General features: G+C 55.7%; 53 protein-coding genes (1 of these 53 only partly in view). 36 read left to right on the top strand and 17 right to left on the bottom strand.

The window, feature by feature from the left end; all coding sequences use genetic code 11:
* The first annotated feature begins 27 nt into the window (after positions 1–27).
* From mioC to phoU, 19 genes are all read left to right on the top strand, one after another.
* Entirely contained in the window at positions 28–477 is a 450-nt protein-coding gene (gene mioC, locus B9Y90_RS15425; protein WP_039289101.1) for an FMN-binding protein MioC, read from the top strand.
* 370 nt (positions 478–847) lie between these two features.
* Positions 848–2,737, top strand: coding sequence for a tRNA uridine-5-carboxymethylaminomethyl(34) synthesis enzyme MnmG (gene mnmG / locus B9Y90_RS15420; protein WP_085541743.1), 1,890 nt, complete (start codon positions 848–850; stop codon positions 2,735–2,737).
* A gap of 55 nt (positions 2,738–2,792) precedes the next feature.
* Positions 2,793–3,416 (top strand): 16S rRNA (guanine(527)-N(7))-methyltransferase RsmG, encoded by a 624-nt coding sequence (rsmG, locus tag B9Y90_RS15415; RefSeq protein WP_039289099.1) that lies wholly within the window; start codon positions 2,793–2,795, stop codon positions 3,414–3,416.
* A gap of 619 nt (positions 3,417–4,035) precedes the next feature.
* Positions 4,036–4,416 (top strand): F0F1 ATP synthase subunit I, encoded by a 381-nt coding sequence (atpI, locus tag B9Y90_RS15410; protein ID WP_039289098.1) that lies wholly within the window; start codon positions 4,036–4,038, stop codon positions 4,414–4,416.
* Between the two features lie 8 nt (positions 4,417–4,424).
* Positions 4,425–5,243, top strand: coding sequence for a F0F1 ATP synthase subunit A (gene atpB, locus B9Y90_RS15405; RefSeq protein WP_039289097.1), 819 nt, complete (start codon positions 4,425–4,427; stop codon positions 5,241–5,243).
* 47 nt (positions 5,244–5,290) lie between these two features.
* A complete protein-coding gene (atpE, locus tag B9Y90_RS15400; protein WP_000429386.1) occupies positions 5,291–5,530 on the top strand; it encodes a F0F1 ATP synthase subunit C in 240 nt (79 codons plus the stop codon).
* A 61-nt stretch (positions 5,531–5,591) separates the two neighbouring features.
* The gene (atpF, locus tag B9Y90_RS15395; RefSeq protein ID WP_008457751.1) at positions 5,592–6,062 is read left to right on the top strand and encodes a F0F1 ATP synthase subunit B; all 471 of its coding nucleotides are present in this window, start codon (positions 5,592–5,594) and stop codon (positions 6,060–6,062) included.
* Positions 6,063–6,076: 14 nt separating this feature from the next.
* The gene (gene atpH, locus B9Y90_RS15390) at positions 6,077–6,610 is read left to right on the top strand and encodes a F0F1 ATP synthase subunit delta (RefSeq protein ID WP_085541742.1); all 534 of its coding nucleotides are present in this window, start codon (positions 6,077–6,079) and stop codon (positions 6,608–6,610) included.
* Between the two features lie 12 nt (positions 6,611–6,622).
* Positions 6,623–8,164, top strand: a complete 1,542-nt coding sequence (gene atpA, locus B9Y90_RS15385) for a F0F1 ATP synthase subunit alpha (RefSeq protein ID WP_085541741.1) — start codon at positions 6,623–6,625, stop codon at positions 8,162–8,164.
* A 50-nt stretch (positions 8,165–8,214) separates the two neighbouring features.
* The gene (gene atpG / locus B9Y90_RS15380; RefSeq protein WP_045784450.1) at positions 8,215–9,078 is read left to right on the top strand and encodes a F0F1 ATP synthase subunit gamma; all 864 of its coding nucleotides are present in this window, start codon (positions 8,215–8,217) and stop codon (positions 9,076–9,078) included.
* 158 nt (positions 9,079–9,236) lie between these two features.
* The gene (atpD, locus tag B9Y90_RS15375) at positions 9,237–10,619 is read left to right on the top strand and encodes a F0F1 ATP synthase subunit beta (protein WP_008457741.1); all 1,383 of its coding nucleotides are present in this window, start codon (positions 9,237–9,239) and stop codon (positions 10,617–10,619) included.
* Between the two features lie 19 nt (positions 10,620–10,638).
* Positions 10,639–11,058, top strand: coding sequence for a F0F1 ATP synthase subunit epsilon (locus B9Y90_RS15370; protein WP_008457739.1), 420 nt, complete (start codon positions 10,639–10,641; stop codon positions 11,056–11,058).
* 296 nt (positions 11,059–11,354) lie between these two features.
* Positions 11,355–12,725 (top strand): bifunctional UDP-N-acetylglucosamine diphosphorylase/glucosamine-1-phosphate N-acetyltransferase GlmU, encoded by a 1,371-nt coding sequence (gene glmU, locus B9Y90_RS15365; RefSeq protein ID WP_085541740.1) that lies wholly within the window; start codon positions 11,355–11,357, stop codon positions 12,723–12,725.
* A gap of 224 nt (positions 12,726–12,949) precedes the next feature.
* Positions 12,950–14,779, top strand: a complete 1,830-nt coding sequence (gene glmS / locus B9Y90_RS15360) for a glutamine--fructose-6-phosphate transaminase (isomerizing) (RefSeq protein WP_039289089.1) — start codon at positions 12,950–12,952, stop codon at positions 14,777–14,779.
* Between the two features lie 239 nt (positions 14,780–15,018).
* Positions 15,019–16,059, top strand: coding sequence for a phosphate ABC transporter substrate-binding protein PstS (gene pstS, locus B9Y90_RS15355; RefSeq protein WP_008457728.1), 1,041 nt, complete (start codon positions 15,019–15,021; stop codon positions 16,057–16,059).
* A 64-nt stretch (positions 16,060–16,123) separates the two neighbouring features.
* Complete coding sequence (pstC, locus tag B9Y90_RS15350; protein WP_008457726.1) at positions 16,124–17,086, top strand: phosphate ABC transporter permease PstC; 963 nt, start codon at positions 16,124–16,126, stop codon at positions 17,084–17,086.
* Positions 17,083–17,973 carry a phosphate ABC transporter permease PstA gene (pstA, locus tag B9Y90_RS15345; protein ID WP_008457724.1) on the top strand — a complete coding sequence of 297 codons (891 nt, stop codon included), beginning with the start codon at positions 17,083–17,085 and terminating at the stop codon, positions 17,971–17,973. Before pstC ends, pstA begins: the two co-directional genes overlap by 4 nt.
* A gap of 47 nt (positions 17,974–18,020) precedes the next feature.
* Complete coding sequence (pstB, locus tag B9Y90_RS15340; RefSeq protein WP_008457722.1) at positions 18,021–18,794, top strand: phosphate ABC transporter ATP-binding protein PstB; 774 nt, start codon at positions 18,021–18,023, stop codon at positions 18,792–18,794.
* Between the two features lie 13 nt (positions 18,795–18,807).
* A complete protein-coding gene (gene phoU, locus B9Y90_RS15335; protein ID WP_008457720.1) occupies positions 18,808–19,533 on the top strand; it encodes a phosphate signaling complex protein PhoU in 726 nt (241 codons plus the stop codon).
* A 53-nt stretch (positions 19,534–19,586) separates the two neighbouring features.
* On the opposite strand, the gene yiiM is transcribed toward phoU, so the two are convergent.
* The 10 genes from yiiM to hypA form a co-directional block, all read right to left on the bottom strand.
* Positions 19,587–20,264 carry a 6-hydroxyaminopurine reductase gene (gene yiiM / locus B9Y90_RS15330; protein WP_085541739.1) on the bottom strand — a complete coding sequence of 226 codons (678 nt, stop codon included), beginning with the start codon at positions 20,262–20,264 and terminating at the stop codon, positions 19,587–19,589.
* A 73-nt stretch (positions 20,265–20,337) separates the two neighbouring features.
* Positions 20,338–20,958, bottom strand: coding sequence for a superoxide dismutase [Mn] (sodA, locus tag B9Y90_RS15325; RefSeq protein WP_085541738.1), 621 nt, complete (start codon positions 20,956–20,958; stop codon positions 20,338–20,340).
* Positions 20,959–21,292: 334 nt separating this feature from the next.
* A complete protein-coding gene (locus tag B9Y90_RS15320) occupies positions 21,293–22,261 on the bottom strand; it encodes a chemotaxis protein (protein ID WP_039289080.1) in 969 nt (322 codons plus the stop codon).
* A gap of 148 nt (positions 22,262–22,409) precedes the next feature.
* Positions 22,410–22,757, bottom strand: coding sequence for an HNH nuclease YajD (gene yajD, locus B9Y90_RS15315; RefSeq protein ID WP_008457693.1), 348 nt, complete (start codon positions 22,755–22,757; stop codon positions 22,410–22,412).
* A gap of 45 nt (positions 22,758–22,802) precedes the next feature.
* A complete protein-coding gene (gene flhA / locus B9Y90_RS15310; protein ID WP_085541737.1) occupies positions 22,803–24,887 on the bottom strand; it encodes a formate hydrogenlyase transcriptional activator FlhA in 2,085 nt (694 codons plus the stop codon).
* A gap of 108 nt (positions 24,888–24,995) precedes the next feature.
* The gene (gene hypE, locus B9Y90_RS15305; RefSeq protein WP_085541736.1) at positions 24,996–26,006 is read right to left on the bottom strand and encodes a hydrogenase expression/formation protein HypE; all 1,011 of its coding nucleotides are present in this window, start codon (positions 26,004–26,006) and stop codon (positions 24,996–24,998) included.
* On the bottom strand, positions 26,003–27,124 hold the full coding sequence (gene hypD / locus B9Y90_RS15300; protein WP_085541735.1) for a hydrogenase formation protein HypD: 1,122 nt from the start codon (positions 27,122–27,124) through the stop codon (positions 26,003–26,005). Before hypD ends, hypE begins: the two co-directional genes overlap by 4 nt.
* Positions 27,124–27,384: a HypC/HybG/HupF family hydrogenase formation chaperone gene (locus B9Y90_RS15295; protein WP_039289065.1), complete on the bottom strand. Its 261-nt coding sequence runs from the start codon at positions 27,382–27,384 to the stop codon at positions 27,124–27,126. Before B9Y90_RS15295 ends, hypD begins: the two co-directional genes overlap by 1 nt.
* Positions 27,375–28,238 (bottom strand): hydrogenase nickel incorporation protein HypB, encoded by an 864-nt coding sequence (gene hypB / locus B9Y90_RS15290; protein WP_085541734.1) that lies wholly within the window; start codon positions 28,236–28,238, stop codon positions 27,375–27,377. The genes B9Y90_RS15295 and hypB overlap by 10 nt, the downstream gene beginning before the upstream one ends.
* Positions 28,231–28,593, bottom strand: coding sequence for a hydrogenase maturation nickel metallochaperone HypA (gene hypA, locus B9Y90_RS15285; protein WP_039289061.1), 363 nt, complete (start codon positions 28,591–28,593; stop codon positions 28,231–28,233). The genes hypB and hypA overlap by 8 nt, the downstream gene beginning before the upstream one ends.
* Positions 28,594–28,953: 360 nt before the next feature.
* On the opposite strand from hypA, the gene hycA reads away from it, so the two are divergent.
* The 13 genes from hycA to B9Y90_RS15220 all read left to right on the top strand — a co-directional run bounded on the left by hycA (position 28,954) and on the right by B9Y90_RS15220 (position 43,353).
* Positions 28,954–29,409 carry a formate hydrogenlyase regulator HycA gene (hycA, locus tag B9Y90_RS15280; protein WP_085541733.1) on the top strand — a complete coding sequence of 152 codons (456 nt, stop codon included), beginning with the start codon at positions 28,954–28,956 and terminating at the stop codon, positions 29,407–29,409.
* An 88-nt stretch (positions 29,410–29,497) separates the two neighbouring features.
* On the top strand, positions 29,498–30,103 hold the full coding sequence (locus B9Y90_RS15275) for a 4Fe-4S dicluster domain-containing protein (RefSeq protein ID WP_039289057.1): 606 nt from the start codon (positions 29,498–29,500) through the stop codon (positions 30,101–30,103).
* A complete protein-coding gene (gene hycC, locus B9Y90_RS15270) occupies positions 30,100–31,908 on the top strand; it encodes a formate hydrogenlyase subunit 3 (RefSeq protein WP_085541732.1) in 1,809 nt (602 codons plus the stop codon). The genes B9Y90_RS15275 and hycC overlap by 4 nt, the downstream gene beginning before the upstream one ends.
* Positions 31,909–31,917: 9 nt before the next feature.
* Complete coding sequence (locus tag B9Y90_RS15265; protein WP_085541731.1) at positions 31,918–32,844, top strand: respiratory chain complex I subunit 1 family protein; 927 nt, start codon at positions 31,918–31,920, stop codon at positions 32,842–32,844.
* A 17-nt stretch (positions 32,845–32,861) separates the two neighbouring features.
* On the top strand, positions 32,862–34,571 hold the full coding sequence (locus B9Y90_RS15260) for a hydrogenase large subunit (RefSeq protein ID WP_085541730.1): 1,710 nt from the start codon (positions 32,862–32,864) through the stop codon (positions 34,569–34,571).
* A 192-nt stretch (positions 34,572–34,763) separates the two neighbouring features.
* Entirely contained in the window at positions 34,764–35,306 is a 543-nt protein-coding gene (locus B9Y90_RS15255; RefSeq protein WP_038477388.1) for a formate hydrogenlyase complex iron-sulfur subunit, read from the top strand.
* Positions 35,306–36,070, top strand: a complete 765-nt coding sequence (locus B9Y90_RS15250; RefSeq protein WP_085541729.1) for an NADH-quinone oxidoreductase subunit B family protein — start codon at positions 35,306–35,308, stop codon at positions 36,068–36,070. The genes B9Y90_RS15255 and B9Y90_RS15250 overlap by 1 nt, the downstream gene beginning before the upstream one ends.
* Positions 36,070–36,480 (top strand): formate hydrogenlyase maturation HycH family protein, encoded by a 411-nt coding sequence (locus B9Y90_RS15245; protein ID WP_085541728.1) that lies wholly within the window; start codon positions 36,070–36,072, stop codon positions 36,478–36,480. Before B9Y90_RS15250 ends, B9Y90_RS15245 begins: the two co-directional genes overlap by 1 nt.
* Positions 36,473–36,955, top strand: a complete 483-nt coding sequence (gene hycI / locus B9Y90_RS15240) for a hydrogenase maturation peptidase HycI (protein WP_085541727.1) — start codon at positions 36,473–36,475, stop codon at positions 36,953–36,955. Before B9Y90_RS15245 ends, hycI begins: the two co-directional genes overlap by 8 nt.
* Positions 36,956–37,280: 325 nt before the next feature.
* Complete coding sequence (gene hydN, locus B9Y90_RS15235; protein WP_085541726.1) at positions 37,281–37,826, top strand: electron transport protein HydN; 546 nt, start codon at positions 37,281–37,283, stop codon at positions 37,824–37,826.
* 37 nt (positions 37,827–37,863) lie between these two features.
* Positions 37,864–40,014: a formate dehydrogenase subunit alpha gene (fdhF, locus tag B9Y90_RS15230; protein ID WP_085541725.1), complete on the top strand. Its 2,151-nt coding sequence runs from the start codon at positions 37,864–37,866 to the stop codon at positions 40,012–40,014.
* An 80-nt stretch (positions 40,015–40,094) separates the two neighbouring features.
* A complete protein-coding gene (gene hypF, locus B9Y90_RS15225; RefSeq protein ID WP_085541724.1) occupies positions 40,095–42,353 on the top strand; it encodes a carbamoyltransferase HypF in 2,259 nt (752 codons plus the stop codon).
* Positions 42,331–43,353, top strand: a complete 1,023-nt coding sequence (locus B9Y90_RS15220; RefSeq protein ID WP_085541723.1) for a HoxN/HupN/NixA family nickel/cobalt transporter — start codon at positions 42,331–42,333, stop codon at positions 43,351–43,353. The genes hypF and B9Y90_RS15220 overlap by 23 nt, the downstream gene beginning before the upstream one ends.
* A gap of 32 nt (positions 43,354–43,385) precedes the next feature.
* On the opposite strand, the gene avtA is transcribed toward B9Y90_RS15220, so the two are convergent.
* The 3 genes from avtA to B9Y90_RS15205 all read right to left on the bottom strand — a co-directional run bounded on the left by avtA (position 43,386) and on the right by B9Y90_RS15205 (position 47,822).
* On the bottom strand, positions 43,386–44,639 hold the full coding sequence (gene avtA, locus B9Y90_RS15215; protein ID WP_039289038.1) for a valine--pyruvate transaminase: 1,254 nt from the start codon (positions 44,637–44,639) through the stop codon (positions 43,386–43,388).
* A gap of 278 nt (positions 44,640–44,917) precedes the next feature.
* Entirely contained in the window at positions 44,918–46,948 is a 2,031-nt protein-coding gene (locus tag B9Y90_RS15210) for an alpha-amylase (RefSeq protein WP_085541722.1), read from the bottom strand.
* Between the two features lie 118 nt (positions 46,949–47,066).
* The gene (locus B9Y90_RS15205; protein WP_085541721.1) at positions 47,067–47,822 is read right to left on the bottom strand and encodes a hypothetical protein; all 756 of its coding nucleotides are present in this window, start codon (positions 47,820–47,822) and stop codon (positions 47,067–47,069) included.
* 347 nt (positions 47,823–48,169) lie between these two features.
* Here B9Y90_RS15205 and B9Y90_RS15200 point away from each other — a divergent pair, with 347 nt between their 5' ends.
* Positions 48,170–49,006 (top strand): protein bax, encoded by an 837-nt coding sequence (locus B9Y90_RS15200; RefSeq protein ID WP_008457665.1) that lies wholly within the window; start codon positions 48,170–48,172, stop codon positions 49,004–49,006.
* Between the two features lie 62 nt (positions 49,007–49,068).
* Here B9Y90_RS15200 and xylR read toward each other — a convergent pair whose 3' ends face one another.
* From xylR to xylF, 4 genes are all read right to left on the bottom strand, one after another.
* Positions 49,069–50,247 (bottom strand): D-xylose utilization transcriptional activator XylR, encoded by a 1,179-nt coding sequence (gene xylR, locus B9Y90_RS15195; RefSeq protein WP_085541720.1) that lies wholly within the window; start codon positions 50,245–50,247, stop codon positions 49,069–49,071.
* 110 nt (positions 50,248–50,357) lie between these two features.
* A complete protein-coding gene (xylH, locus tag B9Y90_RS15190) occupies positions 50,358–51,539 on the bottom strand; it encodes a xylose ABC transporter permease XylH (RefSeq protein ID WP_085541719.1) in 1,182 nt (393 codons plus the stop codon).
* Positions 51,517–53,058, bottom strand: coding sequence for a xylose ABC transporter ATP-binding protein (locus B9Y90_RS15185; RefSeq protein ID WP_085541718.1), 1,542 nt, complete (start codon positions 53,056–53,058; stop codon positions 51,517–51,519). Before B9Y90_RS15185 ends, xylH begins: the two co-directional genes overlap by 23 nt.
* 50 nt (positions 53,059–53,108) lie before the next feature.
* Positions 53,109–54,101: a D-xylose ABC transporter substrate-binding protein gene (gene xylF / locus B9Y90_RS15180; protein WP_039289026.1), complete on the bottom strand. Its 993-nt coding sequence runs from the start codon at positions 54,099–54,101 to the stop codon at positions 53,109–53,111.
* Between the two features lie 369 nt (positions 54,102–54,470).
* On the opposite strand from xylF, the gene xylA reads away from it, so the two are divergent.
* The 3 genes from xylA to B9Y90_RS15165 form a co-directional block, all read left to right on the top strand.
* Positions 54,471–55,793 carry a xylose isomerase gene (xylA, locus tag B9Y90_RS15175; RefSeq protein WP_085541717.1) on the top strand — a complete coding sequence of 441 codons (1,323 nt, stop codon included), beginning with the start codon at positions 54,471–54,473 and terminating at the stop codon, positions 55,791–55,793.
* 45 nt (positions 55,794–55,838) lie between these two features.
* Positions 55,839–57,293, top strand: coding sequence for a xylulokinase (gene xylB / locus B9Y90_RS15170; protein ID WP_085541716.1), 1,455 nt, complete (start codon positions 55,839–55,841; stop codon positions 57,291–57,293).
* A 262-nt stretch (positions 57,294–57,555) separates the two neighbouring features.
* On the top strand, positions 57,556–57,671 hold the 5' portion of the coding sequence (locus tag B9Y90_RS15165) for an isochorismatase family protein (RefSeq protein WP_085541715.1). It continues 427 nt past the right edge of the window; only the first 116 of its 543 coding nucleotides appear in the window; it begins with the start codon at positions 57,556–57,558; the stop codon falls past the right edge of the window.

Raw genomic sequence — 57,671 nt, 5'->3', positions numbered from 1 at the left:
CGCGACGATTTGAAAAGGCGGGACACAATGGCTGATATCACTCTGATTAGCGGCAGTACTCTGGGTAGTGCCGAATATGTAGCAGAACATCTGGCAGAGAAGCTTGAAGAAGCGGGACACGGCACTGAAATGCTGCACGGCCCTCTTTTAGAAGATCTGAAAACCAGCGGTATCTGGCTGGTGGTCTCTTCCACGCACGGTGCTGGCGATCTGCCGGACAACCTGCAGCCTTTCTATGACGCTATAAATGAACAGCGCCCGGATCTGAGCGGCGTAAGCTATGGCGCGATCGGGATCGGCAGCCGTGAATACGACACGTTTTGCGGTGCTATAGAGAAGATCGACCTGCTTCTGACCGAATGTGGGGCAACCCGCATAGGATCCTTACTCAAAATCAACATCCTCGATCACGACATTCCTGAGGATCCAGCCGAAATTTGGGTAGGCTCCTGGATTAATTTACTCCCTGAAGTGTAAAGATTGCGCGATCAGATGTGGATAACTCTGGTTAAAAGCTTGGATTAACCCGTAGTTATCCAAATAACAACTGCTGTTCACTTTTTGAGTTGTGCATAAACCTCAATTCTGATCCCAGCTTATACGGTCTGGGATCACCGGTAGTACACAGCAAACGATCCTTTCCAGGTTGTTGATCCTAAAATGGATAAATGGCTTATCCACAGAGGTGGTCGATCCTAATAAGAGATCACAATAAAGAGATCTTTAAATAAAAAAGATCTTCTTTTAATAACCGAAGATCCCGATGCTTTCTCGAAAGACTAAAGTTGAGTAGAATCCCCAGCCCGGGAAGTCACAAACCCTCATTCGCGAAACCGAGGCAGTTACCATGTTTTATCCAGATCCTTTTGACGTCATTATCATCGGCGGGGGTCATGCAGGCACAGAGGCGGCAATGGCCGCAGCTCGTATGGGTCAGCAGACCCTGCTTCTGACACACAATATCGACACGCTGGGACAGATGTCCTGTAACCCGGCGATTGGCGGTATTGGCAAGGGACATTTGGTTAAGGAAGTGGATGCCCTCGGTGGCTTAATGGCAACCGCGATCGATCATGCAGGCATTCAGTTTAGAATACTAAACGCCAGCAAAGGCCCGGCAGTCCGCGCCACTCGTGCTCAGGCAGACCGTGTGCTTTATCGTCAGGCCGTACGCACCGCGCTGGAGAACCAGCCCAACCTGATGATTTTCCAGCAGGCGGTTGAAGATCTTATCGTTGAGAACGATCGCGTCGTCGGCGCAGTGACCCAAATGGGTCTCAAATTCCGTGCGAAGGCGGTTGTGCTGACTGTAGGCACCTTCCTGGATGGCAAGATCCACATCGGGCTGGATAACTACAGCGGCGGTCGTGCTGGCGATCCTCCTTCGATCCCGCTTTCACGTCGCTTGCGTGAACTGCCTCTGCGTGTCAGTCGCCTGAAAACGGGGACACCTCCACGCATTGACGCCCGTACCATTGATTTCAGCGTACTTGCTCCGCAACACGGAGATAACCCGATGCCGGTTTTCTCCTTCATGGGGAACGTGAACCAGCACCCAGAGCAGGTACCTTGCTACATCACGCATACCAATGAGCAGACGCACGAGGTCATTCGTAATAACCTCGACCGTAGCCCAATGTATGCCGGCATTATCGAAGGCATTGGCCCTCGCTACTGCCCGTCTATCGAAGACAAAGTGATGCGTTTTGCCGATCGCAATGCGCACCAAATCTTCCTGGAGCCTGAAGGGCTGACCAGCAACGAGATTTACCCGAACGGGATCTCCACCAGCCTGCCATTCGATGTTCAGATGCAGATCGTCCGCTCAATGAAGGGGATGGAGAACGCGAAGATCGTTCGTCCTGGCTACGCGATTGAGTATGACTTCTTCGATCCGCGCGATCTGAAACCAACGCTGGAAAGCAAATTTATCCAGGGCCTGTTCTTTGCAGGCCAGATCAACGGTACCACCGGTTACGAGGAAGCCGCAGCTCAGGGCCTGCTTGCCGGTCTTAACGCCGCTCGATTCTCTGCCGAGAAAGAAGGTTGGGCACCGCGTCGCGATCAGGCTTACCTTGGCGTGCTGGTTGATGACCTGTGCACTCTGGGGACCAAAGAACCATACCGTATGTTTACTTCCAGGGCTGAATATCGCCTGATGCTGCGTGAAGACAACGCCGATCTGCGTCTCACCGAAGCTGGTCGCGAGCTGGGTCTGGTGGATGATGCTCGCTGGGCTCGCTTCAACGACAAACTTGAAATGATCGAACGCGAGCGTCAGCGCCTGAAAGATATCTGGCTGCATCCGCATTCTGAGCTGGTGGCTGAGGTGAACGCGCAGCTCAGCGCGCCGCTTTCCAAAGAAGCTAACGGCGAAGATCTGCTGCGTCGTCCAGAAATGACCTACGCTGCGATGACACAGCTCTCGACCTTTGCCCCTGGTCTGGAAGATCCTCAGGCTGCCGAGCAGGTCGAGATCCAGGTTAAATACGAAGGCTACATCGCACGCCAGCAGGATGAGATTGAAAAACAGCAGCGCAATGAGAATACTGTGCTGCCAGCCACGCTCGACTATAGTCAGGTGAGCGGGCTGTCTAACGAAGTGATCGCTAAGCTTAACGATCACAAACCGGTTTCCATTGGCCAGGCATCGCGCATCTCGGGTATTACCCCTGCGGCAATCTCTATTTTACTTGTCTGGCTTAAAAAACAAGGGCTGCTGCGACGCAGCGCTTAAAACGGACGACAACAGGCCAGGCAATCCTGGCCTCTTTTTTGGATGGGTTTACGACGTGCTGACTAAATTATCTCGCCTGCTGAAAGATGCCGGCATCACCCTGCCAGAACATCAACAACAGCAGCTGGTGGGCTATGTCTCGCTGCTAGACAAATGGAACAAAGCATACAACCTGACTTCGGTGCGTAATCCTGATGAAATGCTGGTGCGGCATATTCTCGACAGCATTGTGGTCGAACCGCATTTGCAGGGAAGCCGGTTCATCGATGTCGGCACTGGCCCTGGCTTGCCAGGCATTCCGCTGGCAATCGTGCGTCCTGATTCACATTTCACTCTGCTGGACAGCCTCGGCAAGCGTGTGCGGTTCCTGCGGCAAGTCCAGCATGAGCTGAAGCTGGAAAACATTACTCCGGTACAGAGCCGTGTGGAAGATTTCCCGGCGGAGCCACCGTTTGACGGTGTGATCAGCCGGGCATTTGCCTCGTTAAGTGACATGGTGAACTGGTGTCACCATCTGCCTGCCGCGCACGGGAAGTTCTATGCGTTGAAAGGGGTACGTCCGGATGAAGAAATTACCGAGCTACCTGCGGGATTCACTGTGGAAGATATCGTCAAACTCAACGTGCCGAGCCTGGAAGGGGAGAGGCATTTGGTGCTGATTAAGGCAAACAAAACTTAATATTTATCAAAAAACGGCGCGATTGAAATGTTTCACTGAGGTTAAAAAGTGAGAGGGTTACCGATGAAATGCTTGGTTACATTTAACCAATCTTTAACTCGGATTTATCCTGCTTTTAACCTCAAAGGTATTAATTACCAGGGTAATAATTTTATTTGAAAATATCATCCGGCTAAAATTACGCCGAAGAATGGCCGTTTTCGAATGTTAAAAGTTTAACTGGAATGTCAATGAAAGGTTTTTATGGCGTTTCAAGTTGTTTTAAACAGAGTGCGCATTAATCAGCTTAATTATCAATCATATGTAATTTGAGCTTTCTTAGGCTGCAAAATAATGCCTGGCGATAAGATGTTTAATTTGTGATCGTGTGCACGCTTTGTTGTCGGGGATTTCGGCTTATTTGCACTTTTTGAGGAAGCCGATGCGATTCACCAAAAGTCAGAAAATGGCTCTGCGGAAAATTAATTAAACATTTGTTCACCTTTTCGCTACTTATTGTTTGAAATCACTGGGCCGCACCGTATAATTTGCTCGCTTTTTGAGGCTTGACTCAGCGTCGCAAAGACAGTTTTATACGACACGCGACATACCTCATAGGTAGCAGGAGTTAGGAAACGTCATGTCTGTGTCGCTCTTGAGTAAGAACGTAGCCCGCAAGCTTTTGTTCATCCAACTTCTGGCTGTAGTAGCAATTGGACTGCTGTTTTGCCTTAAAGCTCCTTCTTGGGGCGCTTCCGCTCTCGGCGGAGGCCTGGCGGTTTGGCTGCCAAACGTGCTGTTTATGATTTTTGCCTGGCGTCATCAGGCGCATACACCCGCAAAAGGCCGTGTGGCCTGGACATTCGCTATCGGCGAAGTGCTAAAGGTGATTGCGACCTTCATCATTTTAGTGGTGGCGCTGGCGTACTTTAAGGCGGTGGTATTGCCGCTAATAGTGACGTGGGTTTCGGTGCTGGTTGTGCAGATACTCGCACCAGCTGTAATTAACAACAAAGGGTAAGAGGCATCATGTCTGCAGGAGAAATCTCTACACCGCAGGAGTATATAGGTCACCACCTGAATAACCTTCAGTTGGACCTGCGTACTTTCTCGCTGGTGGATCCGCATAACCCCCCGGCTACCTTCTGGACGCTCAACATCGACTCCATGTTCTTCTCAGTATTTCTGGGGCTGGTGTTCCTGGTGTTGTTCCGTAAAGTGGCGAAAACCGCAACCAGCGGCGTCCCGGGTAAATTTCAGACTTTTATTGAGCTGATTATTGGCTTTGTGCATGGCAGCGTGAAAGACATGTACCATGGCAAAAGCAAGGTTATCGCTCCACTTGCCCTGACGATTTTCGTCTGGGTCTTCCTGATGAACTTGATGGATCTGCTGCCTATCGATCTGCTGCCATACATTGGTGAGCACATCTTTGGCCTACCAGCCCTGCGTGTGGTGCCGTCTGCGGACGTGAATATCACCCTCTCTATGGCGCTGGGCGTGTTTATCCTCATTCTGTTCTACAGCATCAAAATGAAAGGCATTGGCGGCTTCACGAAAGAGCTGACGCTGCAGCCGTTCAATCACTGGGCATTTATTCCTGTCAACTTAATCCTTGAAGGGGTAAGCCTGCTGTCCAAACCTGTATCACTGGGTCTGCGACTGTTCGGCAACATGTATGCCGGTGAGCTGATTTTCATTCTGATTGCAGGTCTGTTGCCGTGGTGGTCACAGTGGATTCTGAATGTGCCGTGGGCCATTTTCCACATCCTGATTATTACGCTGCAAGCCTTCATCTTCATGGTTCTGACGATCGTCTATCTGTCGATGGCGTCTGAAGAACATTAATTTACTTACCACTACTGCGTTTAACTGAAACAAACTTGGAGACTGTCATGGAAAACCTGAATATGGATCTGCTGTACATGGCTGCCGCTGTGATGATGGGTCTGGCGGCAATCGGTGCTGCGATCGGTATCGGCATCCTCGGGGGCAAATTCCTGGAAGGCGCTGCACGCCAACCAGATCTGATTCCACTGCTGCGTACTCAGTTCTTTATCGTAATGGGTCTGGTGGATGCAATCCCAATGATCGCTGTTGGTCTGGGTCTGTACGTGATGTTCGCCGTCGCCTAGTGAGCGATGTTTGAGTCATCTAGTAATATCAGAACGTTAACTAACAAAGAGGCATTGTGCTGTGAACATTAACGCAACAATCCTCGGCCAGGCCATCGCGTTTGTCCTGTTTGTTCTGTTCTGCATGAAGTACGTATGGCCGCCATTAATGGCAGCCATCGAGAAGCGTCAGAAAGAAATTGCTGACGGTCTTGCTTCTGCAGAACGTGCTCAAAAGGACCTTGACCTTGCACAGGCCAACGCGACCGACCAGCTGAAAAAAGCCAAAGCGGAAGCTCAGGTGATCATTGAGCAGGCGAACAAACGCCGTGCCCAGATCCTTGATGAAGCGAAAACTGAGGCAGAGCAGGAACGTAATAAAATCGTTGGACAGGCTCAGGCAGAAATCGACGCTGAGCGTAAACGCGCTCGTGAAGAGCTGCGTAAGCAGGTCGCTCTGCTGGCAATTGCCGGTGCCGAGAAGATAATCGAACGTTCCGTAGATGAAGCTGCTAACAGCGACATCGTCGATAAACTGGTCGCTGAACTGTAAGGAGGGAGGGGCTGATGTCTGAATTTGTTACTGTAGCTCGCCCCTACGCCAAAGCAGCTTTTGACTTTGCCGTCGAACACCAGAGCGTAGACCGCTGGCAGAACATGCTGGCGTTTGCTGCCGAGGTAACGAAAAACGAACAAATGGAAGAGCTTCTTTCCGGTGCCCTGGCACCAGAAACGCTCGCAGATTCGTTCATCGCCATTTGCGGCGAGCAGCTGGACGCCAACGGCCAGAACCTGATTAGGGTGATGGCTGATAACGGTCGTTTAAAAGCGCTCCCGGATGTTCTTGAGCAGTTCGCGCATTTGCGCGCGCTGAGTGAAGCGATTGCAGAGGTTCAGGTAACCTCCGCGGCTGAACTGAGCCATGAGCAGCTTGCAAACATTACGACCGCAATGGAAAAACGTCTGTCACGCAAAGTTAAGCTGAATTGCAAAATCGATAAGTCTGTTATGGCGGGCGTTATCATCCAGTCGGGTGATATGGTCATTGATGGTAGCGTACGCGGCCGTCTTGAACGCCTTGCAGACGTCTTGCAGTCTTAAGGGGACTGGAGCATGCAACTGAATTCCACCGAAATCAGCGAACTGATCAAGCAGCGCATTGCTCAGTTCAATGTTGTGAGCGAAGCTCATAACGAAGGTACTATTGTTTCTGTAAGTGACGGTATTATCCGCGTTCACGGCCTGGCCGATTGTATGCAGGGTGAGATGATTTCCCTGCCGGGAAACCGTTACGCTATCGCACTGAACCTGGAGCGCGACTCCGTAGGTGCTGTAGTTATGGGTCCATACGCTGACCTCGCCGAAGGCATGAAGGTTAAGTGTACTGGCCGTATTCTGGAAGTACCAGTTGGCCGTGGCCTGCTGGGCCGCGTGGTGAACACCCTGGGTGCACCAATCGACGGTAAAGGTCCGGTTGATAACGATGGCTTCTCGCCAATCGAAGTTATCGCACCAGGCGTAATCGAACGTCAGTCCGTCGACCAGCCGGTGCAGACCGGTTATAAATCCGTCGATGCGATGATTCCAATCGGCCGTGGCCAGCGTGAGCTGATCATCGGTGACCGTCAGACCGGTAAAACCGCGATGGCAATCGATGCCATCATCAACCAGCGTGACTCCGGCATTAAATGTGTGTACGTGGCCATCGGCCAGAAAGCGTCCACCATTTCTAACGTGGTTCGTAAACTGGAAGAACACGGCGCACTGTCCAACACCATCGTTGTTGTGGCAACTGCTTCTGAATCCGCTGCACTGCAATACTTGGCACCTTACGCCGGTTGCGCAATGGGCGAATACTTCCGTGACCGCGGTGAAGATGCGCTGATCGTATACGATGACCTGTCTAAACAGGCTGTTGCTTATCGTCAGGTTTCCCTGCTGCTTCGTCGTCCACCAGGTCGTGAAGCCTTCCCGGGCGACGTGTTCTACCTCCACTCCCGTCTGCTGGAGCGCGCATCCCGCGTTAACGCGGAATACGTGGAAGCTTTCACCAAAGGTGAAGTTAAAGGTAAAACCGGCTCCCTGACCGCTCTGCCGATCATCGAAACCCAGGCGGGTGACGTTTCTGCGTTCGTTCCAACCAACGTAATTTCGATTACCGATGGTCAGATCTTCCTGGAAACCAACCTGTTTAACTCCGGTATTCGTCCGGCGGTTAACCCGGGTATTTCGGTATCTCGTGTTGGTGGTGCTGCTCAGACCAAGAGCATCAAGAAACTGTCCGGTGGTATCCGTACCGCGCTGGCACAGTATCGTGAACTGGCTGCGTTCTCTCAGTTCGCATCCGATCTGGATGAAGCCACCCGTAAACAGCTGAGCCACGGTCAGAAAGTGACCGAGCTGCTGAAACAGAAACAGTATGCCCCAATGTCTGTTGCACAACAGGGTCTGGTGCTGTTCGCGGCTGAACGCGGTTACCTCGAAGACGTGGAACTGGCGAAAATCGGTAGCTTCGAAGCCGCTCTGCTGGCTTACGCTGACCGTGATCACGCTCCGCTGATGCAAGAAATTAACCAGACCGGTGGCTATAACGACGAGATCGAAGGCAAGCTGAAAGGCATCCTCGACTCCTTTAAAGCAACCCAGTCCTGGTAACGTCTGGCGGCTTGCCTTAGGGCAGGCCGCAAGGCATTGAGGAGAAGCTCATGGCCGGCGCAAAAGAGATACGTAGTAAGATCGCAAGCGTCCAGAACACGCAGAAGATCACCAAAGCGATGGAGATGGTCGCCGCTTCCAAAATGCGTAAATCGCAGGATCGCATGGCGGCCAGCCGTCCTTATGCAGATACCATGCGCAAAGTGATTGGTCACCTTGCTAACGGTAATCTGGAATATAAGCACCCATACCTGGAAGAACGCGACGTTAAGCGCGTGGGCTACCTGGTGGTGTCGACCGATCGTGGTTTGTGCGGCGGTTTGAACATTAACCTGTTCAAAAAAGTGCTGGCGGATATGAAAGAGTGGTCCGATAAGGGCGTTCAGAGCGAACTCGCGATGATCGGCTCTAAAGGCGTTTCTTTCTTCAACTCCGTTGGCGGCAACGTGGTTGCTCAGGTTACCGGCATGGGAGACACCCCTTCCCTGTCTGAACTGATCGGCCCGGTGAAAGTGATGCTGCAAGCCTACGACGAAGGTCGTCTGGACAAGCTGTACGTTGTCAGCAACAAATTTGTTAACACCATGTCTCAGGTTCCGACCATCACTCAGCTGCTGCCGTTACCGGCATCAGAAGATGAGGAGCTGAAGCGTAAATCCTGGGACTACCTGTACGAACCAGACCCGAAAGCGCTGCTGGACACCCTGCTGCGTCGTTATGTTGAGTCTCAGGTTTATCAGGGCGTCGTAGAAAACCTGGCCAGCGAGCAGGCCGCACGTATGGTGGCGATGAAAGCCGCAACCGATAACGGCGGCAGCCTGATTAAAGAGCTGCGGTTGGTATACAACAAAGCTCGTCAGGCCAGCATTACTCAGGAACTTACCGAAATCGTCGGTGGTGCGTCCGCGGTTTAAACCAGGTTTATTACCCTAAATAGTTCGGTTTGCAGAAAGGCGGCAACTGAGCGAATCCTCAAGAGCTTACTTCAGTAAGTGACTGAGGTGAGGGAAGGCAGTCAACGCATCTGCAAATTGAAATATGACGGGTAAACGAATTACGTAGAGGATTCAAGATGGCTACTGGAAAGATTGTCCAGGTAATCGGCGCCGTGGTGGACGTCGAGTTCCCTCAGGACGGCGTACCGCGCGTTTATGACGCGCTTGAGGTACAGAACAACAATGAGAAGCTGGTGCTGGAAGTTCAGCAGCAGCTCGGCGGCGGTATCGTGCGTACCATCGCAATGGGTTCCTCCGACGGTCTGCGTCGCGGTCTGCAAGTCAATGACCTCGAGCACCCGATCGAAGTCCCGGTAGGTAAAGCGACCCTGGGCCGTATCATGAACGTGCTGGGTCAGCCAATCGACATGAAAGGCGACATCGGCGAAGAAGACCGTTGGGCTATTCACCGTGCGGCACCTTCCTACGAAGAGCTGTCCAGCTCTCAGGAACTGCTGGAAACCGGCATCAAAGTTATCGACCTGATTTGTCCGTTCGCTAAGGGCGGTAAAGTTGGTCTGTTCGGTGGTGCGGGCGTAGGTAAAACTGTAAACATGATGGAGCTGATCCGTAACATCGCGATCGAGCACTCCGGTTATTCCGTGTTTGCGGGCGTGGGTGAGCGTACTCGTGAGGGTAACGACTTCTACCACGAAATGACCGACTCCAACGTTCTGGATAAAGTAGCGCTGGTTTACGGCCAGATGAACGAGCCACCAGGTAACCGTCTGCGCGTAGCGCTGACCGGTCTGACCATCGCGGAAAAATTCCGTGACGAAGGCCGCGACGTTCTGCTGTTCGTTGATAACATCTACCGTTATACCCTGGCCGGTACAGAAGTATCTGCACTGCTGGGTCGTATGCCTTCTGCGGTAGGTTATCAGCCAACTCTGGCAGAAGAGATGGGTGTTCTTCAGGAGCGTATTACCTCCACCAAGACCGGTTCTATCACCTCCGTACAGGCCGTTTACGTTCCTGCGGATGACTTGACTGACCCGTCTCCAGCGACCACCTTTGCGCACCTGGACTCAACCGTTACGCTGAGCCGTCAGATCGCATCTCTGGGTATTTACCCGGCAGTTGACCCGCTGGACTCCACCAGCCGTCAGCTGGATCCACTGGTTGTTGGCCAGGAGCACTACGACACCGCGCGTGGCGTTCAGTCTATCCTGCAGCGTTACCAGGAACTGAAAGACATCATCGCGATTCTGGGTATGGACGAACTGTCCGAAGAAGACAAACTGGTTGTAGCACGTGCGCGTAAGATCCAGCGCTTCTTGTCTCAGCCATTCTTCGTAGCAGAAGTCTTTACCGGTTCTCCAGGCAAATACGTTTCGCTGAAAGACACCATCCGTGGCTTTAAAGGCATCATGGACGGCGAATACGACCATCTGCCAGAGCAGGCGTTCTACATGGTTGGCTCCATCGACGAAGCCGTTGAGAAAGCGAAAAAACTTTAACGCCTAATCGGAGGGTGACATGGCTATGACTTACCACCTGGACGTCGTCAGCGCGGAGCAGCAAATGTTCTCCGGTCTGGTCGAGAAGATCCAGGTAACGGGTAGCGAAGGTGAGCTGGGTATCTACCCTGGCCACGCCCCGCTGCTCACCGCCATTAAGCCTGGTATGATCCGCATCGTTAAGCAGCACGGACATGAAGAGTTTATCTACCTGTCCGGTGGTGTTCTGGAAGTGCAGCCGGGTAACGTAACCGTCCTGGCTGACACCGCGATTCGCGGCCAGGATCTCGACGAAGCGCGTGCCCTGGAAGCGAAACGCAAAGCTGAAGAGCACATGCACAGCTCCCACGGTGACGTGGATTACGCTCAGGCTTCTGCTGAACTGGCTAAAGCGATCGCCAAACTGCGCGTTATCGAGTTAACCAAAAAAGCGATGTAACTACCTGCTTGAAAAGACAAATGCCAGTCCGGGAAACCTGACTGGCATTTTTTTTATTCCTGGCTTTATTCCATGCTCAAAATAACCATAAAACCAGCGAGATAGCGCCTTCTGTGGGGCATACAGACCGTATTTCGGCCTTAATTCCCATGGAATCTGCCGCGATTACTGCTATAAAAGACGCAGATAATCTCAAGGCGGTGAAATTAGCAGCAGCGTATTTTTTGGTGCAAAATATGTAGAATTTTCAAGGCTAAATCGCTTTACTTCACACACTAAACAAATTCAGGACACGTATGTCAAACAGCGCAATGAGCGTGGTCATCCTTGCCGCCGGCAAAGGAACCCGCATGTACTCAGATCTTCCAAAGGTGCTGCACACGCTGGCTGGGAAGCCAATGGTTCAGCATGTCATTGACGCCGCTAATAAATCAGGCGCTCAGCGGGTGAACCTGGTTTATGGCCACGGCGGCGACCTGCTAAAGCAAACCCTGAACGACGACGCGTTAAACTGGGTGCTACAGGCTGAACAGCTGGGAACTGGCCATGCGATGCAGATGGCGGCCCCGTTCTTTGCCGATGACGAAGACATTCTGATGCTGTACGGCGATGTGCCGCTGATCTCCATTGAGACTTTGCAGCGCCTGCGTGAAGCAAAGCCGCAGGGCGGCATTGGTTTGCTGACCGTGAAGCTTGATGATCCTACCGGCTACGGCCGCATTGCGCGGGAAAATGGTAAGGTCGTTGGCATCGTAGAGCATAAAGACGCCAGCGAAGAACAGCGCAAAATCAACGAAATCAACACCGGGATTCTGGTGGCTAACGGCGCAGATCTGAAGCGTTGGCTTGGCAAGCTGGATAACAACAACGCTCAGGGCGAGTTTTACATCACGGACATTATTGCCCTTGCTCATGGTGAAGGGCGCGAAATCGCCGCCGTTCATCCTGATCGCTTGAGTGAAGTGGAAGGCGTGAATAACCGTCTGCAGCTTTCTCGCCTGGAACGTGTTTACCAGACGGAGCAGGCCGATAAGCTGCTGCTGGCGGGTGTTATGCTGCGCGATCCGGCTCGGTTCGATCTGCGTGGTGAATTAACACACGGGCGCGATGTTGAAATCGATACTAATGTCATTGTGGAAGGTCGCGTTACGCTGGGTAACCGCGTGAAGATCGGTATCGGTTGCGTGATTAAAAACGCGGTTATCGGTGATGACTGCGAAATCAGTCCGTATACGGTGATTGAAGATGCGACGCTTGAAGCCGCCTGCACCATCGGGCCATTTGCCCGCCTGCGCCCTGGCGCGGAACTGGCGGAAGGCGCTCATGTCGGCAACTTCGTTGAAATGAAGAAAGCTCGTTTGGGGAAAGGTTCTAAAGCGGGCCATTTGAGCTACCTCGGTGATGCCGAAATTGGAGATAACGTGAACATCGGTGCGGGCACAATTACCTGCAACTACGATGGCGCGAACAAACATAAAACTATTATTGGTGATGACGTGTTTGTTGGCTCTGATACTCAGCTGGTGGCACCGGTCACCGTGGCCAGCGGTGTCACGATTGGCGCCGGGACGACAGTGACGCGCGACATTGCTGAAAATGAACTGGTGATCAGCCGCGTAAAACAGAAACACATTCAGGGCTGGCAGCGTCCGGTGAAGAAAAAGTAATTTCCCCTCGCGCTATCAAGGTGAAGGCGCTGAATTAAAAAAGATTTCCTCCCTCTCCCTTTCAGGGAGAGGGTTGGGGTGAGGGTCGTTCTTGAAAACGCTCCACCCAAAGGCAGTAACCATAAAAATAACCCCACTCTCTACAAGGCTCGGGGCTCCGGAAAACCGGAATAAACAGGTCAGCGACAACACATGGCTAACGCCATTCTCAGGACTTAAAAATTATGTGTGGAATTGTTGGCGCAGTGGCGCAACGTGATATCGCTGAAATCCTTCTTGAAGGACTCCGTCGTCTGGAATACCGCGGGTACGACTCTGCGGGCCTGGCGGTTGTGGACAACAAGGGCAATATGACCCGTCTACGTCGTCTGGGTAAAGTACAGAAACTGGCGGAAGCAGCGGAAGAAACCGCTCTGCATGGCGGCACCGGGATTGCCCATACCCGTTGGGCAACGCACGGCGAACCTTCAGAAACTAATGCTCACCCACATGTCTCCGACCACATTGTGGTCGTACACAACGGCATTATCGAAAACCATGAACCGCTGCGTGAATTGCTGCAATCTCGCGGCTACACGTTTGTCTCCCAGACGGATACCGAAGTTATCGCTCATCTGGTGCACTGGGAGCTGGAACAGGGTGGCACGCTGCGTGATGCTGTCCTTCGCACTATTCCTCAGCTACGCGGCGCTTACGGCACCGTAATCATGGACACCCGTAACCCGGATGTTCTGCTGGCCGCGCGTTCCGGTAGCCCGATGGTTATCGGCCTGGGCATGGGTGAAAACTTTATCGCATCTGACCAACTGGCATTGCTGCCGGTGACCCGTCGCTTCATCTTCCTTGAAGAGGGTGATATCGCCGAAGTAACTCGCCGCGCGGTGACCGTTTTTGATACCAAAGGCGAGCAGGTTCAGCGCCCGGACATCGAATCTAACCTGCAGTATGACGCTGGCGACAAAGGTATTTACCGCCATTACATGCAGAAAGAGATCTACGAGCAGCCGAACGCCATCAAAAACACCCTGGCCGGGCGTATCAGCCACGGCGAAGTTGATCTGACGGAACTGGGGCCAAAAGCCAATGAAATGCTCTCTCAGGTTGAGCATATTCAAATTGTCGCCTGCGGCACGTCCTATAACTCAGGCATGGTGTCCCGCTACTGGTTCGAAGCGCTGGCCGGCGTACCTTGCGATGTCGAAATTGCCTCTGAATTCCGTTACCGCAAATCTGCCGTGCGCCGCAACAGCCTGATGATCACCCTTTCCCAGTCTGGTGAAACGGCGGACACCCTGGCGGCGCTGCGCCTTTCCAAGGAGCTGGGCTATCTTGGTTCGCTGGCGATTTGTAACGTGGCAGGCTCTTCTCTGGTGCGTGAATCCGACCTGGCGCTGATGACCAATGCCGGAACGGAAATCGGCGTGGCCTCAACCAAAGCGTTCACCACTCAACTGACCGTTCTGTTGATGCTGGTGGCTAAGCTGAGCCGCCTGAAAGGCGCTGACGCACAGGTTGAACAAGATATCGTGCATGGCCTGCAGGCGCTGCCAAGCCGTATCGAGCAGATGCTGTCCCAGGACAAACGCATTGAGCAACTGGCGGAAGATTTCTCTGACAAACATCATGCGCTGTTCCTTGGCCGTGGCGATCAGTACCCGATCGCGATGGAAGGTGCGCTGAAACTGAAAGAGATCTCCTATATTCACGCTGAAGCCTATGCGGCTGGCGAGCTGAAGCACGGCCCGCTGGCGCTGATCGATGCTGACATGCCGGTCATCGTTGTGGCTCCGAACAATGAGCTGTTGGAAAAACTGAAATCCAACATCGAGGAAGTTCGTGCCCGCGGCGGCCAGCTGTATGTCTTCGCCGACCGTGACGCTGGCTTTACCAGCAGCGACAACATGCACATCATCGAGATGCCGCATGTGGAAGAGGTGATTGCGCCTATCTTCTACACCGTCCCGCTGCAGCTGCTGTCCTACCATGTGGCGCTGATCAAAGGCACCGACGTGGACCAGCCGCGTAACCTGGCGAAATCGGTAACAGTAGAATAAGCTGTTGTCATAAATATTGAAGAATAAGCTGCCTACGGGCAGCTTTTTTATTGCTTGCTATTTAATTATAACTATTTGATTTTTATTGTGATGATGAGTGGGTTTGGCTTGGATTTTTCTGTCAAACTGCATTGTCATAAAACCGTCATAATTCGTACATTTAACTGTCACCAAACTGTCCTATTTTCTACCCTGTATTTAATTAAACAACAATTTACGAACATCTGGCAGGAGACATTATGAACGTTATGCGTACCACTGTCGCAACTGTTGTCGCCGCGACCTTATCTCTGAGCGCTTCTACTGCGTTTGCAGCTGCAAGCCTGACTGGCGCTGGTGCAACTTTCCCTGCGCCGGTGTATGCCAAGTGGGCAGATACCTACCAGAAAGAAACTGGTAACAAGGTGAACTACCAGGGTATCGGTTCCTCCGGCGGCGTGAAGCAAATCATTGCTAACACCGTTGACTTCGGCGCTTCTGACGCCCCTCTGGCGGATGACAAATTACAGCAAGAAGGCCTGTTCCAGTTCCCTACCGTAATCGGTGGTGTGGTGCTGGCTGTTAACCTGCCTGGCTTCAAGTCTGGCGAGCTGGTTCTGGACGGCAAAACTCTGGGTGACATCTACCTGGGCACCATCAAAAAATGGAACGACCCGGCGATTGCTAAGCTGAACCCAGGCCACAAACTGCCGGATCAGAACATCGCGGTTGTTCGTCGTGCTGACGGCTCCGGTACTTCCTTCGTGTTCACCAGCTACCTGTCTAAAGTGAACGAAGAGTGGAAATCTAAAATTGGCGCAGGCTCTACCGTTAACTGGCCAACCGGTCTGGGCGGTAAAGGTAACGACGGCATCGCGGCCTTCGTACAGCGTCTGCCTGGCTCTATCGGCTACGTGGAATACGCTTACGCTAAGCAGAACAACCTGACTTACACCAAGCTGCTGTCCGCTGACGGTAAGCCAGTAAGCCCGACCGAAGCAAACTTTGCTAACGCGGCTAAAGGCGCTGACTGGAGCAAATCCTTCGCACAGGATCTGACCAACCAGAAAGGTGACGAAGCGTGGCCAATCACCTCCACCACCTTCATCCTGGTTCACAAAGAGCAGAAAAACCCAGAGCAGGGCGCAGAAGTGCTGAAGTTCTTTGACTGGGCATACAAATCTGGCGCGAAAGAAGCTAACGCCCTGGATTATGCAACGCTGCCGGCCTCTGTGGTTGAGCAAGTTCGCGCTGCATGGAAGACCAATGTAAAAGACAGCTCCGGTAAGGCGCTGTACTAAGTGCAAAAATCTGGGGTAACAGGTATGTTACCCCGGTTTATTCAGCAACCACAAAGAGTACGCTATGGCTGTGACTAAGCCGACGTTTAAAGCCCCTGGCAAACAAGGCGATGTAATTTTCAGTGCGCTGGTAAGACTGGCTGCGCTGATTGTGCTATTTCTGCTGGGTGGGATTATCATCTCGCTGTTTATCTCCTCGCTGCCGAGCATTGAGAAGTTTGGCTTCTCCTTCCTCTGGTCCAAAGAGTGGGATGCCCCTAATGAAGTCTTCGGCGCGCTGGTGCCGATTTACGGAACCCTCGTAACCTCGTTTATCGCACTGCTGATTGCGGTCCCGGTGAGCTTTGGTATCGCCCTGTTCCTGACAGAACTTGCACCCGGCTGGCTGAAGCGCCCGCTGGGTATCGCCATTGAACTGCTGGCGGCTATTCCAAGTATCGTGTACGGCATGTGGGGCCTGTTTATCTTTGCTCCCCTGTTTGCGACTTACTTCCAGGAACCTGTAGGCAACGTGCTTTCTGCCGTGCCTATCGTTGGCGCGCTGTTCTCTGGCCCTGCGTTTGGTATCGGTATTCTTGCCGCCGGTGTGATCCTTGCGATTATGATCATCCCGTACATCGCCTCCGTGATGCGCGATGTTTTCGAACAAACGCCGGTAATGATGAAAGAATCCGCTTACGGTATCGGCTGCACCACCTGGGAAGTGATCTGGCGCATCGTGCTGCCGTTCACCAAAAACGGCGTGATTGGCGGCGTGATGCTTGGCCTCGGTCGTGCGCTGGGTGAAACCATGGCGGTGACCTTTATCATCGGTAACACCTACCAGCTAGACAGCGCTTCGCTGTATATGCCGGGCAACAGTATTACCTCTGCGCTGGCGAACGAATTTGCCGAAGCCGAATCAGGCCTGCATACCGCCGCGCTGATGGAGCTTGGTTTAATTCTGTTTGTGATTACCTTTATCGTACTGGCTATCTCTAAGTTCATGATTATGCGCCTGGCGAAAAACGAAGGGGCTCGCTCATGACCACGATGGAAATGCAAAGCAGCGCGGCACTGGCTGAGTCGCGCCGTAAAATGCAGGCGCGTCGCCGCATGAAAAACCGCATCGCCCTGACGCTCTCTATGGCGACCATGGTGTTCGGTCTGTTCTGGCTGGTGTGGATCCTGTTTTCCACGGTGACCCGCGGTATCGACGGTATGTCGCTGGCACTGTTTACCGAAATGACGCCGCCGCCAAATACCGCTGGCGGTGGCCTTGCTAACGCCCTCGCGGGCAGCGGCCTGCTGATCCTGTGGGCGACCGTTATCGGTACGCCGCTGGGCATCATGGCCGGGATTTATCTGGCCGAATATGGCCGTAAATCCGCTCTGGCCGAAGTGATTCGTTTTATTAACGACATTCTTCTGTCCGCGCCGTCTATTGTGGTCGGTCTGTTCGTTTACACCATTGTGGTAGCGAAAATGGAACACTTCTCCGGCTGGGCGGGCGTGATTGCGCTGGCGCTGCTGCAGGTGCCTATCGTTATTCGTACCACTGAAAACATGCTGAAACTGGTGCCGGACAGCCTGCGCGAAGCGGCTTACGCACTGGGAACACCAAAATGGAAGATGATCTCCGCGATTACGCTTAAGGCGTCCGTCTCCGGGATTATCACCGGCGTGCTGCTGGCGATTGCCCGTATCGCTGGCGAAACCGCACCGCTGCTCTTCACCTCCCTCTCCAACCAGTTCTGGAGCACGGACATGATGCAGCCTATCGCCAACCTGCCGGTGACCATTTTCAAATTTGCTATGAGCCCGTTTGCCGAGTGGCAACAGCTGGCCTGGGCAGGGGTGCTGATCATTACCCTCTGCGTGCTGCTGCTGAATATTCTGGCGCGCGTGATTTTCTCGAAGAGTAAACACGGTTAAATTTTACGGCGCGGCCTTCGCGGCGCCGGACGGAGATTAAGACACAGATGAGTAAGGTTGATTTAGCCCCAGGCAAAATCCAGGTTCGCGATCTGAACTTCTACTACGGTAAGTTCCACGCGCTGAAGAACATCAATCTGGATATCGCGAAAAACCAGGTTACTGCCTTCATCGGGCCGTCAGGCTGTGGTAAATCCACCCTGCTGCGTACCTTTAACAAAATGTACTCGCTCTACCCTGAGCAGCGTGCAGAAGGTGAAATCCTGCTGGATGGCGAAAATATTCTCACCCAGAGCCAGGACATCGCCCTGCTGCGTGCCAAAGTCGGTATGGTTTTCCAGAAACCGACGCCGTTCCCGATGTCCATCTACGACAACATCGCTTTTGGCGTGCGTCTGTTTGAAAAGCTGTCCCGCAGCGACATGGATGAACGCGTGCAGTGGGCATTGACCAAAGCCGCGCTGTGGAACGAAACTAAAGATAAACTGCACCAGAGCGGCTACAGCCTCTCCGGTGGTCAGCAGCAGCGTCTGTGCATTGCTCGCGGGATCGCGATTCGGCCGGAAGTTCTGCTGCTGGACGAGCCGTGTTCAGCGCTTGACCCGATCTCCACCGGGCGTATCGAAGAGCTGATCACCGAGCTGAAAGAAGACTATACCGTAGTGATCGTGACCCACAACATGCAGCAGGCGGCGCGTTGTTCTGACCACACGGCGTTTATGTACCTCGGCGAGCTGATCGAATTCAGCGAAACCGATACGCTGTTTACTACGCCAGCGAAGAAACAAACCGAAGATTACATTACTGGCCGCTACGGTTGATTTGGAGAGCGCGATGGATAACCTCAACTTAAACAAACACATTTCTGGCCAGTTCAACGCCGAGCTGGAGTACATTCGTACTCAGGTGATGACGATGGGCGGGCTGGTAGAACAGCAGCTCTCCGACGCGATCACCGCGATGCACAACCAGGACAGCGAGCTGGCGAAGCGCGTTATCGCCGGTGACCAGAAGGTCAACATGATGGAAGTGGCGATCGATGAAGCCTGTGTGCGCATCATCGCCAAACGCCAGCCGACCGCCAGCGACCTGCGTCTGGTGATGGCGATCATCAAAACCATTGCTGAGCTGGAACGTATTGGCGACGTAGCGGACAAAATCTGCCGTACCGCGCTGGAGAAATTCTCTCAGCAGCACCAGCCGCTGCTGGTCAGCCTGGAATCGCTGGGGCGCCACACCGTGCAGATGCTGCATGACGTGCTGGACGCTTTCGCGCGTATGGATCTGGACGAAGCGGTGCGTATTTACCGCGAAGACAAGAAAGTTGACCAGGAATATGAAGGTATCGTGCGCCAGCTGATGACCTACATGATGGAAGACTCCCGTACCATTCCAAGCGTGCTGACCGCGCTGTTCTGCGCCCGTTCTATCGAGCGTATCGGTGACCGCTGCCAGAACATCTGCGAATACATCTTCTACTTCGTGAAGGGGCAGGATTTCCGTCACGTGGGCGGCGATGAACTGGACAAGCTGCTGGCGGGTAAAGATCCGAAAGAGTAAGTACTCTGCTACCCCCCTCTCCCCTTTGGGGAGAGGGCTGGGGTGAGGGGCCGTTACTTCCCGAACAAACGCCGCGAATTATCCTCGATCTTCCCTGAAATCCGCCGTTTCTGCATCGTTCTACTCCAGCTTACCGACAGTCCTGCTGCAGACAAAAGCCTATGATATTGCGAATCATCAAAAGGCATATGCCAGGCAATGGCGATAGCTTCTGCCACCGTTACATCGCTAACGCGGGAAACCAGCTCCAGCGGTGCATCGGCGGAAACATTCCCCGCCAGAATCACTCTATAAAGCCAGCCGCAGTAGCCCGCTTCCTGCATCCGCGTTGCCATATCCTCTACGCCAAAATGGTAGTTCAGCTTAAAGCAGGGCGAACGAGGCTGAGTCACCTGAATCAGCGCTTCACCCCAGCGGTAAATATCACCCATACAGACGTTCTTTTCCGTCATCCCTTCCGTGGACAGGTTTTCGCCGAAGGCCGGGGCGTTAAACAGCTCCGCTTTTTCCGGGAAGAGTTGCGCCCAGTACTGATAATGCTCGCGTGGATAGTGGCACAGCGCCCTGTCCGGCCCGCCGTGAATCACCTTCTCCGCCTGCTCGTCGCCCTCCAGCCCAAGCTCGGTCAGACGGAGTTCGCCGTCCACCTGAACCTTGGCGATGGCGCTGGGCCGACTCCCTTCGTAATCACGGATCTGGCCAACGTAAACCTGAAGTGGATAGCGATGCATAAGCGACTCCCTGCGAGATAGACATAAAAAAAGCGAGCCATCAGGCTCGCTTCTCTAAGGTCGTATTGCAACCTTATTTTTTAGCGGCGAAACGTGCTGCTGCTTCGTCCCAGTTAACCACGTTCCAGAACTCTTTCGCGTAGTCCGGGCGACGGTTCTGGAATTTCAGGTAGTAAGCGTGTTCCCAAACGTCCAGGCTCACAATCGGGAAGCCGGAAGCGCCGGAGATAGCTTCGCCCATCAGCGGGCTGTCCTGGTTAGCAGTAGACACTACAGCCAGTTTGTCGCCTTTCAGCACCAGCCACGCCCAGCCGGAGCCGAAACGGGTAGCGGCTGCTTTTTCGAACTCAGCTTTGAACGCGTCAACGCTGCCGAAATCGCGCTCGATAGCGGCTTTCAGGTCACCTTTCAGCTCGGTGCCTTTTTTCAGGCCTTTCCAGAAGAAGCTGTGGTTAGCGTGGCCACCGGCGTTGTTACGCAGCACGGTTTTCTTATCCGCAGGCAGCTGATCCAGTTTAGCGATCAGTTCTTCAGCAGACAGGCTGGCAAACTCAGGCAGGGATTCCAGCGCGGCGTTCGCGTTGTTGACATAAGCCTGGTGGTGTTTGCTGTGGTGGATTTCCATGGTTTCTTTGTCGAAATGCGGTTCCAGCGCGTCGTAAGCGTAAGGCAGGGATGGCAGTGTATAGCTCATATTCATCGTCTCCATTAACGTAGAGCGGCTGTAATGCTGTTAACGCCGCGTAATCAGTCGGTTCATTATAGTTAATTAAATGATATTGAAAATGTTTATCAATGCCGTACTTAGCGTGTGGTTATAACTTTTCTTCATGAAACCACGGCTTACGGCTATAACGCAGCGGGTAAAAAGCCATTTTTTCAGAGTAACGGCGAATTGTTACCCGGTCGTGACGCGAAGATATGAAGAGGAGATAACTGGCGGTGATGGCTATCGTGGGGACTCGCTCAAAGAAGTGTTCTGGCTCAAATAGAGAAAAGGCCCGGTTTCCGGGCCTTTTGCTTAATTCTTAGCGGGTGGCGGCGTCTTCCAGCGCTTTGTGGATGACGGAAGAAAGCTCGGCGACGTCAAACTTGGCGACATAGCCGTTGGCACCGACTTTACGGACGTGATCTTCGTTGGCGCTGCCGGACAGCGAGGAGTGGATCACCACCGGAATGTGCTTCAGCGAAGGCTCGGTCTTAATGTTGCGGGTCAGGGTAAAACCGTCCATCTCCGGCATCTCGATGTCGGTCAGCACCAGGCCGATTTTGTCGGTGATCGGCGTGCCGGACGCTTTGGCATCGGCGGCAATAAGCTTGATTTTTTCCCAGGCTTCCAGGCCGGTTGCGTGCATGATGGCCGGAATGCCCATCCCCTTCAGGCCCTGCTCCAGCATCGAACGCGCCACTTTGGAATCTTCGGCGACGATAGCCACCGCGCCAGGCTTCAGGGTATAGGTCTTCTCTTCGATAGCCGCGATATTCACATCTCTCCCGGACGGGATAATGTCATAAAGGATCTGCTCCACGTCCAGCACCAGCGCGAGGTCTTTACCGGTCAACGGGTCGTCAATTGTGGCGATGCTGGTGATGTTGCGGCTGCTGACCCCTGCTTCGGCGGCGTGCACCTGGCTCCAGTCGAGGCGAATAATGTTCTCCACGGACTCCACGGCAAACGCCTGGGTGCTGCGGGCATATTCGGTGATCAGTAATAAATTCAGGCCAGTGGTCGGCTTACAACCCGTCACGGCAGGTAGATCGATGACCGGGATAATCTGATCGCGAATGTTGGCCATGCCCAGCAGCGGCGATTCCATGCCTGCGGCACGGTTAATCTTCGGCATCGGCACAATTTCACGCAGCTTAAAAACGTTGATGCCGTACAGCTCGGACTTGCTGTCGTGCTGGCTGGTGCCTAAGCGGAACAGCAGCAGCTCGAACTTGTTGGATAACGCCAGGTTGGCCCTTTCATCGATATCTTTCTGAAAACTATCCATTTTAACCTCAAGTGATAACCCGGCCTCAGAACCCAACCGTACGGAGTGAATGCTTGTCTAAGTTATCGGCAGCGTCTGGAAAAAATGAAGGGAAAAGGCGAAATGATTTCGCTTAGAGGGACGTGATATCCCTCTAAGCGGAGGGCGCTTACTTTTTCTTATTCAGCATCGCTTTAAGGTCGGCAAACGGATTATAGGTTGCTTCGCCCACGTCCTTTTGCGCGTCCTCTCCGGCAATCACCGTGGAGCCATACTGGTCGGCCTCGGTGTATTTTGAATGTTCATGATCGTGGCAATACAGGCACAAAAGCTCCCAATTGCTGCCATCTTCCGGGTTATTGGTGTGATCGTGGTCCATATGGTGAACGGTCAGTTCACGCAGATTGGAATAGACAAACTCGCGGGAGCAGCGCCCGCAGACCCACGGAAAAAGCTTCAGCGCCTTTTCGCGGTAACCGCTTTCCAGCCGCGTATAGTTCTTGGGGATAATCGCCATGATTCAGGTTCCAGACAAAAATGTAGGGTTATGCCCAGTTTCCGGCTAAAGCGCGTCTTTATCAATCCCCAGGCGCTTCATCCGGGAAAGTAACGTGGTGCGCTTCAGTCCTAAGCGCTGGGCAGCGCCACGAGGCCCGGCCACCACGCCGTTAGCCTCTTTCAGTACGCGCAGGATGCGCTCGTACTCGTCCTCATCTTCACGTCTCTCTTCTTCCACACCCGGAGAAATATGGCGTTCCAGGGGAGGGCGGTGATCCATTTCCGGCAGGGAAAGATGCAGCACGCTGCCCCGGGTTAACAGCACCGCCCGTTCAATCACGTTTTCCAGCTCACGCACGTTGCCTGGCCACTCCATGCGGCTCAGGGCGCGCAGCGTTTCCGCCGGAATACTGTCGATGTTGCGGTTCAGGCGGCGGGCTATTTTGAAGGTGAAGGATTTCACCAGCAGCGGGATATCTTCCGGGCGTTCGCGCAGCGGTGGCAGAGTGATAGGAAACACGTTCAGCCGGTAATAGAGATCGCTGCGGAACTCCCGGTCGGCCACCATCTCTTTCAGGTTGCGGTTAGTGGCGGCGATCAGGCGTACGTCCACTTCCTGAATCTTATTGCTGCCGAGGCGCTCGAACTCCTGCTCTTGCAGCACCCGCAGCAGCTTGGGCTGCAGTTCAAGCGGCATATCGCCCACTTCGTCGAGGAACAACGAACTTTTGTCCGCCAGCTCAAAGCGGCCGATGCGCTGATTGTTCGCCCCGGTAAACGCCCCGCGCTCGTGGCCGAACAGGTCGCTTTCCAGCAGCCCAGCGGGCATCGCGGCACAGTTGATCTTTACCATTCGGCGGCTGTTGCGCTCGCTCAGGTTATGGATCGCCCGGGCAATTAGCTCTTTACCGGTGCCGGTTTCGCCGAGGATCAGCACGGTGCTGTCGCTGCTGGCCACCATCTCAACTTGCTTAAGCACAATAGACATCGCCTCGCCGCGCCCGATAATTTCGCCAAAATCGCTGTCGACGTTATTGATTTGCTCGGTAAGGTAGAGATTTTCATCCACTAGATTCTCTTTGAGGCGGTTGATTTCCTGGTAGGCGAGGGCGTTATCCACCGCGATGGCAATACGTTCGGCAATCTGGCGCAGCAGCTTGAGGTTGGCTGGCGTAAAGCCCTGCTCGCTGCATTTGGCAAGCTTCAGGACGCCCAGCATATTGGGGCCGAACTTCAGCGGCAGCAGGCAAAGCGTCTGTGGTTTGTTGTCCCACATCTCCAGCAGCATCCGCTCATACGGCGCCAGTTTGTCGCCAGGGCAAAGGTTGAGCAGCAGCATTTCGCCGCTTTTAAAGACGCGTTCTGACAGGGTGCCTTCTTCAAGCACATCGCTTTGATCGTGAATCGGCGAGGCTTCATCAACAAAATGAGTGGAGTGAAGCGTGAGCCGCGATTTGCGGCTGCTTTTCAGCACGATGCTGATGGAATCAATGGCGAAGTGGTAGTGAATTTCGCGGGCAATCTCGCTTATCAGTTCGTCCAGGTCCAGCTTCGACAATACCGCGTTGGTGACGGCCACCAGGATGCGAAAATCGTCGCGCTCCTGGCACAATAACTGGTGATCGTGGCTCGAATTGAGCCGGGTCTGGATTTGCTCGGTCACCAGGCCGACAATTTGCGCCAGGGTATAAAGTCGGTTCAGCTCTTTTTCCGTCCAGGCGTCAGCCCGATTGCGGATAAATTCGCAGCCCCCAAAGATTTTTCCTTCTGAGGCCAGGGGCAAAAGGCAGTAACGGCCAAAAGAGGCGTACAGATCCAGGCTCGCCATTTGCGGCCAGGTTTCATCGAACTCTTGCTGGCTGCAAATCAATGCCTCCGGGCGAGACAGTATGCGGCGTACCGGGCCGTTGGCCAGTGCCATTTCATCTTCGTAGTGCAGTTCCTTGCCGTGTTTATCCTTGCCGTAAAAGCTCACCCGCTGATGCTGAGGATGGTAAAGCAGGATGTTAACGCGATCGGCCAGCGCGCCCTGTTTCACCAGCTGCGTCAGGCTGCTGGCGAGTTCGTTGAGATCGGGCTGCTGGAGCAGCGTGCGGGTGATATCAAACAACCCTTGCTGCCCGAGATCGCTCATCGGCGTGTATGACATTTTTGCTTTCCATTGAAATGCCCCGCGCGGGCGCAGGGCTAAAAAATATAATTAATATAAATATTGTTTAAGTTTAGTCAGCGTTGCGTGGATGCGTACTGGTGCAGGTCAACAAATGCGCGGTAAGGGTTCAAAATGCGGCAGATCGAGCGTGCGTTTTACGCCATAAAGCCCGGTCACACGCACGCCTTTTCGCTCCACAACCTCACCCACAACAGCCGCCTGTTTGCCGCAAGGATGCTGCTGTAATGCCTGAATAATTGCCGGGGCGGACTCAGGAGACGCAGCGATAACCAGCTTGCCTTCATTAGCAAAATTTAACGCATCCAGCCCAAGCAGCTCGCAGACGCCGCGCACCGCCGGGTTCAGCGGCAGTTTGTTTTCGCTGATTTCCATCCCGCAGCCGCTGGTGTCGGCAAACTCATGCAGAACGGCGTTTACCCCGCCGCGCGTGGCGTCCCGCAGCGCTTTTACGCCGGGAATTTGTAGCAGCGGGGCGATCATCGGCGCCAGCACCGCGCAATCACTTTGCAGATCGCCGTCCAGACCCAGCTTCTCGCGCAGGTTGAGAATGGTTGCGCCGTGGTCGCCGAGCGTACCGCTGACGATAAGCAGATCCCCTGTTTTGATCTGAGCCGCGCCCCAGTTAACGCCTGCAGGAATAGCGCCTATTCCGGCGGTATTGATAAACAGCTTGTCCGCCGCGCCGCGCGGTACGACTTTGGTATCGCCGGTTACGATGGCGATATTCGCCGAGCGCGCCGCATTCGCCATGCTGGTGACCACGCGCTCCAGCGTTTCAAACGGCAGGCCTTCTTCAAGGATAAAACCGCACGACAGCCAACGCGGTGTAGCCCCGCTCACCGCGACGTCGTTCGCCGTGCCGCACACGGCCAGCTTGCCGATATCCCCGCCGGGGAAAAACAGCGGATCGATAACATAGCTATCGGTAGAAAATGCCAGCCGGTCACCGCTGGCGGTCAGTTCTGCCAGCGAAAGCCGCGACTGATCTTCCTGTTCCGCCAGCCACGGATTATCAAAAGCCCGCATAAACAGGCTGGCGATCAGCTGTTGCATCGCCTGGCCGCCGCTGCCGTGGGCCAGCTCAACGGTTTTCATACTTCACACTCCTGAGAACGGTACTGATACCACGCCGCGCAGGCTCCTTCGGAGGAGACCATCAGCGCGCCGAAGGCGTTTTGCGGGTTACAGTCGCGGCCAAACAGCGGGCATTGCTGCGGCTTGCAGCGCCCGGTAAGCACGTCGCCGCAGCGGGCTTTCGGGTCGTCGTAAACCCGCTGCGGTTTGGGCTGGAAATGGTCTTCGGCATCAAACTGACGATACGCTTCGGTGAGCCTCACGCCGGAATCGCCGATCACGCCCAGGCCGCGCCATTCCGCTTCGCCGCGCACCGTAAACACTTCGCTTATCGCCTTCTGTGCAAGCAAATTGCCTTCTTCCGGCACGACCCGGCGATACTGGTTTTCTACCAGGCTGCGCTGCCTGATTTTTTGCTCGACCAGCATCAGCACGCCCTGCAGCAGATCGAGCGGTTCAAAACCAGCCACCACCAGCGGACGCTGGTGCTCAGAGGCGATAAAGTCATAGGCTTCGGTGCCAATCACCATGCTGACGTGCCCCGGTGCCAGGAAAGCGCCGATGCCGTTATCGGGCTGGGAAAGCAGGCTGCGCAACGTCGGGATCAGCGTGATGTGCTGGCAGAAGAAATAGAAGTTATCGATGCCCTGCGACTTCGCCTGTTGAAGGGTGATCGCCGTGGCGGGCATGGTGGTTTCAAAGCCGAGGCCAAAGAACACCACTTTGCGCTCCGGGTTCTGGCGAGCCAGCGTCAGAGCGTCCATGGGCGAGTAAATCACCCTGACGTCCGCGCCTCGCGCCTTCGCCTGCATCAGCGAACCGTTTTTACCCGGTACGCGCATCGCATCCCCAAAGGTGCAAAAAATCACTTCCGGGTGGCTGGCTATCTCAATGCAGCTGTCGATTCTGCCCATCGGCAACACGCAAACCGGGCAGCCGGGGCCGTGAATAAACTCGATGTTTTCCGGCAGCAGCTGATCGAGACCGAATTTAAAAATAGCGTGGGTATGGCCGCCGCAAACTTCCATGATGCGCAGCGGGTGGCTCGCCGTGTAGTTCAGCAGCAGGGCGCGTGCTTTCAGCGTTTCAATCAGCTGCATCACACGGTCAGGATCGCGGTATTCATCGACGTAGCGCATCAGCGACGCTCCTCACCGTAAAGTAGCGCGCCGACGTCCGGTTCAACCTCGAACATGTTTTGCAGGGCATCCAGCGTGTCCCGCGCCTCGGCTTCGTCAATAATGCTCATGGCAAACCCGACGTGAACCAAAACCCATTGCCCCACGGCGGCGTCGCCCACCAGCGCTAAATTCACGTCGCGCTGCACGCCGCAGACGTCCACTTTCGCGCTGCCGTCTGCCAGGCGCTCAACAATCTGCCCCGGAATGCCTATGCACATCGCTCCGCCTCCAGCCAGTTAAGCCACGCGTCCATCCCTTCGCCGCTGGTCGCGGAAACCAGAATAATTTTGATGTCCGGATTGACCTCGCGGGCAAAAGCTAAGCACTTGCTGACGTCGAACTGCAGGTACGGCAGCAGATCGATTTTGTTCAGCAGCATCAGTGACGCTGCGGCGAACATATGAGGATATTTCAGCGGCTTATCTTCGCCTTCCGTCACCGACAGCACCGCGACCTTGTGGCGCTCGCCTAAATCAAAGCTCGCCGGGCAAACCAGGTTGCCGACGTTTTCGATAAACAGCACGCCGTTGCGCTCAAGCGGCAGGCGCAGCATGGCATCGCGAATCATCTGGGCATCAAGATGGCAGCCTTTCCCGGTGTTGACCTGAATGGCCGGCGTGCCGGTCTCGCGGATGCGCGCGGCGTCGTTCACCGTTTGCTGATCGCCTTCGATAACCGCGCACGGCACTTTGGCATTCAGGCGTTTCAGCGTTTCGGTAAGCAGGGTGGTTTTGCCGGAGCCGGGGCTGGAGACCAGGTTCAGCACCAGCTGATTCTGGCTGGTAAAACCGTCGCGGTTATGGGCGGCAAGCTGGTTATTTTTGTCGAGCACGTTCAGCTCAATCTCCAGCATCTTACGCTGAGTCATTCCCGGTGCGTGGGTACCTGCCGCGCCGTGGCCGTAATGCAGGTCGCCCTGTTCGTCGGCCGTAGGGGCAAACTTGACGCCGGTTATCTGCTGCAGCGGGCGTGCCGCCGGGGCAAACGGGGCGCTGCGAAAGCCAGAGTGAGGATTGCGCTCGTCCCCTTCAATGTACAGGTTGCCTTCACCGCAACCGCAAGTGCTACACATGAGCTATCTCCTGATCGATTTCCAGACGCTTAATCTGCATGCCGTCATCCGCCACGATGCGCAGGCTGCTGCCGTTACAGTTGGGGCAGCACTTCACGCGCTGGGTCAGTAAGGTGACGAACTGCTGGCAGTCATGGCACCAGCATTCGGCTTCCTGCTGGTGGATATGCAGTTCGCAGCCTTCCGCCAGGGTGCCGCGGCAAACCAGATCAAAGCAAAACTCCAGGGCGCTGGTTTCCACGCACGAAAAGGCGCCGACCTCCAGCCAGACGCCGGTCACGCGACGGGCATTGTTCTGGCGGGCATGGTTTTCGATAAGTTCGACTGCGCGCTGGCAAAGGGTGATTTCGTGCATGGGGCCTCCGGGGTTAACTGGGGCAGGTAATGCAAGGACGGTGCCAGGCTTTTTCTTTGCCCCTCACCCCGGCCCTCTCCCCAAAGGGGCGAGGGGGAATTCTTTTAAGAAAAGGGAACGTTTATTCCCCTCTCCCTTCCGGGAGTAGCCTGGCCTACTTTTATCCCCTCTCCCTTCCAGGGAGAGGGTTAGGGTGAGGGTAAAAAGTGCCGTCAGCCAAAGTCAAAGATGACGAAATGACATGTCATTCGTCTCACCCAAGACACTTTTATCGGTTAAATCTATTTAAAAACAATAAATTAAAAACATGGCACGAAACGTGCCTTACGGAGGGACAAGCATTAACAGAGCGAACAAAACATGAACATTTGGGAACTGAGCGAAAAAGCCGAATACATCGCCGACAAGCACCAGCGCCTGCTTTCGCAGTGGCACCTGTACGGCAACACCCTGATTCAGGGGATCACCTTATCCAAAGCGAAGCTGCATCACGCAGTGGGCTGCAACCCGGACGAAAGCCTGCGCTTCTTCTTATTTGACCACTTCGTCATTCAAATCAACCTCGCCGAAGGCTTTAACAGCCACACCATCGAGTACAGCATCGAACTGCGCGACGGCAGCGATAACGTGCTGATTGCCAAGGCGACTATCGACGATGACGGACTGATTGATAATACCGTCAGCAACCGCGATCGCGAGAAAGTGCTGGAACACTACCTCGAGCTAATCCGCCCGGTGTACGACAGCCTTTATCTGGCCGTGCAACAAAACACCCCGCTGTCCATGACGCTGCTTCAGCAGTCCGCCGTGGCATGAAGAGATCTGGGGTGTCGAGAACTGTCGAATCGGCAGCTTTTCGGCATGTTTTCGTCAAAAATGACGATTGTCACCTGAGGAAGAACTGGTGAACCGTTTTGTAATCGCTGACTCAAAATTGTGTATGGGCTGCCATACCTGCGAAGCGGCCTGCGCTGAAACGCACCGCCTGCACGGCCTGCAGTCCATGCCTCGTCTGAAGGTCATGCGCAACCTGAATGAATCTGCGCCGCAGATGTGCCATCACTGCGAGGACGCCCCCTGCGCCGGGGTTTGCCCGGTCAACGCGATAACCCGCGTGGACGGCGCTGTGCAGCTGAATGAAAGCCTGTGCGTAAGCTGCAAACTTTGCGGTATCGCCTGCCCCTTCGGCGCCATTGAATTTTCCGGCAGCCGCCCGCTGCATATTCCCGCCAACGTGAACAGCCCGAAAGCGCCACCTGCGCCTCCGGCCCCGGCTCGCGTCAGCCCGCTGCTGGACTGGGTTCCCGGCGTTCGCGCTATCGCGGTGAAATGCGATCTGTGTAGCTTCGACGAAAGCGGCCCGGCCTGCATTCGCACCTGCCCGACCAAGGCGCTGCGGCTGATCGACAACAAAGACATCGCCCAGGCCAGCAAGCGCAAACGTGAACTGACGCTTGGCGCGTCGCTCGGCGACTTGACCCTGTTTACCCAGCCAGAGGCGAGAAAATGAATGCTTTTTTACTGATTCACTGGGCGCTTTTGGGATTTGTCACCAGCGCTGTGTTGGCCGGCGTTCTGGCATTTTCAAAGCCCGTTAGCGGCTTTATCGGCGGTATTGGCGGTGCAATCAGCGCCGTACTTTTGCTGATTGCGGGCGTGCAAGCGCTGCTGGGCTTCAGCGGCGATGCGCAAATTTGGCACTGGCACCTGCAGCTCAACGCTTTTAACGGCGTCTGGCTGGTGACGGTGGCGATTAGCGGCCTATTTATTTCCGTCTATAACTGCGCCTGGCATCGCCATCCTGCGGTAAAAGCCAACGGCCTGCTGATTAACTTAATCCTGGCGGCAAGCGTGGCTGCGCTGGTGGCTGACAACTTTGTCACCCTGGTAGCGATGGCAGAAATTATCTCCCTGGCGGGGTATTTTCTCACCGGCTGCCAGAAGTCCGGGCAGCTGTGGTTTGCGCTTGGCCGCCTCGGCACCGTGCTGCTGGTCATCGCCTGCTGGCTGCTGTGGCAGCGCTACGGCACCCTGGGCTATGGCGATCTGCGTCATCTCCTCAACGGCGCGCCGCTGCCGGCTCCGGTACTGATCCTCGCGCTGCTCGGTTTCGGGCTGCTTGCCGGGATTATTCCGCTGCACGGCTGGGTGCCGCAGGCGCATGCGAATGCCTCCGCGCCAGCCGCCGCGCTGTTCTCCGCCGTGGTGTTGAAGATCGGCCTCTACGGCATCATGAGCTTCTCGCTTATCAGTAATACGCTGCCGCTGTGGTGGGGCGTGCTGGTGGTGGTGGTTGGCATGATTACCGCGTTTATCGGCGGGCTTTATGCGCTGATGGAGCACAACATCAACCGCCTGCTGGCTTATCACTCCCTTGAGAACATCGGCATTATTTTGCTGGGTCTGGGCTGCGGCCTGATCGGTATCGCGCTGCATGAGCCGGTACTGGTGGCGCTGGGCATGACCGGCGGCCTTTATCATCTGTTCAACCATAGCCTGTTTAAAACCACGCTGTTCCTCGGCGCAGGCGCGGTGTGGTTCCGCACCGGTCATCGGGATATTGAGAAGCTGGGCGGGATCGGTAAACGCATGCCGGTTATTTCGTTGGCGATGCTGGTCGGGCTGATGGCGATGGCCGCGCTGCCGCCGCTGAACGGCTTTGCCGGGGAATGGGTCATCTATCAGTCCTTCTTCCGTCTCGGCAGCCTGCCGCTGTTTGTGGGCCGCTTTATCGGGCCGCTGCTGGCCGTGGGGCTGGCAATCACCGGCGCGCTGGCGGTGATGTGCATGGCGAAAGTGTATGGCGTCACCTTCCTCGGCGCGCCCCGTACTCAGCAAGCGGAAAACGCGACCTCTGCGCCGTGGCTAATGAACGTCTCCGTCGCCCTGCTTGCCGCGTGCTGCGTGGTTGCCGGGGTTGCTGCCCCATGGCTGCTGCCTCTGCTTCAGCACGCCGTACCGTTGCCTCTGCAACCGGCGCATACCGCCGTGTCTCAGCCGATGATAACGCTGCTGCTGATCGCCTCTCCGCTGCTGCCGTTTATTTTGATGATCGTTTTCCGCGGTGACCGTTTGCCAAACCGCTCTCGTGGCTCGGCCTGGGTCTGCGGCTACGACCACGAACAGGCGATGGTGATCACCGCGACGGGCTTTGCCCAGCCGGTAAAAGCGGCGTTTGCGCCTTTGCTTAAGCTTCGCCAAACCCTGAACCCGGTGAAGTGGATCCCTGGCTGGCAGTGCGAGTGCCTGTCCGGCACGTTCCGCCGCTTTGCGATGGTTGAGCTGGCGGTCTTACTGGTGGCGATGGTTGCCTGAGGAACTGATATGACTACGTTTTTATTCGCTCTTATCCAGGCGCTGGCGCTGTTTTTTGCCGCCCCATTGCTGGCCGGGATTACCCGCGTGACGCGCGCCCGCCTGCATAATCGCCGTGGCCCCGGCGTGCTGCAGGAATACCGGGATCTGCTCAAGCTGCTGGGCCGCCAGAGCGTGGCCCCTGCCGCCTCTGGCTGGGTTTTCCGTCTGATGCCGTTTGTGATGGTGGGCGTGATGCTCACCATCGCCACCGCTTTGCCGGTGGTGACGATTGCCTCGCCGCTGCCGTCATTAGGTGACCTGATCACCCTAATTTACCTGTTCGCCATCGCCCGCTTCTTCTTCGCCATCGCCGGGTTAGACACCGGCAGCCCGTTCACCGGCATTGGCGCGAGCCGTGAAGCCATGCTGGGTGTGCTGGTTGAGCCGATTTTGCTGCTTGGCCTGTGGGTTGCCGCGCAGGTGGCCGGCAGCACGCACATCAGAAATATCGCCGGGGCCATTCACGCCTGGCCGACGGCGCAAAGCCTGACGCTGATTCTGGCCTTCGCGGCCTGCGCTTTCGCCACCTTCATTGAAATGGGCAAGCTGCCGTTTGACCTCGCCGAAGCCGAGCAGGAGCTGCAGGAAGGGCCGTTGTCCGAATACAGCGGCGCGGGCTTTGCAGTGCTGAAGTGGGGCATTTCCCTTAAGCAACTGGTTGTGCTGCAAATGTTTGTTGGCGTGTTCCTGCCCTGGGGGCAAATGAGCGCCTTTAGCTGGGGTGGGCTTGTCCTCGCCCTGGTACTGGCCATTGTGAAGCTGGTGGCGGGCGTGCTGATTATCGCGCTGTTCGAAAACAGCATGGCGCGCCTGCGGATGCTTGAAACCTCGCGCATTACCTGGGCCGGTTTTGGCTTTGCCTTTTTAGCCTTCGTCTCCTTGCTGGCGGCGTGATTTAAGAGAACCTATCGATGTCTGAAGAAAAAATTGGTCAACACTATCTCGCCGCGCTGCATCAGCAATTCCCGAATGCGGTGATCGACGAAGCCTGGCAGACCAAAGACCAAATCACCGTCACCGTGAAGCTCAATATGCTGCCGGAGGTGGTGGAGTGGCTTTACTACCAGCAGGGCGGCTGGCTTTCGGTGCTGTTTGGCAACGATGAGCGCCAGCTGTGCGGCAGCTATGCGGTGTATTACGTTCTGTCGATGGAAAGCGGCGTGAAGTGCTGGATCACCGTGCGTGTGGAAGTGGACGCCGACAAGCCGGAGTTCCCGTCCGTTACGCCTCGCGTGCCTGCTGCCGTTTGGGGTGAGCGTGAAGTCCGTGACATGTACGGCCTGCAGCCGGTTGGCTTGCCCGATGAGCGTCGCCTGGTGCTGCCGGATGACTGGCCGGACGATCTCTATCCGCTGCGTAAAGACAGCATGGATTACCGCCAGCGCCCCGCGCCAACCACCGACAAAGAGACCTACGAGTTCATTAACGAACTGGGCACCAAAAAGAACAACGTGGTGCCGATTGGCCCGCTGCACGTCACTTCTGATGAACCCGGCCACTTCCGCCTGTTCGTTGATGGCGAAAACATTATCGACGCCGACTACCGCCTGTTCTACGTCCACCGCGGCATGGAAAAGCTGGCGGAAACCCGCATGGGCTACAACGAAGTCACCTTCCTGTCCGACCGCGTGTGCGGCATCTGCGGCTTCGCCCACAGCACTGCCTATACCACCTCGGTGGAAAACGCGATGGGGATTGTGGTGCCGGAGCGCGCGCAGATGATTCGCGCCATCCTGCTGGAGGTTGAGCGCCTGCACAGCCACCTGCTGAATCTTGGCCTGGCCTGCCACTTTGTCGGCTTCGACTCCGGCTTTATGCAGTTCTTCCGGGTGCGTGAAATGTCGATGAAGATGGCGGAGATCCTGACCGGGGCGCGCAAAACCTATGGCCTGAACCTGATCGGCGGTATTCGCCGCGACCTGCTGAAAGACGACATGATCCAGACTCGTCAGCTCGCCCAGCAAATGCGGCGGGAAGTGCAAGATCTGGTGGATATTCTGCTGAGCACGCCGAACATCGAGCAGCGCACTGTCGGCATTGGCCGCCTTGACCCGCAAATCGCCCGTGATTTCAGCAACGTCGGCCCAATGGTGCGCGCCAGCGGCCACGCCCGCGATACCCGCGCCGATCACCCGTTTGTGGGTTACGGTCTGCTGCCGATGGAAGTGCACAGCCTCGACGGCTGCGACGTGCTTTCGCGCCTGAAAGTGCGCATCAATGAAGTCTTTACCGCGCTGAACATGATTGATTTCGGTCTGGATAACCTGCCGGGCGGCCCGCTCGCCGTGGAAGGTTTTACCTACATTCCAAACCGCTTTGCCCTGGGCTTCTCAGAGGCACCGCGCGGGGACGATATTCACTGGAGCATGACCGGCGACAACCAGAAGCTGTACCGCTGGCGCTGTCGCGCGGCGACGTATGCCAACTGGCCAACCCTGCGCTATATGCTGCGCGGCAATACGGTGTCGGACGCGCCGCTGATTATCGGCAGCCTTGATCCTTGCTACTCCTGTACCGACCGCATGACGGTGGTGGACGTGCGCAAGAAGAAAAGCCAGGTGGTGCCGTACAAAGAGCTGGAGCGCTACAGCATTGAGCGCACCAATTCGCCGCTGAAATGATTTTGGTGTTTGGTCGGTGACTGACCCTCACCCCGGCCCTCTCTCTGGAAGGGATAGGGGGAAAACCGGCTTCGATCTGTCTCTCGCTTCTTATGGGAGTAGGTGGAATCGTACTCGATCTGTCTCCTCTCCCCTCAGGGGAGAGGGTTAGGGTGAGGGGTTGTTCTAAGACCAGGCAAACAAGGAAAACGCATGTTTAACTTCATCAAAAAAGCCATCAAGGGCGGCGTGGCAACCGAGTCTTACCCTCTCCAGCCCATTGCCGTCGACCCGAATTTTCGCGGCAAGCCCGAGCACAACCCACAGCAATGTATTGGCTGTGCAGCCTGCGTGAACGCCTGCCCGTCCAACGCCCTGAGCGTTGAGACCGATCTTGCAGCTGGCCAACTGCAGTGGAGCTTTAACCTCGGACGCTGCATCTTCTGCGGGCGCTGCGAAGAGGTTTGCCCGACGGCTGCCATCAAGCTCTCACAGCAGTACGAGCTGGCGGTGTGGAACAAAGCCGACTTCCTGCAGCAGGCCAGCTTCCCGCTGTGCAACTGTCGCGAATGTGGCCGCCCGTTTGCCGTGCAAAAAGAGATCGACTACGCCATTGCGCTGCTTGAGCACAACGGCGATTCCCGCGCGGAAAGCCGCCGTGGGGCATTTGAAACCTGCCCGGACTGCAAGCGCCAGCAAAGCCTGGTGTCGTCCGACCGGATCGACTTTAGCCGTCAGATGAGAGAGGCCAGCTAATGAGTAACCTACTGGGGCCGCGCGACCACAACGGCATTCCGGTGCCGATGACGGTGGACGAATCTATCGCCAGCATGAAGGCATCTCTGCTGAAAAACATCAAACGCTCCGCCTACGTTTACCGCGTGGACTGCGGCGGCTGTAACGGTTGTGAAATCGAGATTTTTGCTACGCTTTCGCCACTTTTCGACGCAGAACGCTTTGGGATCAAGGTTGTTCCTTCCCCGCGCCATGCCGATATTTTGCTGTTTACCGGGGCGGTGACTCGCGCGATGCGTTCCCCGGCGCTGCGTGCCTGGGAGTCGGCGCCCGATCCTAAAATCTGCATCTCTTACGGCGCCTGCGGCAACAGCGGCGGGATCTTCCACGACCTTTACTGCGTTTGGGGCGGGACCGACAAAATCGTGCCGGTCGATGTTTACATCCCCGGTTGCCCGCCAACGCCTGCCGCCACGCTGTACGGCTTCGCGATGGCGCTTGGCCTGCTGGAACAAAAAATCTATGCGCGCCCGGCAAGCGAGCTGGACGTTGAGCCGGCAAAAATCCTCCACCCGGATATGGTTCAGCCGCTGCGTGTGCGCATTGACCGCGCCGCTCGCCGCCTGGCCGGTTACCGCTATGGCCGCCAGATTGCCGACAGCTACATGACTAACCTGACGACCGGGGGCGACGCCGTTCAGCAGTGGCTGAGCGCGGAAAACGACCCACGCCTGACGGAAATCGTCACTAACCTTGAGCAACTGGTTCATCAGGAGCGCGTGTAATGAGTGAGTCGGTGGTGTTCTGTCAGCTCAGCCGCAAGTTTGTCGATGAGAACGACAACACCCCGGCTGACGCTCAGCAGGTGGTCTATTACAGTCTGGCGATTGGCCACCATTTAGGGGTGATCGACTGCCTGAAAGAGAGCCTTGTTTGCCCGCTGGAAGCCTATCAGGCGTGGATTGCCACGCTTGAAGCTGACGGCGAGGCCTGGCGCAAAATGAACGGCGTGCCGCACTATGGCGAAATCGTGATTGACCAGAACCACGTGGTGATGCTGGCCCGGGCGCTGGATGCCGCTAAGCCGACGCAGACCCCGGAACAGCAAGCCTGGAGCCAGGCGCTGCTCGACATGCTGCAGGCTATTCAACAAGAACCCGCCATCTACCTGATGGTAAGGAGACGTTATGACTAAGGTACTGCTTTGCGTAGGCAACAGCATGATGGGCGACGACGGGGCAGGCCCGCTGCTGGCGGAGAAGTGCCAGACTTCTCCGCAGGGCGACTGGGTGGTGATTGACGGCGGCAGCGCGCCTGAAAACGACGTGGTTGCTATCCGCGAACTCCGCCCGGAATTGCTGCTGATTGTGGATGCCACCGACATGATGCTTAACCCCGGAGAGATCCGCGTCATTGACCCGGACGACATCGCCGAGATGTTTATGATGACTACCCACAATATGCCGCTTAATTATCTGGTCGATCAGCTGAAAGAGGACGTGGGGGAAGTGGTGTTCCTCGGCATTCAGCCGGATATTGTCGGCTTTTACTACCCGATGACGGAGGCGGTGAAAGCGGCGGTGGAGCAGGTTTATCAGCGGCTGGCGACGTGGACGGGTTTTGGCGGGTATGAGCCCCTCACGATTTCAGAGAGCGAAACGTCTTTCTAGTCTTTCCCCTCACCCTAACCCTCTCCCCGTGGGGGAGAGGGGATCAGAACGGCAGTACTACTTTTCCCCTGCTTACAGGGGAGAAAGGGCCTGATTCTTTTCCCGTGCTTACATGTGAGAAAGAGCCCGATTCTTTTCCCCCTCTCCCTTCCAGGGAGAGGGCCGGGGTGAGGGTCATTAATGACTACTGTTACCAAAATGACATCGTCAAAAGTGTCGAATATCCCTCTTACCTCTCGTCAAACCCGCTAACCACGCGGCCTGCAAACCTGGCACGTTTTATGAATAACCCCACGCAATAACACACTTATTGCAGGAGTTCATGATGAACCGCTTCATCATTGCCGATTCGAGCAAATGCATCGGCTGCCGCACTTGTGAGGTGGCGTGCGTGGTCTCTCACCAGGAGAACCAGGACTGTTCGGCGCTGACCCCACAAACCTTCTTGCCACGTATTCACGTCATCAAAGGCGTGAATGTCTCTACCGCCACCATGTGCCGCCAGTGTGAGGACGCGCCCTGCGCCAACGTCTGCCCTAACGGCGCCATCAGTCGTGACCAGGGCTTTGTACACGTCATGCAGGAACGCTGCATCGGCTGCAAAACCTGCGTCGTTGCCTGCCCTTATGGCGCGATGGAGGTCGTCGTGCGGCCTGTCATTCGCAACAGCGGAGCCGGGCTGAACGTGATGGCGGAAAAAGCCGAGGCCAACAAATGTGACCTTTGCTACCACCGCGAGGCTGGACCGGCCTGCCTGGAAGCCTGCCCGACCAATGCCATCCTGTGCGTGGACCGTAACGGGCTGGAACAAATGAGCGCGGAAAAACGTCGCCGCGCCGCGTTAGATGCCCCTGCGGCGCTGACTTTCTAATCCCTTTGCATTTCAACTTTTAACAGGTCTGTTACTGATGAAAAAAATTACCAGCGTCTGCCCTTATTGCGGGGCCGGCTGCAAACTGAAACTGGTCGTTGAGAACAACCAAATTATTCGTGCCGAAGCGGCCGGAGGCGTGACTAACCAGAACGAACTCTGCCTGAAAGGCTACTACGGCTGGGATTTTCTTAACGACACCAAGCTGCTGACCCCACGCCTGACGCAGCCAATGATCCGCTACGAGAAGGGCGGCAAGCTGCAGCCGGTAAGCTGGGAAGAGGCGATTAGCTATACCGCTGCGCGCCTGAAGGCGATCAAAGAGCAGTTCGGCCCCAGCGCCATTATGACTACCGGTTCTTCACGCGGAACGGGGAACGAAACCAACTTTGTGATGCAGAAATTCGCCCGTGCGGTGCTGAACACCAACAACGTCGACTGTTGCGCCCGCGTGTGCCACGGCCCTTCAGTTGCAGGGCTGCAGGCAACGCTGGGTAACGGGGCGATGAGCAACTCCATCGGCGATATCGAAAACTCCAAATGCCTGCTGGTGGTGGGCTACAACTGCGCCGATTCGCACCCTATCGTGGCTCGCCGGGTGATTAAAGCCAAAAGCAACGGCGCGAAAATCATTGTCTGCGACCCGCGCCGCATCGAAACCGCCCGCATTGCCGACCAGCATCTGCAAATCAAAAACGGCTGCAACATGGCGCTGGTGAACGCCTTTGGCTATGTCCTGCTGGAAGAGCAGCTGTACGACAAAGAGTACGTCGCCAAATATGCAGAAGGGCTTGATGCCTACCGCGAAACCGTGAAGGAGTACGCGCCGGAGGACGTCGAGCATTTAACCGGTATTCCGGCTCAGCAGGTTCGCCAGGCGATGCGCACCTTCGCCGCAGCGCCCTCCGCCACCATCATGTGGGGCATGGGCGTAACTCAGTTCGGCCAGGCGGTGGACGTGGTCAAAGGGCTGTCCAGCCTGGCGCTGCTCACCGGTAACCTGGGCCGTGAAAACGTCGGCGTTGGCCCGGTTCGTGGCCAGAACAATGTGCAGGGTGCCTGCGACATGGGCGTACTGCCTAACCAGTTCCCCGGCTACCAGGATGTGGTTGATCCCGAGGTGCGCGCGAAGTTTGCCAAAGCCTGGGGCATTGACCCGGCGGTGATGGATGACAAAGTTGGCGTGCGCATTACCGAAGTGCCGCACCTGGCGATAGAGGGCAAGGTCAAAGCCTACTACATCATGGGCGAAGATCCGCTCCAGACCGAAGCGGACCTGGGCCTGGTGCGCAAAGGATTTGAGGCGCTCGACTTTGTGGTGGTGCAGGACATCTTCATGACCAAAACTGCCGAAGTTGCAGACGTGCTGCTGCCCGCTACGTCCTGGGGCGAACACGGCGGCGTCTTTACCTGTGCCGACCGGGGCTTCCAGCGTTTCGAGAAAGCCATTGAGCCGAAGTACAACGTGAAGCGCGACTGGGAAATCATCAGCCTGCTTGCGACGGCGATGGGCTATCCAATGCACTACGAAAACAATCAGCAAATCTGGGATGAGCTGCGCGAGCTGTGCCCGCTGTTTTACGGCGTCACCTACGAAAAAATGGGCGATATGGGACATGTGCAGTGGCCTTGCCCGACGCTGGACCACCCCGGCACGCCGTATCTCTACAAAGAGAGCAAATTCGACACGCCGAGCGGCAAAGGCCAGCTGTTTGCCGCCGCGTGGCGTGCACCCGCCGAAGTGCCTGACGACAGCTATCCGCTGGTGCTGTGCACCGTCCGCGAAGTCGGGCACTACTCCTGCCGCTCGATGACCGGCAACTGCGCCGCGCTGCAAACCCTCGCCGATGAACCCGGTTTTGTGCAAATCAACCCGCTGGATGCGGACGCGCTGGGCATTAAAGATCGGCAATTGGTCTGGGTAAGTTCGCGCCGCGGCAAGGTTATCAGCCGCGCGGACGTGAACGAGCGCATCAACAAAGGCTCCGTCTACATGACTTATCAATGGTGGATTGGCGCCTGTAATGAGCTGACGCAGGACAATCTTGACCCGATCTCCAAAACGCCGGAAACCAAATATTGCGCGGTGAACGTTAGCGCGATTGAGGATCAGGCGTGGGCGGAGAACTATGCGCAAACGACCTACAACAGCATGAAAGCGTGGCTGCGCGAGGCGGTGGAAGCGTGATTTTTACCCTCACCCAAGATGGAGGAATCGTGAAGTCTGAACTCGATTTGTCCCCTCGCCCCTCTGGGGAGAGGGTTAGGGTGAGGGGCACCCAGCTCCGCATACGTGGCAAAGTCCAGGGCGTCGGCTTCCGCCCCTTTGTCTGGCAAATCGCGCAGCGGCTGAAGCTGGTGGGCGATGTCTGCAACGATAGCGAGGGCGTTGTGGTTCGTCTGGCCGTCAGCCCGGAAGCGTTTCTGAGCGAACTGTACGAACATTGCCCGCCGCTGGCGCGCATCGACAGCGTGGCGCAGCAGCCTATGACCTGGAACGTTTTGCCCCAGGACTTTAGCATTCGCCACAGCGGCAGCGGCGCGATGGACACCCAAATCGTGCCGGATGCCGCCACCTGCACGGAATGCCTGCGTGAGCTTAACGATCCGACCGACCGCCGCTACCGCTACCCGTTTATCAACTGCACCCACTGTGGGCCGCGCTTCACCATCATCCGGGCGATGCCTTATGACCGCCCGTCCACGGTGATGGCGGCGTTTCCGCTCTGTGCCGCCTGCGATGAAGAATATCGCAATCCGATGGACAGGCGTTTTCACGCTCAGCCGGTAGCCTGCCCGGACTGCGGGCCGCAGATCTACTGGCAGCAAGGCGCGCAACGACTGGACGGCGAACAGGCGATCGGACAAGCCGTTGCCGCGCTGCACGAAGGCAAAATTGTGGCGGTTAAAGGTTTGGGCGGTTTTCATCTTGCCGTGGATACCCGTAACAATGCCGCTGTTGAACGTCTCCGGGCGCGTAAACAGCGACCAGCCAAACCGCTGGCGGTGATGATTGCCACGACCGAAGGGCTGCCTGATGAGGCCGTGGCGCTGCTTTCAACGTCCGCAGCACCGGTGGTGCTGGTGGCAAGCGACTGTTTGCAGGGGCTGAGCGCTGCCGTGGCGCCGGGGCGAAACGAAACCGGCGTAATGCTGCCTGCTAACCCGCTCCAGCATCTGCTGGTACAGGATTTCGGTGGCCCGCTGGTGATGACCTCCGGGAACCTGAACGGCAGGCCACCGGCTATCGACAACGCTCAGGCACTTCAGGATTTGGGCGATATTGCCGACGGTTTTCTGCTGCATAACCGCGACATTCTTCAGCGCATGGACGACTCGGTGATGCGAGCCAGCGGTGAAATACTGCGCCGTGCGCGAGGCTTTGTGCCGGATGCGCTTCCTTTGCCTGCTGGCTTTAAAGATTTGCCGCCGATTCTGGCGTTGGGGGGCGATCTCAAGAATACCTTCTGTCTGGTTCGCGGCGGGCAGGCGGTGCTGAGCCAGCATTTTGGCGATCTGGCTCAGGAGGGCGTGGAGGCCCAATGGCAAAGTGCGCTGGCGCTGATGAGCGAGATCTACGGCTTTAAGGCGGAGCATGTCGCGCTCGACGCACATCCTTGCTACCGCAGCGCGCAGGTGGGGCATGACATGGCGCTTCCTGTTACCGAAGTGCTGCATCATCACGCTCACGTGGCGGCCTGCCTGGCTGAGCACGGCTGGCCGCTGAATGGCGGCAACGTACTTGCCCTTGCGCTGGACGGCATTGGCTATGGCGAGGCTGGCCAGCTTTGGGGCGGCGAATGTCTGCTGGTGAATTACCGGCGCTGCGTGCACCTTGGCGGGCTGCCTGCCGTGGCGTTGCCGGGGGGAGACCTGGCCGCCGTGCAACCGTGGCGTAACCTGCTGGCCCAGTGTGAGGCGTTTGTGCCCGGCTGGCAGCGTTATCCCGAAACGGAAGCGGTGCGGGCGCAGGCGTGGCGACCGCTGGCGAAAGCAGTAGCTCGCGGAGTTAATGCCCCACTGGCCTCCTCCTGCGGGCGGCTGTTTGATGCCGTTGCCGCCGCACTCAACTGCGCGCCTTACCAACAAAGCTATGAAGGTGAAGCGGCCTGTCGCCTTGAAGCCCTGGCGCTGGACGCTGGCTCATGCTCGCACCCTGTCACTCTGCCGTTGGTGAACGGTCATCTCGACCTGGCGGCCTTCTGGCGGCAATGGTTTGGCTGGCAGGGTGAGGCCGGAGCGCGGGCCTGGGCGTTTCACGATGCCCTGGCGAAAGGCCTTGCAGCGCTGGTTCGCCATCATGCCTTGCTCACCGGCGTGACCACCGTGGCCTGCGGCGGCGGCGTACTGCACAACCGCCTGCTGCGCGAGCGCCTGGCGTTCTACCTCTCCGATTTTACAACTCTCTTCCCGACGCGGCTTCCGGCCGGTGACGGGGCGCTTTCCCTGGGGCAGGCAGTGGTTGCCGCTGCCCGCTATTTGAATCACCACAAGGATAAAAAAGATGTTAATGCGTGTTCTTCGTGACAACCCGCGCGCCGGTCTGCTGCTGGCGGTTTTAGTGGCGGCTAACTTTGCCGCCTGGGCCTGGGCGCTGGCGGCGTTTAACCACAGCTCGGCGCTGATGGCGGCCAGCCTGCTGGCCTGGTGCTACGGCCTGCGCCACGCGGTGGATGCCGACCATATCGCCGCGATTGATAACGTCACCCGCAAAATGATGCAGCAGGGCAAGCGCCCGTTTGGCGTGGGAGCCTGGTTCTCGCTGGGCCACTCCAGCATTGTGATTCTGGCTTCTGTCGCCATTGCAGCCACGGCGGCAGCCTTCCAGCAAAAAATGGACTGGTTTCACGACGTTGGCGGCGTGATCGGCACCGCCGTGTCGGCCTGCTTCCTGTTGGCGATGGCGCTGGTCAACCTGGTTATCTTGCGTGGCGTGTGGCGCAACTTCCGCCAGCTTAAACGCGGTGAACCACTGGCTGCAGATGCGACGGAACTGACCGGCGGCGGCATGATGAGCTGGCTGTTTAACTCTGTTTTCCGCCTGATCGGCAAAAGCTGGCACATGTACCTGGTCGGCTTCCTGTTCGGCCTCGGCTTTGACACCGCCACCGAGATTGGCGTGTTGGGCATTTCTGCTGCCAGTGCTTCCAGCGGCATGTCTATCTGGTCGATTCTGGTGTTCCCGGCGCTGTTTGCCAGCGGCATGGCGCTGGTGGATACCCTCGACAACGTGATTATGGTGGGCGCTTACGGCTGGGCGTTTAACAAACCGCAGCGCAAGCTCTACTACAACATGACGATTACCGGCACTTCCGTGGTGGTGGCGCTGTTTATCGGCGGGCTTGAAGCGCTGGGCCTGCTGGCAGACAAATTCCAGCTTGAGGGCGGGATCTGGCAGTGGGTTGGCGCGCTCAACGATAACCTCGGCAACGCCGGATTCGTTGTGGTCGGGCTGTTTATCGCCTGCTGGGGGATTTCAATGCTGAACTACCGCTGGAAAGGCTATGATGCTTTAGTGGTGAGATAAAAAAACGGGGCATTACGCCCCGTTTTACATTGTTACTCGGCTTCCGCCCAGGCTCGCTCAATCTCTTCGGCCAGGATTTTCACCCCCGCCTCGATCTTTTCCGGCTCCGGCACATAGTTCATACGCATGCACTGGTGCGTGTGCGGCCACGGCTTGTCCAGCCCCGGGAAGAAGTAATCGCCCGGCACCATCAGCACGCCGCGCTTTTTCAGGCGCTGGTACAGCAGCTCGGTGGTAATCGGCAGGTCTTTAAACCACAGCCAGAGGAAAATAGCGCCTTCCGGTTTGTGGATCAGGCAGCGTTCCGGCGACAGATAGCGGCGGATCACGGCGATAGTCTCATGCACGCGCTGGTAGTAGAACGGCTTGATAACCGTTTCAGAGAGGCGCAGCAGATCGTTCCGCTTAATCATTTCGCAGGCCATGGCCGGGCCAATGCCGCCCGGCGCCAGGCTGATGATGCCGTTCATGTTGCTGATGGCTGAGATGATTTTCTCGTTAGCGATAATGATCCCGCAGCGGCTGCCCGGCAGGCCGAGTTTGGACAGGCTCATGCACAGGATGATGTTCGGGTTCCACAGCGGGCGGGCTTCGCTAAAGATGATGCCGGGGAACGGCACGCCGTAGGCGTTATCGATCACCAGCGGAATGCCGTGCTGGTTCGCCAGCGCGTCCAGCTTCATCAGCTCTTCGTCGGTGATCACGTTGCCGGTCGGGTTCGTCGGGCGCGAGACGCAGATCATGCCGGTATCTTCGCCGATATGCAGGTGCTCGAAGTCAACGTGGTACTTAAACTGGCCTTCCGGCAGCAGTTCGATGTTCGGACGGGTGGAGACAAACAGCTCCTCTTCCAGCCCGGCATCCGCGTAGCCGATGTACTCTGGCGCCAGCGGGAAAAGCACCTTTTTGGTGCGGCCATCCGCATGACGTCCGGCGAAAAGGTTAAACAAGTAGAAAAACGCGCTCTGACTGCCGTTTGTTAGTGCAATATTCTGTGGTTCGATGTCCCAACCCAGTTCATCACGCAGCATACCGGCAAGCAATTTTAGCAGTTCACTTTTCCCCTGCGGACCGTCGTAGTTGCATAGCGTGTCGGTCAGTTTACCGCTGGCCAGCATCTCGGAAAGCAGTTGCTGGAAGTAGTCGTTCATCGCCGGGATCTGCGCAGGGTTGCCGCCGCCAAGCATGATGGCGCCTGGCGTGCGCAGGCCGTCGTTGAGATCCTCCATCAGGCGGGTGATGCCTGCATGGCGGGTGAATTTGTCGCCGAAAAGTGAAAACGTCATAACGTGGGTCTGCTGAATACTTTTGAAAAGAGGCTAACCATAGCGCTACAAATAACGCCGTGCAAACCTGGTAAGCATAGCCACTGTTGGTGAATATGCTGTGTGATTTGTGCTGTGCAGCAGGATGTGTTGAAGCCGGGAGCTCTTTTCATGGATGTGGCGTTATTACCCTCACCCTAACCCTCTCCCTGGGAGGGAGAGGGGATGAATAATTACCTTGCCGTTTCTTTTCTCCCTCGCCCCTCTGGGGAGAGGGCCGGGGTGAGGGGCTTTAACGCCTACGGATTGCCCGCCCACACCACCATCACCTTGTCATCCCCGATGACCCGGCTAAAGGCATAGCCCTGTTTTACGCTCAAGGTGGTTTGTTTTCCTGCACCAATAGCCTGGTGACGGGCGCGGAACTGGCTCAGCTTCTGCCAGTGGGCAAGCGTTGCGGCCTGTTTGCCGGTGGCATCCTGCCAGTTCATGTCCGAGCGGGTGCCCTGCAGCGGGTCAGAGCCCGTGGGGCCAAACGGCCTTTGGGTTTCATCCCCGTAGAATATTTGCACCGCGCCTGGCGTGAGCAGCAACAGCTCCGCCGCTTTTTGTCCGCCCTCCCGGAACAGGCGGGTATCGTGGGAGGAAAGGTAGCTCAGCACGTTGAATTGCTGAAGTTTGTCAGACATTTGCTGCCAGGTCGGGTCAATCGTCGCCAGGCAATCCACCGCTTTGGCCGCCTGTTCCTGATAGTCGAAGTTGATCATCGCGTCGAAGCCGCTGGCGTAGTAATCGCTTTTCATCACGCCGTGTCCCCAGGCTTCGCCCGTCATCCAGAACGGCGCATCGTCGATTTTTTTGTCCGGGTTGGCCTGCTTCCATTCGGCCAATGCCGCGCTGGACTGTGTTTTTAATTGCTGCCAGGCCGCTTTTTCGACGTGTTTTGCCGTATCGACCCTGAAGCCATCAATGCCGTAGTCACGTACCCACTGACTTAGCCAATGAGTCAGGTAATCGCGAACCGTGTAGCCCGGTATCGCCTTCGCGGCGGTATCCGGCTTATGGCTGTAAAACACCGGTAATTTTGCCGGAGCGGTCGCTTCGGTTTTCAAATCGGGCAGGAAGGCGAGCGACATGGTTAAGTCGTCAAAGCCGGGATTGTCGTAATCGCCAATATCCGTTCTGATCCAGGCCTTGCCCCACCACTTATCCCATGCAGTTTTGTCGCTGAAGTTGATGTAATCGTTAAAGCTGTGCCAGCTTTGGCCGGGCGCTGGCTTCCAGTCAGTCCAGCGCTCGCCGAGGGTTTTTTTAAGCTCATCGCCTTTGAGATAGAGGGCGCCAAACTGGTACGCCTGCATGTCGGCAAGCGTCGCGTATCCGGTGTGATTCATCACGACGTCAAACAGAATGCGGATCCCGCGCTGATGGGCTTCATCCACCAGTCGACGGAGATCGGCTTCGTTGCCCATGTTGGCATCAAGCTTCGTCCAGTCCTGGGTGTAATAGCCGTGGTAGGCGTAATGCGGGAAATCGCCTTTGGTGCCGCCGCCCACCCAGCCGTGAATTTGCTCCAGCGGGGAGCTTATCCAGAGCGCGTTAACGCCAAGCTGCTGCAGGTAATCCAGTTTACTGGCCAGCCCGGCGAGATCGCCGCCGTGGAAGGTGCCAATCTCCTGCATGCCGTCGTTATGGCGGCCATAGCTGTGGTCGTTCGCCGGGTTGCCGTTTTCAAAACGGTCGGTGAGAACAAAATAAACCGTCGCATTCTGCCAGCTAAACGGGGCTGGCTTCTCCACGGCGGCGGACTCCAGCAGCAATAAACCGCCGCTTCCGGCCGCGGGCTTCAGCGTGATGTGGCCTTGTTTTACCGTTGCCGTATTCCCGCTGTAGAAATCCCGCACTATCGCCCCCTCAGCAAAAGTGCTGCTGACATCGACGCTGAGCGGTTTTCCATCCCATTTCGGGCACTGCGCCACCGCTTGCTGAGGCTGACTGCTTATCTCTGGCTGAAGGCTCAGCATCAGCGTTGGTGTCCCGCTGCGGGTATCTATTTGCGCCTGGTACTCTCCGGCGCGGAAAACCCGCCAAGTCGGGGCATCCCCGGCGCAGGGCGTCAGGGACAGAACCTGATTAAGTTTGATGGCCTCTGAGGGCTGCCAGCATTGATTATCCTGTGTCAGCCTGAGGGGAAGGGTACTTTTATCAAGGTGTGTTGCGCTGGTAAACAGGCCTGGATTTGTGGCCTGAAAAGGAGAAAGCCCCGGCGCGTTCCAGCCCGCATAGGCAAGGCAGGGCGTGAACAACAGGCAGAGAGAAAGTCGTTTCATACGCATCATCCAGTGGGGATTTATTGCGCAGTTTGCCATCCCCCGCCGAACATTCGCTCATCCTGCCCATGCGTTTTGCAGGGTGTAGCCGCCGGGGTGAGTGACGGCGTTAACGTTTTTATTTGTTCGTTAACCAGTGGCCGAAGTGGGCGCTCAGCGTGTTGCGGGTGGCGAGCAGCTCATCGATCGTTTTGGTGAGTCTGGCGTTCAGGGTTTCGCACTGCTCAAAGCTGTAATGGTTCTCTGCTCGCAGGTTCTCGAGTTTTTCATGCAGGAGCGTCACTTCCGCTTCCGCTTTGTAGCGCGCTTCCTGCTGGGTTTTTATCAGTTCGTCGGCGGCTTCCAGCCGCTGATGTAGCTCGGCTTTTTCCCGCTGATGGGTCTCCTGCAGCCCGGAGCCGGATTCTTTCTGGCGGTTCAGCAGGCTTTTAAGCTCATCAATTTCGCGCTGCATTACGCTGCGCACCAGGGCGGATTCTTTCAGGTGCATTTCCTGGCTGATATTCAGCGCTTTCTGGAGCTCTGTGACCTGTTTTTCATAGCGTTGCAGACGGGCAGTCGTTTCGACGGTGTCGCCCTGAGCGGAGCGCTGTTGGGCTTCTCGTAGCTGGGCAAGCAGGCTGGTGGAGAGAGACTCTGCTTCTCTCAGGCGACGGAGGGTTTCTGGCGAGTCCTGATAAACCGTTTTGGTTTGCGGCGGCTTTTCACTGATGCGCACGAGATTAACGTTGACTAATGCCGCGCTAACCTCGGCCTGAATTTGCTCTTTATTATGCAATTTCATGCGGTTGCATGCGCTGGCAAGGAAGCTGGCGGCTTCGTTGGCGTTCGCCGTTGCAAAGGCTTTTTTTATCAGGTTCTGCACCAGGCTCATGTTGCCAGTTTTCCTGTATCAAATGTTATTTGAGCGCCTCAACCCCGGTCGTTTCGCCGTCAGGCTATTGCCGCCGCCACCTTAAAAATATAACCAATAATCTCACTCTCTAAACGCGGGAATCATTCTTCACAGTACATTTTTTTGCTGTGCCACGAAGTGTGATTAAGCCCCGAATTTTACAATACTTTTTACCACCATAAGAAGTTCATAGGTGACATTGTTTCGGAATAGTACTATTTCTAAACGTGCTCTGAGCGGTTAATTTTGATATAATTCGCCTCTATTTTTCTAAAACCTTTTAAAAAATAAGGCACTGGAAACGATCGATCCGACCAGGAGAGCTAATGATATCACCCCCATTCCGACGATTCGGGGCCGCGATACTCATGTTGCTGACCGTGGGCTTTTCAAGTCACGCGCTCGCCAGTAAACATGAGCCTAAATCGCACAGCAAGGCCCATATAACGAAAGTAAGCAGCAAGAAAGCGGTAAGCAGTAAACTGGCAAGTAGTAAAAAAGAGTATTCTCGCAATAGTGAAAATGGTTCGCTTCCTGATTTGCGAAAATACCCTTCCGGGACACCAAGGAAAAAAGCGTTTCTCCGGACGGTCATGCCATATATTACCCGCCAAAATGCAGCGATAACTGCCGACCGTAACTGGTTGATTTCAAAGCAGTACGAAAAGCGCTGGTCGCCGACTGAGCGTGCACGTCTGAAAGAAATCACCCAGCGGTACAAGGTGGCGTGGCGCGGTAACACTAACCGCGTGCCGTGGAACAGCCTGCTGGAAAAAGTCGATATCATTCCTACCAATATGGTGGCGACGATGGCGGCGGCGGAAAGTGGCTGGGGCACGTCAAAACTAGCCCGCAGCAACAACAACCTGTTTGGCATGAAGTGCACCAAGCGCCATTGCAACAGTGAGCCGGGTAAAGTGAAAGGCTACCTGCATTACGGCTCTGTGAATGAAGGCGTGAATGCTTACGTCGCTAACCTGAATACCCATCCGGCCTATTCTTCATTCCGTAAAGAGCGCGCCAAGTTGCGTAAAGCGGATCAGGAAGTGACGGCTAATAATATGATTCACAAGCTGAAAGGGTATTCGGCGAAAGGCTCAAGCTATAATAACTTCCTGTTCGCGATGTATCAGAGCAACCAGCGTTTAATGCTGCCGAATTAATTCTGCTCCCATTCGTACATGTATATTAATGCCCTCTTCGGAGGGCATTGTTATTTAGAGGTTTAAACTAAAATTTCGCTAAAGCGATCGCGGTGTTCTTTAGGCGTGGCGTCATACTCTTTTTTAAATACCGAATAGAAATATTGTAAAGACGGATAGCCGCACATCTGTGATATTTCATTGATAGATAAAGAAGTTGAAATCAGCAGGCTGCGCGCTTTTTCCAGTTTTTCGGCGTGGATCACCGCGTGAATCGTCTCGCCGACCTCTTCTTTAAAACGTTTCTCCAGGTTTGAACGCGAGATCCCGACCGCATCCAGCACTTGTTCGACTTTAATTCCCTTACAGGCGTGATTGCGAATGTAGTGCATCGCCTGGATTACCGCCGGGTCATGCAGCGAGCGATAATCTGTGGAGCGGCGTTCCACAACCCTCACCGGCGGCACAAGCACGCGCTGGAGAGGCAGGATTTCGCTGTCCAGCAGGCGATGCAGCAATTTGGCGGCCTGATAGCCCATCTGACGCGTACCCTGTGCCACTGACGAAAGCGCAACCCGCGATAAATAGCGGGTCAGCTCCTCGTTATCGATGCCGATCACGCAAAGCTTTTCCGGGACGGGGATATGCAGATGTTCGCAGACCTGCAGCAGGTGGCGGGCTCGGGCGTCCGTGACCGCAATAATGCCGGTTTGCGGCGGTAGCGTTTGTACCCAGTCTGCCAGGCGATTTTGGGCGTGCTGCCAGTTTTCTGGCGCTGTTTCGATTCCCTGATAAACCACGCCCCGGTACTTTTCCTTCGCAACCAACTGACGAAAAGCGTGCTCGCGCTCGACGGCCCAGCGTTTGCCGCTCGAGCCGGGCAACCCATAAAACGCAAAACGCTGCACGCCTTTCTCTTTCAGATGCAGGAAGGCGCTTTCCACCAGCGCGTGGTTGTCTGTCGCGATGTAATGCACTGCGGGGTAGTGCTCCGGCGTGTGGTAGGAGCCACCGACGCCGACAATCGGGACTTCGGCACCTTCCAGTAAGTGTTCAATCTCCCGATCGTCAAAATCGGCAATCACGCCGTCGCCCAGCCACTCTTTGATATTATCAATGCGGGCGCGAAAATCCTCTTCGATAAAAATATCCCATTCTGACTGAGAGGCCTGCAAATATTCCCCCACACCTTCGACGACCTGGCGGTCGTAGACTTTATTGGCGTTAAACAACAGCGTGATGCGATGACGTTTCTCAAACATGCCGATAGTTTCCCGTAGCTAACCTGATGTCTGCATATCACAGCCGCGAGCGTGCCGGGGAACGCCACCCCGGCATTGTGATCGTTTGCACGTTTTACCCGCCAGGCCTGTTAAGCCCGGCGTTTGGTCGCAGAATCCATCCATACCGCGAGCAGCAAAATGGCGCCTTTCACGATGTACTGCCAGAAGGTCGGGACGTCCATCATGCTCATGCCGTTGTCCAAAGAGGCCATAATAAACGCCCCCATCACCGCACCGGCGACGCTGCCTATACCGCCTGCCAGGCTGGTTCCACCAATGACGCAAGCGGCGATAGCATCCAGTTCGGCGATATTCCCTGCGGAAGGTGAGCCGGCCCCGAGGCGCGAGCTAAGAATTAACCCGGCAATCGCCACCATCAGGCCGTTTATCGCAAACACGGCGAGCTTAGTACGTTCGACATTTATTCCCGAAAGGCGCGCGGCATCAATATTGCCGCCGATGGCGTAAATGCGGCGGCCAAACGCAGTTCGGGTGGCCATAAACATCCCGGCGAGCAGCAGCAAAGCAAGGAGCAGTACCGGCGTCGGGACGCCTCGATAGTCGTTCAGCAGCCAGATAGCGCCGAGCACGACCACTGCAGTGATTGCCTGACGGCCAACCAAGCCTCCCGATGCCGGCGCGGCAAGGCCGAGAGCCTGGCGACGCATACGCAGCCGCCACTGCCAGGCAATAAATGCCATCAACCCGAGAACGCCAACGGTAAAACCAATGCCGTCTGATAAATAGCTTTGCCCTATTTGCGACATGGCCCCACTGGTCGGTGACACGGTTGTACCATTGGTGATGCCGATAAGAATGCCGCGAAATGCCAGCATGCCCGCGAGCGTGACGATAAACGAAGGCACTTTGCGATAGGCAACCCACCACCCGTTCCATGCCCCGAGAACCAGCCCCAGGGCCAGCGTGACAACAATCGTGAGTGGCAAAGGCCAGCCTAGCCAGACGTCAAAAATGGCCGCCACGCCGCCCAGAAGCCCCATCATTGAGCCAACCGAGAGGTCTATTTCAGCCGAAATAATGACGAACACCATGCCCACCGCGAGGATGCCGGTAATAGCCGTTTGCCGAAGCAGGTTGGAGACGTTGCGGGCGCTCAGGTAAGCACCGTCCGTCTGCCAGGTAAAGAACAACATGATGACGGCAATCGCGGCAATCATGACAAAAACCTGCAGGTTCAGCGATTTTAATGCCCCAGCGGGAGCACGGCCTGGTGCCGTCAGTTTCATTTCAGACAAATTGCTTTTCGACATGGGGGTCACTCCTCAGGGCGGCTTCCATGACCTTTTCCTGGGTCAGATTATGGTTAATCAAATCGGCTTTTATGCGGCCTTCGTGCATCACCAGCACGCGATCGCTCAGGCCGAGCACTTCGGGGAGTTCAGAGGAGATGACGATGACGGCTATCCCCTGCTGCACCAGTTGATTGATAAGTTTGTAGATTTCGTACTTCGCGCCAATGTCGATGCCTCGCGTGGGTTCGTCGAGTATCAGGATGCGCGGATTGAGCAACAGGCAGCGGGCAAGAATCGCTTTCTGCTGGTTCCCTCCGCTCAGGCGGCCAATCGCCAGGTTAGGTGATGATGTTTTGACTTTCAGGCGTTTCAGCGACTGCAGCATGCATTGCTGTTCTTGTGCTTCATCCAGGCTGCTTAAGGCCCCCGAAAACTGACTTAATGCGGCAAGCGTGATGTTTTGCCCCACGGCCATGACCGGTACGATACCGTCTTTCTTACGGTCTTCCGGCACCATGGCGATACCGTGAGCGATAGCCTGCTGGCAGTTATTGATACTGACCTGCTGCCCATCGATGTAGATTTCGCCTTCCCAGCGCCCCTGCCAGACACCAAACAGGCACTGCACCGCCTCGGTTCTTCCTGCGCCGACCAGCCCGGCAATACCCAAAATTTCCCCCTTTCGCAGAGAAAACGAGGCATCGTTGACTCGCTTGATGTGCCGGTTGACCGGGTGCCATGCGGTCAGGTGTTCGACGCGCAGGATCTCATCACCGGTTTGGTGGGGTTCGCTTGGGTACAGTGCGGTCAGCTCCCGGCCAACCATCATGGTGATGATATCGTCCTCGCTCATCTGCTTAGCTTCGCGAGTGCCAATGGGCTGCCCGTCGCGAATCACGCAGATGGTGTCGGAAATGGCTTTCACCTCATTGAGCTTGTGGGAGATATAAATACAGGCGATGCCGTGCGCCTGCAGATCGCGAATTATCCCGAGCAGCACGGCGGTTTCCTGCTCGGTGAGCGAGGCGGTGGGTTCGTCCAGCACCAGTAGCCTGACCTGCTTGTTCAGCGCCTTCGCGATCTCCACTAACTGCTGCTGCCCCAACCCCAAATCCCCCACGCGTGTTTCCGGGGAGAGCGTCAGGTTCACCTGGGCAAGCAACTTTTGGCAGCGTAATGTCATGGCATCGAAGTCGAGCAGGCCGCGATGTGTAATCTCTACGCCAAGAAAGATGTTTTCCAGCACCGTAAGGTGCTTCACTAGCGCCAGTTCCTGATGAATGATGGCGATGCCTTTACGTTCTGTGTCGCGAATATGGTTTGCCTGCAGCGGCTCACCGGCAAACCAGATCTCGCCCTCATAGCTGCCGTGAGGGTAAATACCGCACAGCACTTTCATTAGCGTGGATTTACCTGAGCCATTTTCACCGCATAGCGACATCACTTCTCCAGCTTCCAGAACCAGGCTTACGTTATCCACGGCTTTCACCGGCCCAAAGGATTTGGTGATGTTTTTCATTTCCAACAAATGAGGCATAAGGCTCCTCCTGGTGAAAGAGAAGGCCTGCATATGCGCAGGCCTGGCGGCTAGAGATCGCTCTTTTTGTGGAAACCGTCGGCAATGACGGTGCTGTCGATATTGGTTTTTTCTACCTCAATAGGTGTTAAGAGACGGGATGGGACATCTTTGAGGCCATTATTTAGTGTGGCGTCAGCGGCTGGCTGTTTGCCTTCACCCAGTTCGACGGCAATTTCAGCGGCGGTGTCCGCCAGTTTGGTAATCGGTTTATAGACGGTCATCGTTTGTGTGCCGGCAATAATGCGTTTAATGCCCGCGAGATCGGCATCCTGACCCGAAATAGCCACTTTCCCCGCCAGCCCTTGCGCACTTAACGCCTGAATTGCGCCGCCCGCAGTGGCGTCGTTAGAGGCGACAACGGCATCAATTTTGTTATTGTTTGCCGTCAGGGCATTTTCCATAATCTTCAGCGCGTTTTCTGGCAGCCAGCCGTCAACCCACTGATCGCCGACGACTTTAATTTTTCCTTCGTCGATATAAGGTTTCAATACTTTCATCTGCCCGGCGCGGAATAATTTCGCATTATTATCTACTGGTGAACCACCCATTAAGAAATAGTTCCCTTGCGGCACTTTGCTTACGATGCTTTTTGCTTGTAATTCACCGACTTTTTCATTGTCGAAAGAAATATAGAAATCAATGTCAGCATTATTAATCATGCGATCGTAGGCGAGCACTTTAATGCCTTCACGTTTAGCCTCTGCGACCACGTTACTTAATACCTGGCCGTTGTAAGGAATAATCACTAATACATCAACACCGCGGTTGATCATATTTTCAATTTGCGACATCTGCGTTTCTTCGTTGCCATTGGCGGACTGGACAAAAACTTTTGCGCCTAACGATTCCGCTTTTTTCACAAAAATATCGCGATCTTTCTGCCAGCGCTCGAGGCGAAGGTCATCAATCGCCATACCGATTTTCACTTCTTTTGCGATGCCACTTACGCTGGTAAGGATAAGTGAGGCACATAGCGTGACTAAGAGGTTCTTTATCTTCATATTATTTTACCTGTCGGGAAAGGGCTTATCGGAGTAAAGAATGATTCATATCAGCAGACGGTTTGAATTGTTATCGCTCTGGGGGAAAGCATCAATTACTGATTTTTATCTTCGCGTTATGTTTTTTTGTTTAATCGTAAAATTATGATGGCGATCTGATTTCATATTGAATGGCTAGTCTGTTGCACTAATTTATGGAAGCAGTTACGCGATGTTTATTTATTATTTTATTCTTTTTTTGCGAGGTGACGCACATTTGAGTATTCTCTCAATCCCAGTGTGAAATAACGTAATTGAGCAACCGTCAGGGAAAATTCAGGATGAGCTGACCAGCTATCCTGCCGCAGTTTTCTGATGACGGAGTTAACTATGCAAGCTTATTTCGACCAACTCGAACGCGTGCGTTTTGAAGGCCCTAAAACCACTAATCCACTGGCGTTCCGCCACTACGATCCGGATGCTTTAATTCTTGGAAAACGCATGGAAGAGCATCTGCGTTTTGCGGCCTGCTACTGGCACACATTCTGCTGGACGGGCGCGGATATGTTCGGTGTCGGCGCGTTTGAACGCCCGTGGCAGCAGGCCGGAGACGCGATGGCGCTTGCGAAGCGCAAGGCTGATGTGGCGTTTGAGTTTTTCCAGAAACTGGGCGTGCCGTATTACTGCTTTCATGATGTTGACGTGTCGCCGGAAGGCGCGTCGCTGAAGGAATACCTGAACAATTTTGCACAGATGACGGAAGTCCTGGCGCAAAAACAGCAGGACAGTGGCGTGAAGCTGCTGTGGGGCACGGCTAACTGCTTTACCCACCCTCGCTACGGCGCTGGAGCAGCGACGAATCCCGACCCTGAAGTGTTTACCTGGGCAGCGACGCAAGTCGTGACGGCCATGAACGCCACGCATCAATTAGGCGGGGAAAACTATGTACTGTGGGGCGGGCGCGAAGGGTATGAAACCCTGCTGAATACGGACCTGCGGCAGGAGCGAGAGCAAATCGGGCGCTTTATGCAAATGGTCGTTGAGCACAAGCATAAAATCGGTTTCCGCGGCACGTTGCTTATCGAACCGAAGCCGCAGGAACCGACCAAACATCAGTACGATTACGACGTGGCGACGGTCTACGGCTTCCTGAAGCAGTTTGGTCTCGAAAAAGAGATAAAGGTGAACATTGAGGCTAACCACGCGACGCTCGCCGGCCACTCATTCCACCACGAAATCGCCAGCGCGATTGCGCTGGGTATTTTTGGCTCGGTGGATGCTAACCGGGGCGATCCGCAACTGGGTTGGGATACCGATCAGTTCCCGAACAGCGTCGAGGAAAACGCGCTGGTGATGTATGAGATCCTGAAAGCCGGTGGATTCACGACCGGTGGCCTGAACTTCGACGCCAAAGTACGCCGCCAGAGTACCGACAAATACGACCTGTTCTATGGTCATATCGGCGCCATGGATACGATGGCGCTGGCGCTGAAAGTGGCTGCCCGCATGGTTGAAGACGGCGAGCTTGATAAACGTGTCGCCAAACGCTACGCCGGGTGGAATAGTGAGCTGGGCCAGCAAATTCTTAAAGGGCAGATATCGCTCACGCAGCTGGCGCAGTACGCTGAGCAGCACAAGCTGGCCCCGCAGCATCAAAGCGGGCATCAGGAGCGGCTGGAAAACCTGATTAACCACTATTTGTTCGATAACTAAACTTGCCTGCGCCGCTGAAAAGCGGCGCGATATTAAGGAGCTACCATGTATATCGGCATCGATCTTGGCACTTCGGGCGTGAAGGTAATCCTGCTCAGTGAAGCAGGTGAAGTGATGGCTACATGCAGCGAGCCGCTGACCGTATCCCGGCCTCATTCCCTTTGGTCTGAGCAAGATCCCGAACACTGGTGGCAGGCTACCGATCGCGCGATGCGCGCGCTCGGCACGGAACACTCACTCAGTGGTGTAAAAGCGATTGGACTTGCTGGCCAGATGCATGGTGCAACGTTGCTGGACAGCAAACAGCGCGTACTTCGCCCGGCTATCCTTTGGAACGATGGCCGCAGCGGCGAGGAATGTGCGCTGCTGGAAAGCAACGTGGAAGAGGCGCGAGCGATAACCGGTAACCTGATGATGCCTGGCTTTACCGCACCTAAGCTTCTGTGGGTCGAACGTCATGAACCGGAGATCTTTGCGCAAATCAATAAAGTGCTGCTGCCGAAGGACTATCTTCGTCTGAGAATGACCGGAGAATTTGCCAGCGACATGTCCGATTCGGCTGGCACGATGTGGCTGGATGTGGCGAAACGCGACTGGAGCGACACGATGCTTGATGCCTGTCGCCTTTCCCGGCGGCATATGCCTGAATTGTTTGAGGGCAGTGAAATCACCAGCGTGCTAACGCGGGAAGTTGCTGATGCCTGGAAAATGCCTGCGGTACCCGTTGTGGCGGGCGGAGGTGACAATGCCGCTGGGGCTATTGGTGTCGGTATGGTCGATGCCGGGCAGGCAATGCTCTCGCTCGGCACATCCGGGGTTTATTTTGCCGTCAGTGACGGCTTCCGCAGCAGGCCGGAAAGCGCAGTACACAGTTTTTGTCATGCGTTACCTAACCGCTGGCACTTAATGTCTGTGATGCTGAGTGCGGCCTCTTGCCTTGACTGGGCGGCTAAACTCACCGGCCTGGGCAGCGTACCGGCTCTATTAGCGGCGGCAGAGCAGGCAAATCCGGACGCCGGCGTGGTTTGGTTCCTGCCTTATCTTTCCGGGGAGCGGACTCCGCATAATAACCCGCAGGCTAAAGGCACCTTTTTTGGCCTGACCCATCAGCACGGCCCCGCCGAGCTTGCCCGCGCAGTGCTGGAAGGTGTGGGTTATGCGCTGGCGGATGGTATGGATGTTGTGCATGAATGCGGCATTACGCCAGCCAGCATCACGTTGATTGGCGGTGGCGCGCGCAGTCCGTACTGGCGGCAAATGCTGGCGGATATCAGCGGCCAGGTGCTGGATTACCGCACCGGCGGTGATGTTGGGCCTGCGCTTGGGGCGGCACGTCTGGCGCAAATTGCGCTTTCTCCGGGCCAGCCTTTACAGGCTCTGTTGCCTCAACCGCCGCTGGAGCAAAGACATCAGCCTGATTTGGCTCGTCACCAGCGCTATGCCGGGCGCCGCCAGGTCTTTAACCAGATTTATCAGCAGCTGCTGCCGCTGATGTCCTGAGTGTCGTGTTCACTTTCCCCTCACCCCGTCCCTCCCCCCAAGGGGGCGAGGGGGATCACAAGTTAAGGTTGGCATGATTTATTCCCTCTCCCTTCCGGGGAGAGGGTTAGGGTGAGGGGACAAATTGCGGTTGAAGAATGTGCCGGACGTACAGCGAGCCGTTCATCGTCTCAAACCAACACTATCCTGTCCGTTTTTGGTCTTAGCATCCGTTATATCCCTTGTCAGAATGGTTTCAACCCCATCAACAAGGAGTCCGAAAATGTCACGTTCAGCGCTGATCAATATTGATACCCAGCAGTCCTTCTTCCACCGGAGTTACTGGCAGGAAGACGATGTCCCGGCGTTCCAGCTGGCGATGCTGACGCTTATTGCTGG

It is taken from the genome of Cedecea sp. NFIX57, from assembly GCF_900177785.1.
GTDB lineage: Bacteria > Pseudomonadota > Gammaproteobacteria > Enterobacterales > Enterobacteriaceae > Cedecea > Cedecea neteri_C.
This window is presented reverse-complemented; position numbering and strand designations above follow the sequence as displayed.

What these genes read in the sequence shown, in the direction of transcription:
- xylB (WP_085541716.1), top strand. Translation starts at nt 55,839, where the DNA reads ATGTATATCGGCATCGATCTTGGCACTTCGGGCGTGAAGGTAATCCTG.
- B9Y90_RS15210 (WP_085541722.1), bottom strand. Translation starts at nt 46,948, where the DNA reads ATGAAACGACTTTCTCTCTGCCTGTTGTTCACGCCCTGCCTTGCCTAT.
- B9Y90_RS15185 (WP_085541718.1), bottom strand. Translation starts at nt 53,058, where the DNA reads ATGCCTCATTTGTTGGAAATGAAAAACATCACCAAATCCTTTGGGCCG.
- xylR (WP_085541720.1), bottom strand. Translation starts at nt 50,247, where the DNA reads ATGTTTGAGAAACGTCATCGCATCACGCTGTTGTTTAACGCCAATAAA.
- B9Y90_RS15265 (WP_085541731.1), top strand. Translation starts at nt 31,918, where the DNA reads ATGACTACGTTTTTATTCGCTCTTATCCAGGCGCTGGCGCTGTTTTTT.
- atpD (WP_008457741.1), top strand. Translation starts at nt 9,237, where the DNA reads ATGGCTACTGGAAAGATTGTCCAGGTAATCGGCGCCGTGGTGGACGTC.
- mioC (WP_039289101.1), top strand. Translation starts at nt 28, where the DNA reads ATGGCTGATATCACTCTGATTAGCGGCAGTACTCTGGGTAGTGCCGAA.
- atpG (WP_045784450.1), top strand. Translation starts at nt 8,215, where the DNA reads ATGGCCGGCGCAAAAGAGATACGTAGTAAGATCGCAAGCGTCCAGAAC.
- hycI (WP_085541727.1), top strand. Translation starts at nt 36,473, where the DNA reads ATGACTAAGGTACTGCTTTGCGTAGGCAACAGCATGATGGGCGACGAC.
- atpH (WP_085541742.1), top strand. Translation starts at nt 6,077, where the DNA reads ATGTCTGAATTTGTTACTGTAGCTCGCCCCTACGCCAAAGCAGCTTTT.
- avtA (WP_039289038.1), bottom strand. Translation starts at nt 44,639, where the DNA reads ATGACGTTTTCACTTTTCGGCGACAAATTCACCCGCCATGCAGGCATC.
- yajD (WP_008457693.1), bottom strand. Translation starts at nt 22,757, where the DNA reads ATGGCGATTATCCCCAAGAACTATACGCGGCTGGAAAGCGGTTACCGC.
- B9Y90_RS15320 (WP_039289080.1), bottom strand. Translation starts at nt 22,261, where the DNA reads ATGGATAGTTTTCAGAAAGATATCGATGAAAGGGCCAACCTGGCGTTA.
- phoU (WP_008457720.1), top strand. Translation starts at nt 18,808, where the DNA reads ATGGATAACCTCAACTTAAACAAACACATTTCTGGCCAGTTCAACGCC.
- pstS (WP_008457728.1), top strand. Translation starts at nt 15,019, where the DNA reads ATGAACGTTATGCGTACCACTGTCGCAACTGTTGTCGCCGCGACCTTA.
- glmU (WP_085541740.1), top strand. Translation starts at nt 11,355, where the DNA reads ATGTCAAACAGCGCAATGAGCGTGGTCATCCTTGCCGCCGGCAAAGGA.
- yiiM (WP_085541739.1), bottom strand. Translation starts at nt 20,264, where the DNA reads ATGCATCGCTATCCACTTCAGGTTTACGTTGGCCAGATCCGTGATTAC.
- glmS (WP_039289089.1), top strand. Translation starts at nt 12,950, where the DNA reads ATGTGTGGAATTGTTGGCGCAGTGGCGCAACGTGATATCGCTGAAATC.
- hypE (WP_085541736.1), bottom strand. Translation starts at nt 26,006, where the DNA reads ATGAAAACCGTTGAGCTGGCCCACGGCAGCGGCGGCCAGGCGATGCAA.
- atpA (WP_085541741.1), top strand. Translation starts at nt 6,623, where the DNA reads ATGCAACTGAATTCCACCGAAATCAGCGAACTGATCAAGCAGCGCATT.
- hypD (WP_085541735.1), bottom strand. Translation starts at nt 27,124, where the DNA reads ATGCGCTACGTCGATGAATACCGCGATCCTGACCGTGTGATGCAGCTG.
- B9Y90_RS15295 (WP_039289065.1), bottom strand. Translation starts at nt 27,384, where the DNA reads ATGTGCATAGGCATTCCGGGGCAGATTGTTGAGCGCCTGGCAGACGGC.
- xylH (WP_085541719.1), bottom strand. Translation starts at nt 51,539, where the DNA reads ATGTCGAAAAGCAATTTGTCTGAAATGAAACTGACGGCACCAGGCCGT.
- atpE (WP_000429386.1), top strand. Translation starts at nt 5,291, where the DNA reads ATGGAAAACCTGAATATGGATCTGCTGTACATGGCTGCCGCTGTGATG.
- B9Y90_RS15200 (WP_008457665.1), top strand. Translation starts at nt 48,170, where the DNA reads ATGATATCACCCCCATTCCGACGATTCGGGGCCGCGATACTCATGTTG.
- flhA (WP_085541737.1), bottom strand. Translation starts at nt 24,887, where the DNA reads ATGTCATACACGCCGATGAGCGATCTCGGGCAGCAAGGGTTGTTTGAT.
- pstA (WP_008457724.1), top strand. Translation starts at nt 17,083, where the DNA reads ATGACCACGATGGAAATGCAAAGCAGCGCGGCACTGGCTGAGTCGCGC.
- B9Y90_RS15220 (WP_085541723.1), top strand. Translation starts at nt 42,331, where the DNA reads ATGTTAATGCGTGTTCTTCGTGACAACCCGCGCGCCGGTCTGCTGCTG.
- B9Y90_RS15260 (WP_085541730.1), top strand. Translation starts at nt 32,862, where the DNA reads ATGTCTGAAGAAAAAATTGGTCAACACTATCTCGCCGCGCTGCATCAG.
- B9Y90_RS15245 (WP_085541728.1), top strand. Translation starts at nt 36,070, where the DNA reads ATGAGTGAGTCGGTGGTGTTCTGTCAGCTCAGCCGCAAGTTTGTCGAT.
- pstB (WP_008457722.1), top strand. Translation starts at nt 18,021, where the DNA reads ATGAGTAAGGTTGATTTAGCCCCAGGCAAAATCCAGGTTCGCGATCTG.
- hydN (WP_085541726.1), top strand. Translation starts at nt 37,281, where the DNA reads ATGAACCGCTTCATCATTGCCGATTCGAGCAAATGCATCGGCTGCCGC.
- hypA (WP_039289061.1), bottom strand. Translation starts at nt 28,593, where the DNA reads ATGCACGAAATCACCCTTTGCCAGCGCGCAGTCGAACTTATCGAAAAC.
- atpI (WP_039289098.1), top strand. Translation starts at nt 4,036, where the DNA reads ATGTCTGTGTCGCTCTTGAGTAAGAACGTAGCCCGCAAGCTTTTGTTC.
- xylF (WP_039289026.1), bottom strand. Translation starts at nt 54,101, where the DNA reads ATGAAGATAAAGAACCTCTTAGTCACGCTATGTGCCTCACTTATCCTT.
- fdhF (WP_085541725.1), top strand. Translation starts at nt 37,864, where the DNA reads ATGAAAAAAATTACCAGCGTCTGCCCTTATTGCGGGGCCGGCTGCAAA.
- mnmG (WP_085541743.1), top strand. Translation starts at nt 848, where the DNA reads ATGTTTTATCCAGATCCTTTTGACGTCATTATCATCGGCGGGGGTCAT.
- sodA (WP_085541738.1), bottom strand. Translation starts at nt 20,958, where the DNA reads ATGAGCTATACACTGCCATCCCTGCCTTACGCTTACGACGCGCTGGAA.
- B9Y90_RS15205 (WP_085541721.1), bottom strand. Translation starts at nt 47,822, where the DNA reads ATGAGCCTGGTGCAGAACCTGATAAAAAAAGCCTTTGCAACGGCGAAC.
- xylA (WP_085541717.1), top strand. Translation starts at nt 54,471, where the DNA reads ATGCAAGCTTATTTCGACCAACTCGAACGCGTGCGTTTTGAAGGCCCT.
- pstC (WP_008457726.1), top strand. Translation starts at nt 16,124, where the DNA reads ATGGCTGTGACTAAGCCGACGTTTAAAGCCCCTGGCAAACAAGGCGAT.
- B9Y90_RS15370 (WP_008457739.1), top strand. Translation starts at nt 10,639, where the DNA reads ATGGCTATGACTTACCACCTGGACGTCGTCAGCGCGGAGCAGCAAATG.
- hycC (WP_085541732.1), top strand. Translation starts at nt 30,100, where the DNA reads ATGAATGCTTTTTTACTGATTCACTGGGCGCTTTTGGGATTTGTCACC.
- atpB (WP_039289097.1), top strand. Translation starts at nt 4,425, where the DNA reads ATGTCTGCAGGAGAAATCTCTACACCGCAGGAGTATATAGGTCACCAC.
- hycA (WP_085541733.1), top strand. Translation starts at nt 28,954, where the DNA reads ATGAACATTTGGGAACTGAGCGAAAAAGCCGAATACATCGCCGACAAG.
- B9Y90_RS15250 (WP_085541729.1), top strand. Translation starts at nt 35,306, where the DNA reads ATGAGTAACCTACTGGGGCCGCGCGACCACAACGGCATTCCGGTGCCG.
- hypB (WP_085541734.1), bottom strand. Translation starts at nt 28,238, where the DNA reads ATGTGTAGCACTTGCGGTTGCGGTGAAGGCAACCTGTACATTGAAGGG.
- B9Y90_RS15255 (WP_038477388.1), top strand. Translation starts at nt 34,764, where the DNA reads ATGTTTAACTTCATCAAAAAAGCCATCAAGGGCGGCGTGGCAACCGAG.